Source organism: Bradyrhizobium jicamae, from assembly GCF_001440395.1.
GTDB classification, from domain to species: Bacteria; Pseudomonadota; Alphaproteobacteria; order Rhizobiales; family Xanthobacteraceae; genus Bradyrhizobium; species Bradyrhizobium jicamae.
Genome location: NZ_LLXZ01000080.1, coordinates 94918 through 152588, shown reverse-complemented (window position 1 = coordinate 152588; position 57671 = coordinate 94918). Strand labels below are relative to the sequence as shown.

The following is a 57671-nucleotide window of genomic DNA, read 5'->3' as shown; positions in this document are numbered from 1 at the left end:
CAACGACAGGCGGCCATTCCGTAAAATGGTATCAGCACCTCTATGTGCAGGTTTTGGCTGCAATCACATGCGGCATACTACTGGGCCATTTTCATCCTCAGCTTGGCGAGCAGATGAAGCCGCTCGGCGATGCCTTTATCAAATGCATCAAGATGATCATCGCCCCGATCATCTTCTTCACGGTCGTGCACGGTATTGCCAGCATGCGCGACATGAAGAAGGTCGGACGTGTTGGTTTGAAGGCATTGATCTATTTCGAAGTGCTGACGACGGCGGCGCTGATCATCGGACTTATCGTCATCAATTTGTGGAAGCCCGGCGCGGGCATGAACGTCGACCTGTCGACCGTTGATACAAAATCGATCGCGGCCTTCACGGCAAAAGCGAAGGAGCAGGGCACGGTCCAGTTTCTGATGGACATTATCCCGCCGACCGTCGTCGGCGCTTTTGCCAACGGCGAAATCCTGCAAGTGCTGTTCTTTGCGATCCTGTTTGCATTCGGGCTGCAAGCTCTCGGTCATCACGGTGAGGGCGTGCTGCGGCTGATTGATGTCGTGAGCCACGTGTTCTTCAAGATCGTGGGCTACATCATGAAAGTTGCGCCGATCGGAGCGTTCGGCGCGATGGCGTTCACGATCGGCAAGTACGGCGTGGCGACGCTGGTTTCGTTGGCAAACTTCATGCTGGCGTTTTACGTCACATGCTTGTTGTTCGTCTTCGTCGTGCTCGGCGCCGTTGCTGCTCTTTGCGGCTTCTCGATCTTCAAGTTCATCCGTTACATCAAGGAAGAACTCCTGATCGTTCTTGGCACTTCGTCGTCGGAATCAGTGCTGCCTCGCATGATCGCCAAGACTGAAAATCTCGGCTGCGAAAAGTCGGTCGTCGGTCTGGTCATTCCTACCGGCTATTCGTTCAACCTCGACGGCACCTGCATCTACCTGACAATGGCCGCGATTTTCCTGGCGCAGGCGACCAATACGCCTCTGACGATCTGGCAAGAGCTCGGCATCATTGGTGTTTTGCTCCTTACATCCAAGGGCGCAGCTGGTGTCACGGGATCCGGCTTCATCGTTCTGGCCGCGACACTTGCCTCCGTCGGGACGATTCCGGTCGCGAGCATCGCCTTGATCCTGGGCATTGACCGCTTCATGTCGGAGGCGCGCGCGCTCACCAACCTGATCGGAAACGGCGTTGCCACAGTCGTCGTCGCCAAATGGGAAGGGGCGCTCGATGAGAAAATGCTTCATCGACGGCTGAACCAGGAGAGTGATGTCGAAGCGGATGAGCCTGAGTCCGTGAAGATTGCGGATGACGAGATCGAGGCAGGTGCCCCCCGGCCAGTCGTCGCTTGACCGTGAAAACGGCAGAGGTGATGCGGAACGCTAAACGAGGAGTTGATCATGACTGAAGTAGTGATTGTATCTGCTGCGCGGACGCCGGTTGGTTCGTTCAATGGCGCGTTCGGTTCGCTGACCGCCCATGAACTTGGGGCGGTGGCGATCAAGGGAGCGCTGGATCGTGCCAGGGTCTCGCCCGAAGAGGTCGACGAGGTCATCCTGGGTCAGGTCCTTGCCGGTGGCGAGGGACAAAATCCGGCTCGGCAGGCCGCCATGGCGGCAGGCATTCCGCAGGAGAAAACGGCGTGGGGCATGAACCAGCTCTGCGGTTCGGGCCTGCGCTCGGTCGCTCTCGGCCTGCAGCAGATCGCCAATGGTGATGCCAAGGTCATCGTCGCCGGCGGTATGGAATCCATGTCGATGGCGCCGCATCTGTCGCACATGCGGAATGGCACCAAGATGGGGGACACCAAGTTCGTCGACTCCATGCTGAAGGACGGCCTCCTCGACGCGTTCCACGGTTATCACATGGGTGTCACGGCGGAGAATATCGCCGCCAAATGGCAGATATCTCGCGAGGAGCAGGACGCGTTCGCCACGAGCTCGCAGAACAAGGCTGAAGATGCGCAGAAGGCCGGTAGGTTCAAGGACGAGATCGTTTCCGTCACGGTCAAGACCAGAAAGGGCGACGTCGTCGTCGACCAGGACGAATATATCCGCGCTGGTACCACACTCGACGCGCTCGCGAAGCTGAAGCCCGCCTTCAACAAGGAAGGCTCGGTGACCGCGGGCAATGCTTCCGGCCTGAACGATGGTGCGGCTGCGCTGGTGTTGATGAGTGCTGACGAAGCCAAGAAGCGCGGGCTCACGCCGCTGGCAAAGATCGTCTCCTGGGCGACCGCGGGCGTCGATCCGGCGGTGATGGGGTCGGGGCCAATCCCGGCTTCGCGCAAGGCGCTTGAAAAGGCCGGCTGGAAAGTCAGGGATCTCGATCTGGTCGAGGCCAACGAGGCCTTCGCAGCGCAGGCGATCGCCGTCAACAAGGACATGGGCTGGGATCCTTCGATCGTGAATGTGAACGGCGGCGCCATCGCCATCGGGCATCCGATCGGTGCATCCGGCGCGCGCGTTCTGACGACGCTGCTGTTCGAGATGCAGAAGCGTGATGCGAAGAAGGGCCTTGCTACGCTGTGCATCGGCGGCGGCATGGGCGTCGCGCTGACAGTCGAGCGCTAGGCCAGCAGTCGGTTTTACCGGCTTCAAACAAGGCAAACGCGGATGGCACTAGCCGTCCGCGAAGGACCGAGGCTCGCAAGAGCCGGCGAATACAACATGAACCGATCAGGAGGAGACGATGTCCAGGGTTGCGGTGGTTACCGGCGGCACGCGCGGCATAGGCGAGGCAATCTCGGTTGGGCTCAAGGCGGCCGGCTACAAGGTGGCTGCGAGCTATGCCGGCAATGACGAGGCGGCGGCGAAGTTCAAGAACGAGACCGGCATCAACGTCTACAAGTGGGACGTGTCGAGCTACGACGCCTGCGTCGCCGGACTGAAGCAGGTCGAAGCCGAGCTGGGGCCGGTGGAAGTGCTGGTCAACAATGCCGGTATCACCAAGGACGGCATGTTCCACAAGATGACGCCAGAGCAGTGGTATGGCGTCATCAACACCAATCTGAATTCGCTGTTCAACATGACGCGGCCGGTGTGGGAAGGCATGCGCGAGCGCAAGTTCGGTCGTGTGATCTGCATTTCCTCGATCAACGGCCAAAAAGGCCAGATGGGCCAGGTCAATTATTCCGCCGCCAAGGCGGGAGACATCGGTTTCGTGAAGGCGCTGGCCCAGGAGGGAGCTCGCGCCGGCATCACCGTCAACACGATCTGTCCCGGCTATATCGCCACCGAAATGGTCAAGGCGATCAACCCGGACGTCGTGGCCAAGAACATCCTGCCACAGATCCCGGTCGGTCGGTTGGGCGAGCCGCACGAGATCGCGCGAACCGTCGTGTTCCTGGCATCTGATGATGCCGGCTTCATCACGGGCTCGACGATTTCAGCCAATGGCGGCCAGCACATGAGCTGAGCCGCACCATGTCGAAGGAGAGAGAAATGTCCGACAGCAAACCTAAGGCAAACGACCTTGATTGGAGTTTTGCCGAGTTCGACTTCGCCAAGCTCGTCCAATCCTGCCGGATCAGTGGCGTCGACATGATGCCGTCGATGGACATGGAGAAGAAGTACATCGACGCTCTCGTCGAGGTCAACCGCTCGGCATATGACGGCTGGCAAAATCTGATGGCGCGACAAGCCGAGGTGTTCCAGGAGACCATGAAGGCGATCGCCGTCGAGGCGAGTGACGAATCTGTCGCGGGACGACGCGCTGAAATCGCCAGGCAGGGGTTCGAAAGAGCGATCGCCAACATGCGCCAGCTCGTCGAGATGTCGACCGAACAGCAGAAGCAAACGATCGAAATATTGCGCCGGCGTTTCGAGGACGGAATGGCGAGCATGCGCACGCGCGACGGAAGCGCCTGAGGCCTGCCGGCCACACAAGAGCAGGAGAGGGGCGGTTGCATCCGCCTCCCGAACAAAGAAGCAAAATCGGGGAATACGATGAACCAGGATCTGAGGGAAGCCGCACTCGAATATCATCGCCTGCCGAGGCCAGGAAAGATTTCCGTGGTGCCGACCACGGCCATGGCGACACAGCGCGATCTGTCGCTGGCCTATTCGCCGGGCGTGGCGGAGCCTTGCCTGGTTATCGCCAAGGACCCGCTGCAGGCCGATGAGCTGACCGCGCGCAGCAATCTCGTGGCTGTCGTCACCAACGGCACCGCGGTGCTTGGTCTCGGTAATATCGGCGCGCTGGCCGGCAAGCCGGTGATGGAAGGCAAGGCGTGCCTGTTCAAGAAGTTCGCCGGAATCGACGTGTTCGACATCGAACTCGCCGAAGAGGATCCTGACGCCCTGATCGAGACCATCGCCAGGATGGAGCCGACCTTCGGCGGCATTAACCTCGAGGATATCAAGGCGCCGGAATGCTTCTACATCGAACAGAAGCTTCGCACCCGAATGAAGATTCCGGTGTTTCACGATGACCAGCACGGCACCGCGATCATCGCCGCCGCGGCCATCCTCAACGGCCTGAAGCTGGTCAAGAAGGACATTGCGGACGTCAAGCTCGTCTGCTCCGGCGCCGGCGCAGCGGCGCTGGCCTGTCTCGATCTCATCGTCAGTCTTGGTTTGCCACACGATCGAATCATCGTGACCGACGCAAAAGGCGTCGTCTATGCGGGCCGCACCGAGGGCATGGACGACAACAAGGCGCGCTATGCGGTGAAAACGGACGCCCGCAAGCTCGACGACATCATCCAGGACGCGGATATCTTTCTCGGTCTGTCGGCCGGCAATGTGCTGACCCAGGACATGGTCAGGAAGATGGCGCGGGACCCCCTGATCTTCGCCATGGCCAACCCGATCCCTGAGATCATGCCGGAAGACGCGCTGGCGGTTCGCCCGGATGCGATCATCGGCACGGGGCGATCGGACTACCCCAACCAGATCAACAATGTGCTGTGTTTTCCGTTCATCTTCAGGGGCGCGCTCGACTGCGGAGCGACGACGATCAACGAGGAAATGAAGCTTGCGACCGTGCGTGCGCTCGCGGATCTGGCGATGACGGAAGTGCCCGAGGTGGTGGCCACCGCGTACAAGGGAGAAAAGCTCCGCTTCGGCCGCGACTATCTCATTCCAAAGCCGCTCGACCCGCGGCTCATCGAGGTCGTCGCACCGGCGGTGGCGAAGGCCGCGGCCGACAGCGGTGTCGCCAAGCGTCCGATTGCGGACATGGAGGCCTATCGCCAGCAGCTCAGCCGTTTCGTCTATCAGTCCGGCAACGCGATGCAGCCGGTCTTCTCCGTGGCGAAGGGGAGCGGCAAGTCCTTGCTGCTGGCCGAGGGCGAAGACGAGCGCGTGCTGCGCGCTGCCCAGGTGGTCGTTGACGAGAGGATCGCGCGACCCTTGCTGGTTGGCCGTCCCTCGACGATCGAGGAGCGGATCAAGTCGTTCGATCTCCGGCTGAGGCCGGGCATGGACTGCGACATCATCGATCCGCATGATGCGGAGATCTACTCCAAATGCGCGGAAGTGTATCATTCGCGCAGAAAGCGCGACGGCGTATCGGCTGGTCTCGCTCTCTCGGAGACCCGAAGCAATGCGACCGTCCTTGCCTCGCTCCTTCTCGCAAGGGGGGGTGGCGATGCGATGCTGTGTGGGGTCATCGGCAGGACATCCGACCATCTGGCCGCCATACGCAATGTGATCGGCACCCGCGACGATGCGCGGACTCTCGCCGTGATGCAGATGCTGATTCTGCCGCAGCATCAGCTGTTCATTTGCGACACCCATTGCCACCTTAATCCGACCGCCGAGCAGGTCGCCGACATCGCCTTGTTGGCGGCGGCGGAGGTCAGGCGGTTCGGTATCACGCCGCGGGTGGCGTTGTTGTCGCATTCCAGCTTCGGCAGCTCCGCGGCCCCGGAAGCCAACAAGATGCGGGAGGCGAGGGCGATCATTCGCGAGCGATCGCCCGATCTGGCGGTCGAGGGCGAGATGCGCGGAGACGCCGCGCTATCGGCCTCCGTGCTTCACCACGAATTTCCCGATTCCGGTTTCGAGGGGCCGGCGAACGTGCTGGTGATGCCGAATCTCGACGCCGCCAACATCTCCTACAATCTGCTGCGGATGGCGGCCGGGCAGGGCTTGACGGTGGGCGGCATCCTCCTCGGAGCGGCAAAGCCGGCCCACATTCTCACGCCATCGTCCACTGTGCGGCGGATCGTGAACATGGCGGCCGTCGCGGTCGCAGACGCCGTCTCCGATCGAGCCTGATCGGGGAGGTGCATTTGGGCGGGTAGTGAACTCGATCGGTCGAGGCCATCATGGGTAAGCCGCAGTTGGGACAGCCCCGGATTGTAATCGTCGGCGGCGGAGCCGGCGGACTGGAGCTTGCGACGCGCCTCGGCGACAAATATGGGCGCAAGGGCAAGCTCGACGTCACGTTGATCGAGCGCAACCGAACGCATGTGTGGAAGCCGAAGCTGCACGAAATTGCAGCCGGCAGCATGGATATCTCGGCTCATGAGGTCGATTATCTCGCCCAGTCCTACTGGCACGGCTTTCGCTACCGGGTCGGGGACATGATCGGCATCGATCGGGATCGCCGCCAGGTGCAGGTGGCCCCGTATTTCGATACCGAAGGTCGCGAGGTCACGCCGAAGCGGAGCTTCGACTATGACGTCCTCGTCATCGCCATCGGAAGCCAGAACAATGATTTTGGCACGCCTGGCGTCGTCAACCATGCAATCAAGCTTGAATCGCAAGCGGATGCGCGGCGATTCCACGAGCGAATGGTCAATGCCTGCATCCGCGCGCACGCCCAATCGTCGCCTCTGGGCGCTCACCAGTTGAAGGTCGCGATCATCGGCGCCGGCGCCACCGGCGTCGAGCTGGCGGCCGAGCTGCACAGGACGACGCGTGAGGTGGTTGCGTATGGCCTCGACCAGGTCGATCCCCAGAAGGACATCAGGATCACGCTGATCGAAGCCGCCGACCGGGTGCTTCCCGCACTGCCCGAGCGGGTGTCGAAGGAGACGGAGAAGCTGCTCGCCAGGCTCGGGGTCAATGTGCTCGCCGGCGCCAAGGTCTCGGAGGTCGGCGCCGACCATGTGAGCCTGACGGACGGCCGCGCCATTCCCGCCGAACTGATCGTATGGGCGGCCGGCATCAAGGCGCCCGATTTCCTGAAGGATATCGCGGGCCTCGAAACCAACCGGATCAATCAGCTCGTCGTCCGGCCGACGCTGCAGACAACGCGTGATGACGGTATCTTTGCCATCGGCGACTGCTCGGCCTGTTCATGGGGCGAGCGCGGCAACATACCGCCACGCGCGCAGGCGGCTCACCAGCAGGCCTCGCACCTCTATTCCCAGATTCCGCGCTATCTGCGGGGCGATCCGATCAAGCACTACAAATACAGGGACTTCGGCTCCCTGGTGTCGCTCGGCGAATTCAGCACAGTCGGCTCGATGATGGGCGCGCTGGTGGGCGGCAACCTGGTGTTCGCAGGCATCTTCGCAAGGATGATGTACCTGTCGCTCTACAAGATGCACGAACACGCGCTGCATGGTTCGGTGAAGGTTTCGCTCGACACGCTGGCCCGCCTGATCACCCGGCGCACCGAACCGCACGTGAAGCTGCATTGACGCGCATTTGAGTCACGGTGTCGCGTGAAGCTGGAGGAATGTTGATGGACGCCGTGTTCCTTGCGCGCATGCAGTTCGCCGCCAACATCACGTTCCACATCCTGTTTCCGTCGATCTCGATCGCGCTCGGCTGGGTGCTGCTGTTCTTCAGGCTAAAGCATCTGCGCGCCACCGATCCGCAGCAGAAGCTCGATTGGCTCCGCGCCTACCGCCTGTGGACCAAGGTGTTTGCCCTGACATTCGCGCTTGGGGTCGTCAGCGGCGTCACCATGAGTTTTCAGTTCGGCACCAACTGGCCGGGCTACATGGAGCGCGTCGGGAATATCGCCGGCCCGTTGCTCAGCTATGAGGTGCTGACCGCATTCTTTTTGGAAGCGGGCTTTCTCGGCGTGATGCTGTTCGGCCACCGCCGGGTTGGCGAGATGGTTCACCTGGGGGCGACCTTCCTCGTCGCGTTCGGCACGCTAATGAGCGCATTCTGGATCCTTGCCCTCAATTCGTGGATGCAGACGCCGGCGGGATACGAAATCGTCAACGGCCAGTTCCATGCGCGGAGCTGGCTGGAGATCATCTTCAATCCATCGTTCCCGTATCGTCTGGTTCACATGATGCTCGCATCTGCGCTCACCTGTGCGTTCCTGCTCATCGGGATCAGCGCCTGGCAACTCCTGAAAGGCGTTGCGACGGACAGCGCATCGCGCGTGCTGCGCACGGGGCTGGTTTTCGCTGCGCTGGCCGCGCCGGCGCAGATGATGGCGGGCGACCTTCACGGGCTCAATACGCTCAAGCATCAGCCGCAGAAGATCGCGGCGATGGAAGGTATTTGGGAAACAACGCGCGGCGCGCCGCTGCTGCTGTTCGCGATCCCGGACGATGCGGCGAGAACGAACCATTTCGAGGTGGCGGTGCCGAAGCTCGCCAGCCTGATCCTTCGGCATGACGCCGACGGCGAACTCAAGGGGCTGAACGAGTTTCCATCGGCTCATCCGCCGGTCTTTGCGGTGTTCTGGTGTTTCCGGATCATGGTGGGAATGGGCATCCTGATGCTGCTGGTCAGCTGGGTTGGCCTGTGGAGGCATTGGCGCGATGGCTGGGATTTTAGCCGGATGCCGCGGCCGATGCTCTGGCTGTTTGCCGGGATGACCTTTGCCGGCTGGGTTGCGACCATCGCCGGTTGGTACGTCACGGAGATCGGACGGCAGCCCTTCATCGTTTCCGGTCTCATTCGAACCGCCGATGTCGCTTCGCGGGTCCCGTCATCGAGCATCGCCGTGACGTTCGCCATCTATGTCGCGGTCTATCTGGCCCTGCTAGCGGCCTATGTCGGCGTGCTCAAATATATGGCCGAGACAGCCGACAAGAAGCCGTACGCGAACGTGAAGGTGAGCCCGGCAGGAGAGCCGCAGCAATATCAGCGCCGGGGAGAATTCGCATGACCTCGATGTCGTTCGATGAACTGCTCCCGCTGATCTTCATCGGCCTGATGGGGGTGTCGCTGCTCGTCTACGTCGTGAGCGACGGATATGATCTCGGCGTCGGTATGCTGATGCACCGGGCGACGCCGGAAGAGCGGGATACCATGGTCGCGTCCATAGGTCCGTTCTGGGATGCCAATGAAACGTGGCTGGTCCTCGGCGTCGGCCTTCTGCTGGTGGCGTTCCCCAAGGCGCATGGACTGGTGTTGTCTGAACTGTATCTGCCGACCGCACTCATGCTGGTCGGCCTGATCCTGCGCGGCGCGGCCTTTGATTTCAGGGTCAAGGCAAAAGCCGGCCGCAAGGCGATGTGGGACCGCTTGTTCATTGCAGGCTCAATGCTTGCGTCGGTGTGCCAGGGGTGGATGCTCGGCCGGTATATCAGCGGCTTCGGCGAGGGCTGGAATTATCCGGTCTTTGCCGGCGCCATCGCGGTGGCGCTGCCGATGGCCTACGCGTTGCTTGGCGCCACATGGCTCGTGATGAAAACGGATGGCCCGCTCCAGGACAAGGCAGTCGAATGGAGCAAGATCGCCTGGCCGCCGATGGTCCTGGGTCTGATCCTGATTTCGATGGCGACACCGTGGATCAGCGAGACGGTTCGCGAGAGGTGGTTTACCCTGCCGGCGATGATTGCGGTGGCGTCGATCCCGGTTACGGCCGGGATCGCGCTCGTGACGGTGCGCGTCCTGCTCGGCTCGCTCGCCGTGCGGGGCGGCCTGTGCTGGCTGCCGTTCGCGCTGCTTGTGCTGGTGTTCTTCCTGAGCTTCCTTGGCCTCAGCTACAGCATCTACCCCTTCGTGGTGATCGACAAGCTCACGGTCTGGGAAGCCGCCAGCAGCCCGGATTCGCTCAAAGTCATCCTGATCGGAGTTTGCGTCACGCTGCCTGTCATTGTCGCCTATACCGCATTTTCCTATCGCGTATTCCGGGGCAAAACCATAAAGTTAGACTATGCGTGAGTTGTCGTCTGTCATGGCCGACGCTCCGCGGTTTGTGCTGGTTCCTGGGATGGCGCAGCTTCCATTCCTGGTGAACACAAAGCGGAGGCCCGAAGTCAGTTCGATGGCGTCCAACTCCCTGCGTTGGCTTGTTCGCGGAACAGCCGCCCTTGCCCTGGTCGCTGCCGCTTCGTGGCTCGGATATGCCGTGGCTTTCCACCGCGGACTGGACCATTTGCACGTTGCCGCTCAGCAGCGGCTTGCGGTGGAAGCAGCCAGGCTCGATGGCCATCTCTCCAGATTTGAATATTTGCCGTCGTTGCTCGAGACGTCCCCGAGCGTTTTCCGGCTGCTCGGCGATCCCGGCGATGGCGCACTGCAAAAATCGGTTAGCCTGTACCTGAAGTCGATCAATCTGCTTGCCGGTGCCGACAACCTCTATGTCCTCAGCGTCTCCGGCGAAGCGTTGGCGGCGGCCGATTTCGAGGATCCGGGCACGCCGGTCGGTCGAAATCTGTCGTACCGCCCCTATGTGAGCGAGGCGCTCGCGAGTGGTCGAGGCGCGTTCTTTGGCGTCGGCATCACCAGTGCGCGCGCCGGCTATTATCTCTCCTATGCCCTGAAGGACGGCGGGGCGATCAAGGGCATCGCCGCCGTCAAGGTCAATCTGGATTCGTTCGAGCGCGCCTGGCGCGATACCGAAGGCGACGTTCTTCTCCTCGACGAACGTCAGGTCGCGATCCTCGCCTCCCGCGACGAGTGGCGCTACCGCCCGATGGCGCCGCTGTCGCGTGAAATGCGCGATGACATTGCGCGATTCAAGCCTTACGGAAACCATGACCTGAGACCGCTCGGATGGACCGTCGTAGCTCAATCCAAGGGCGGCGCTGCACGTGTCAGCACCGAAAGCGGAACTGCCTACAGGATCAGCGAGCTTCCTATCAATCGGGGCCTTTGGAAGCTTGTCCTTCTCGACGACGAGGCGCCGGTACGGCAAACCGCGCTCATCATCGGCGCGATGTCGGGTCTCGCATCCCTTGTTGCCTTGCTCGCGCTTGGTCTTGTGCTGCAACGTCGCAGAGCGATCAAGCAACGGCTGGCCAACCAGGCGGCGTTGCAGGCGGCGAACGACATGCTCGAGACCAGGGTGCAGGAGCGGACCGCGGAACTGCGGGCGACCCAGGATGAACTGGTCCATGCCGGCAAGCTGGCTGCGCTCGGTCAGATGTCGGCCGGCATCGTCCACGAACTGAATCAGCCGCTGGCGGCCCTGCAGACCGCATCCGACAATGCGGTCCTGCTGGTTGATCGCGGCTCGATCGGCGATGCACGCGGAAATCTCATCCGAATTGGCGAACTGGTGCGCCGGCTGGGGCGGTTGACCAGCCAGTTGCGGGTCTTTGCCTACAAGTCAAATAGTCCGCTCGATGCGGTTTCCGTCGAACAGGCCGTCGCCGAATCCCTCAAGATACTCGCCGCGCGCGTCAAGGATGGTGCCGTCGACGTCTCGACCGAGATTGACGCCAACCTTTGCGTGGTGGCCGACCAGACGCGGCTGGAACAGCTGTTGGGCAACATCGTGGGGAACGCCCTGGACGCCGTGGAGGGCGCCGGGAAGAAGTCGATCTTGATCCGGGCCGCCAGGGATGAAGGGCAAGACGGTCGCTGTCGCATCGCCATCAGCAACAGCGGGCCGCCGATTGCGTCCGATGTCCTGCAGCGCATGTTCGAGCCGTTTGTGACGACCAAGCCGGCTGGCAAGGGGCTCGGCCTTGGTCTCATGCTCTCCAATCACATCGCGCGCTCCTTCGGCGGCGAATTGCGCGCGCGAAACCTTGCGCCTGATGGCGCCGAGTTCGTCGTGTTCCTTCCGTTGGCTGACAAGCCAGAGGTCCTGCATGAGCGATGAACAATCGATAGCCGTGATCTATGTCGAGGACGACGACGACGTCCGAATTGGCGGCGTTCAGGCGCTCGAGCTTGCAGGGCTGTCCGTTTCGGATTTCGTCTCGGTCGAAACCGCCGCCCCGTCCGTCAGTGCCGATATGCCGTCTGTCGTGGTTTGCGACGTACGGCTCCGCGGCAAGAGCGGGCTCGAGTGGCTGTCGGACCTGCGTCGCCTGGATCAGGATCTGCCGGTAATCCTGATCACCGGCCACGGCGATATCGCGATGGCCGTGCAGGCGATGCGAAACGGCGCCTACGATTTCATCGAGAAGCCGTGCTCCTCGGAGCAGCTCGTTTCCGTGGTGCGCAGGGCGATCGAAAAGCGACGCCTGACCCTGGAAGTACGCTCGTTGCGGTCTGCCCTGTCGGACCGCCAGGGGATCGAGGCGAGCCTGCTCGGCCGATCGCCGCAGATACAGGAGGTGCGCAGGCTGGTATCCACGTTGGCCTCGGCGAATGTCGACGTCACGATCTATGGCGAAACCGGAACCGGCAAGGACGTGGTCGCGCGCTGCCTGCATAATCATAGCGGACGTCGCGGCGGGCACTACGTCCCGGTGAATTGCGGCGGCCTCCCGGAATCGCTGGTCGAAAGCGAATTGTTCGGCCACGAGGTTGGAGCCTTCACCGGTGCCACGCGCCAGCGTGTTGGCAAGATCGAATATGCCAATGCCGGAACGCTGTTCCTCGACGAGATCGAAAGCATGCCGCTCAGCGTGCAGGTGAAGCTGCTGAGGTCACTGCAGGAGCGATCGATCGAACGCGTTGGCTCGAACAAGCCGATCGCTGTGGATTGTCGTGTCGTGGCGGCCAGCAAGGCAAACTTGCTGGAGCTGAGCGAAAAGCGGCTGTTTCGGGCAGACCTGTATTATCGCCTGGGCGTCGCATTCATCGAGCTGCCGCCGCTTCGGGAGCGGCGAGAGGATATCCCACTGCTGTTCGAGCACTTCACGCTGGATGCTGCCAGGCGCTTCGAGCGCGACGCGCCGATATTGGACGAGCATACCAAGTCTCTCTTGATGGCCCATTCGTGGCCAGGAAACGTCAGGGAGCTCCGTAACGTCGCCGATCGCTTTGTGCTCGGTGTGCTCGATGGCAGGGCGATCAACAAGTCCAGCGTCGGCATGTCGGATGTATCGCTGCCGCGGCAACTGGAAAACATCGAACGATCGATCATCGAGGATGCGCTGCGGCGCAAGCAGGGCGACGTTCAGGCCACCGCTGCGCTTCTGAGCATTCCGAAGCAGACGCTGTACGACAAGATCAAGCGTCTTGCCGTCAATGTCGACGGGATCAGGGAAGGCTCGGCCGTCCGCCCCGGCTCTTGAGGATGACAAGCGAGCCGTCAAGACGCGCTCGAACATGCGTGCACGGCGGGCAGGAGTGTGAAGGGCGCCAGGTAGAAGCAGCCCGGAACGGGAAACGAAACATCCATTGTTGAGGGAGGCGTGAGCGATGAATCGGCCATTCAATATGCCGGACGAGTTCGTTGAAGCGTTCGTGAAGGCTGGCGCGAGTCTTTGGAGTGCGTTGGGGTGGACACCGAATGCCGATCGTAACGGTGCCGGGTTCGGCGCAGCGCCGGGTTCGCCCGGTCGCTTCGCCGAACTACAGGCCGATCATTTGATGCGTCTCTACCAGCTCACGGAACACGCCCTTAAATCGGCTGCGGGGCAGCCGACGGAAGTGGCCATTGAGCCTGCGCGCGGTGATCGCAGGTTCAGCGCAACGGAATGGCGCGACAATTCACTCTATAGCCTGCTGAAGCAATGTTACCTGCTGAATTCGCGCTATTGTACCGACTTTGTCGAAGCGCTCGATCTGGACGAAAAGGAAAAACATCGGCTGCGTTTCTTCACGCGCCAGCTTGTAGAGGCGATGAGCCCGACCAATTTTGTCGCTACCAATCCCGATGCGATCAAGATTGCAACCGACAGCGAAGGTCAAAGTCTCAAGGCTGGCCTGGACAACCTGATGGCAGACCTGGGCAGGGGCAGCCTGACGATCACGGACGAGGGCGCATTCGAGGTCGGAAAGGACGTCGCGACATCGAAGGGCGCGGTCGTATTCGAAAACGATCTGTTTCAGCTTATTCAGTATGAACCGGCGACGGAACAGGTGGCCGTGCGGCCACTGCTGATCGTGCCACCCTGCATCAACAAGTTCTACATTCTGGATCTCCAGCCGGCCAATTCCTTCGTGCGGTTTGCGGTGGAGCAGGGGCAGACGGTCTTCGTGGTGTCCTGGCGCAATCCGGACGACTCTTGCGGCCACTTCGGATGGGATCACTACGTTGAGCAGGGGGCGATGCGCGCCATTGAAATAGCGCGATCGATATCAGGCGCCGACAAGGTCAACGCCCTTGGCTGGTGCGTTGGCGGTACCATCCTGTCGTCCGCGCTCGCAATCCTGCGGACGCGAGGTGACGAGTCGGTTGCGAGTGTGACACTGCTGACGACCATGCTCGATTTCCGGGAGCCGGGTGATCTCGGCGTGTTCGTGGACGAAGAGAGTGTGCTCCAGCGCGAGCTGACGATCGGCAACGGAGGCATCTATCGCGGCGCCGAGCTTGGGTTCGTATTCCAAACCCTGCGTTCGAAAGAGCTGATATGGCCGAACGTGGTCAATCACTACCTGAAGGGAAAGCCGCCGGAACGTTTCGATCTTCTGTTCTGGAACGCCGACGTAACCAATCTGCCGGGACCGATGTATTGCTGGTACATCAGGAACATGTACCTGGAGAACAATCTCCGGAATCCGAACAGATTGATGATGTGCGGCATGTCGGTCGATTTGGGGCGGGTTGACCTGCCTGCCTACGTTCTGGCGACCGTCGAGGATCACATCGTGCCGTGGCGATCCGCCTATCGCACGACGGGCCTGTTCAGCGGCGACACTCGTTTTGTTCTCGGCGCGAGCGGGCATATTGCCGGCGTGATCAACCCGGCATCGAAGAACAAGCGAAGCTATTGGGTGTCGAGCGAGCGATGCGACGAGCCGGCGGCATGGCTGGCCGGCGCCGAAGAAAGGCCGGGCAGCTGGTGGAACGACTGGATCGCGTGGCTCAAGCCGTGGGCGGAAGACCAACTGCCGGCGCGCAGGCAACTCGGCAGCAACCTCTATCCTCCGGGCGAACCGGCGCCGGGTCGATACGTCAAGGCGAAGGCGACCTGATGGTTTGATCCCGCAAGGCTAAAGCCATGGTCAGGTCGAGCGTCAAGCAGTGTTTGACGGCGCGGGCGGCATCGCGCCACGCTGGTGCTCGCGCAGACCGACTATGAGGTCGGTGCTAGCTGGTAGATCGCGTTCGCTTCGTTTTCAGCGAGATCGTTTCTGATACGAAATTGATGCGCCGGCGTGCCAGGAGAACGGCAAGAATGTCGCATCAGGATTTTTGATGCTTTGCGTTCACTGCGATCGCTGCGGCCGCGGTGCGGTTCTCGACGCCGAGCTTGGAGTAGATCTGCTCGAGGTGCTTGTCGACGGTGCGAGGGGAGAGGCCCAGGATCTGCGCGATGTCGCGATTGGTCTTGCCCTTGGAAAGCCACGACAGCACCTCGCCCTCGCGCGTGGTCAGGCCCAGTTCGCTGGAAAATTCCGCCGGCGCGTCGGCGCCTGAATCCTTGGCCAGCCGGAGCAGGAATTCGTTCGCTCCAAGCTTGCCCATGTATTGCAGGCGAAGCTGTTCGTGGCCCTGCAGCGGCGCCATCACCGCGGCCTTGGCGCCGGCCTTGCCCTTGCGCGCCTGATCGAGCCATTGCGGGATCGGTTCCGGCAGCACGACATCGTCGCCCTCGGCCGCAAACGCGTCCGCCAGCAGTTTCTGCGCCTGCGGCGTTGCCCACATGATCTTGCCCGCGGCATTCACCGCGAGCAGATAGCGGCCGGAGACGTCGAGCGCGGCACGGGCGCTCTGGGTCAGCCGGGCGTTGGCGAGGTGAACGCGGATGCGCGCCAGCATCTCCTGGATTGCGATTGGCTTGGTCACATAGTCGACGCCACCGGCTTCAAGGCCGCGCACGATGTGCTCGGTTTCGGCCAGCCCCGTCATGAAGATAATCGGCACGTGGTCGAGGCCTGCGTCGCGCTTCAGCCGCCGGCAGGTCTCGAACCCGTCCATGCCTGGCATCACGGCGTCGAGCAGCACAATGTCGGGCGTGATCTGGTCGACGATCCTCATCGCGGAGGCGCCGTCGAGCGCAACCATCACCGTCATCCCTGCGCCGTCGAGCGCATCGGTCAACAGCCGCAGCGTCTCCGGGGAATCGTCGACGACGAGGGCGACGTCGCGTTTTTTCGGTTCAGTGATCATGGCTGTGCAGGGCTTTCAGGGTCGCCATGTACTGATCGAGATCGAAACGGTCGATCAGCGCGCGCATTTGCGAAACGAAATCGGCATGTTCGGGGTGATCGTTGCCGATCTCATCGAGCTTGACCTGGATCGCTCTGATATAACCGAGCTGCCCGAGGCCAATCAGCTCTTCGACGTGCTTCACCGGCGGCCGCGAGCCCGTCTCCGGCTTCCAGTGCGGGGCCGGGATCTGACCGGCCTCATACTGCCATTCGAGCTTGAGCAACTGCCGGATGATCTCCAGCAGTTTTGGAATGTCAATCGGCTTCATCAGATAGCCGTCGTGGAACGGCTGCGCCAGCGGCGCGCCGTGCGCCTCCAGCGCGCTAGCCGACACCATCAGGATGCGGGCCTGATGATGGCCGCTCTCGCGCAACGCCTGCGCTACCGTCCATCCATCCATGCCGGCCATGGAGATATCCAGCAGGAACAGATCTGGGCGGCAATGCTGCGCCAGCGCGAGGCACCCGGGGCCGTCGGGCGCGCTGAGCAGGATGAAACCGAGCGGCGTCAACACCTCGCGCAATAGATCGCGATGCGTTGGATCGTCGTCGGTGATCAGAATGGTCTTGCGTTGGCCGTGATAGCCGAAGATCGGCGCCTCCACCGCGGCGATGCGGGTCGGATTGGTCACCTCCGACAGCAGGATCTTGACCCGAAACGTGCTGCCGGTGCCGACATCGCTGGTCACCTTGATATCGCCGCCCATCACGCCGGCCAGCAGCCGGCTGATGGTCAGCCCGAGCCCGGTGCCGGTCTGCGGCTGCGAGACGCCGAGCGCACCGCGTTCGAACGGCGCAAAGATCCGTTCGAGATCATCAGCCCGGATGCCGGGTCCGGTGTCGATGATCTCGAACTCGGCAACCGGGCTGCGGTAATGCACAGCGAATTGTACGCTGCCGCTCTGCGTGAATTTCAGCGCATTCGACAGCAGGTTGATCAGGACCTGTCGCAACCGCTTCTCGTCGGCATAGACCACGACCGGCAGCACCGCAGGCCGCTTGAACACGAAGTCGATGCCCTTGGCGGCCGCCTGAACGCGAAACATGCCGACGAGCTGGTCGAGGAACTCGCTCAACCGCACCTCATCGCGCGACAGATACAGCCGCCCTGCCTCGATCTTGGAAATATCGAGAATGCCGTCGATCAGTCCCGATAGATGATCGGCGCTTCGTCGCACCACGCGCACCTGGTCGCGGGGCTTGGTGGCCAGGCTCGAATCCTGCTCCAGCAATTGCGCGTAGCCGGAAATGGCGTTCAGCGGCGAGCGCAGCTCGTGGCTCAGCCCGACCACGTAGCGGCTCTTGGCGAGGTTGGCGGACTCAGCGACTTCCTTGGCGCGCTGCAACTCGGCGTCGGTGCGCTTATGCGCGTCGATTTCCTGAATCAGCAGCGTGGTCTGCCGCCGCGTCTCGGCCTCCGCAGCGCGGCGGCTCTGCTCCGCCAGCACGAACAGCCACGCCACCACGCCGATAATGATGGAGAGCGCAAAGAACACCTTCCACAGCACGTCGGACAGCACGAAGTTCTCGACCGGCATCGTCGCCGATGTCTGCAGATAGATCAGCCCGAGCGTCAGCCCGACGAGGCCGGCGGAAACCGCGAACACGCCGAGATAATGTCCGAACTGAGAGTTGATCCGCGCGTAGATTGTCTCCGGCAGCAGTTTCCCGAGCATGTCCGAGACCTGGGCGCCGGCGCGTGCATGCGGCTTGCAGAGATCGTGGCAGCGCGCATCGAGCGAACAGCACAGCGAGCAGATCGGCCCGGCGTAAGCCGGGCAGGAGGCCATATCCTCTGGCTCGAACGAATGCTCGCAGATGCAGCACTGGATCGATTCGAGGTTCTGCCAGCTCCGCTTCGGTTTTCGCGCGATGTAATATTTGCCGTCGGTCGCCCACGCGATCAGCGGCGCGGTGATGAAGGCAACGGCCAGCGCCACGAAGGCGGAGAGCGCCTTCGCCGTCGGCCCGAACAGGCCATAGAACGCCGAGATCGAGACGATGGTCGCGATCGTCATCGCGCCGACGCCGACCGGGTTGATGTCGCAGAGATGCGCGCGCTTGAACTCGATGTGCTGCGGCCGCAGTCCGAGCGGCTTGTTGACGACGAGATCGGCGACCAGCGCGCCGACCCAGGCAATCGCGACGTTGGAATAGAGCGCCAGCGTCTGCTCCAGCGCCTTGTAGACGCCGATCTCCATCAGCAGCAGCGCCACCACGACATTGAAGACCAGCCACACCACGCGGCCGGGATGGCTATGGGTCAGCCGCGAGAAGAAGTTCGACCAGGCGATCGAGCCGGCATAGGCGTTGGTGACGTTGATCTTGATCTGCGAGAGGATGACGAAGGCGCCGGTCAATGCCAGCGCCATGTCGGGCTGTGACAGCACGTATCGAAACGCCTCGAGGTACATGTGCGCCGGTTCAGCCGCCTGCTCGCTGGAGAGCCCGTGGCTCAGCGCGAAGAAGGCGAGGAACGAACCGAGCAACAGCTTGAGCGCGCCGAAGATGATCCAGCCGGGGCCTGCGATCAATAGCGCAATCCACCACGACGTTCGCGACGTGCGGCGATCACGCGGCAGAAAGCGCAGGAAGTCGACCTGCTCGCCGATCTGCGCCACCAGCGAGAACACGACTGAAGCGGCGGTGCCGAACAGCAGCAAATCGAGATGCCCGCCGGGGTCGCCGTGGTCGCCGGCGAACTTGCGCCATTCCGTGAACGAAAGCGGATTGGCATAGGCGATCGCGACAAAGGGGAGAATGTGCAGGATGATCCAGATCGGCTGCGTCCACAATTGGAAGCGGCTGATCAGCGTGATGCCGTAGGTCACCAGCGGAATGATCACGACGGCGCTGATGAGATAGCCGATCGGGCGGGGGATGCCGAAGCACATCTCGAGCGCGGAGGCGAGGATGACCGCCTCGATCGCGAAGAAAATGAAGGTGAAGGAGGCGTAGATCAGCGACGTAATCGTCGAGCCGATATAGCCGAAGCCGGCGCCGCGGGTCAGCAGATCAATATCGATGCCGCATTTGGCGGCATGATAGGCAATCGGCAGCCCGCAGAAGAAGATGACGACGCTGACGACCAGGATGGCAACGGTAGCGTTGGTGGCGCCATAGTTCAGCGTAATCGTACCGCCGATCGCTTCCAGCGCCAGAAACGAGATCGCGCCAAGGGCCGTATTGGCGACGCGGGCGGCTGACCATCGCCGCGCGCTCTTAGCGGTGAAGCGCAGCGCGTAGTCTTCCAGCGTCTGGTTGGCAACCCATTGATTATATTGGCGCCTGACGCGGTCTATCCGCTGCCGCCCTGCCACCTATTTGCTCCTGCCCAGTTCAGCCGACCCCCGTCCAGCCAGCAAACTCCGTACCAAAACCTACGTCGCTATTTTGCGGTGCAGTATACGCAATCCCACGTATCTGTGCAGTGCACAATTCTGGGCAATCCTCGCCTGACCAATAAGCGTTCTCGAAACAAAAATGGGGTGCTCATGTCAGACGAACCAAACAAGGGCTTGCAGTCGCCGCTTCGCCGCAAATTGCTGATGGGCGCGGCGGCCTTGCCGCTCATTTCGATCCTTCCGCGACCATCTTTCGGGGCAGGTCCTGCTACCTCCGTGGTCAACACCACGGGCCTCGCGGTCACCGATACGGAAGTCACCGTCGGCATTCTGCACTCCGCCACCGGCACGATGGCGATCTCGGAGACCGGCTCGATCCAGGCCGAAAAGCTCGCGATCGAACAGATCAACGCCATGGGCGGCGTGCTCGGGCGCAAGATCAAGTTCATCCAGGAAGACGGCGCCAGCGACTGGCCGACCTTTGCCGAAAAGGCCAAGAAGCTTCTCGTCAACGACAAGGTCGCCGCGATCATGGGCTGCTGGACCTCGGCCTCGCGCAAGGCGGTGCTGCCGGTCGTCGAGCAGTATAACGGCATGCTCTATTATCCGACCTTCTATGAAGGCCTCGAGCAGTCCAAGAACGTCATCTATACCGGCCAGGAAGCCACCCAGCAGATTCTCGCCGGCCTCAACTGGATCGCCAAGGAGAAGGGCGCCAAATCGTTCTTCTTCATCGGCTCGGACTACATCTGGCCGCGCACCTCGAACAAGATCGCGCGCAAGCACGTCGAGAACGTGCTGAAGGGCAAGGTCGTCGGCGAGGAATATTACGCGCTCGGCAGCACCCAGTTCAATTCGGTCATCAACAAGATCAAGCTGACCAAGCCCGACGTCATCTTCACCGACGTGGTCGGCGGTTCGAACGTCGCGTTCTACAAGCAGCTCAAGGCGGCGGGCGTCGATCTCTCGAAGCAGGCGCTGCTCACGATCTCGGTCACCGAGGACGAAATCGACGGCATCGGCGGCGAGAACATCGCGGGCGCCTATGCCTGCATGAAGTACTTCCAGTCACTCGACAATGCCAACAACAAGGCCTTCGTGCCGGCCTTCAAGAAACTGTGGGGCGAGAAGACCGTGATCGGCGACGTCACGCAGGCCGGCTATCTCGGCCCGTGGCTGTGGAAGCTGACCGTCGAGAAGGCCGGCAGCTTCGACGTCGACAAGATCGCAGCCGCCTCGCCCGGCGTCGAATTCAAGGAAGCGCCCGAAGGCTATGTGCGCATCCATGAAAATCATCACCTCTGGTCGAAGACCCGGGTCGGTCGCGCCAAGCTCGATGGCCAGTTCGAGCTGATCTTCGAGACGTCGGACCTCGTCGAGCCCGATCCGTTCCCGAAGGGCTACCAGTAAGCGCAAGCGGACTCACCGCAAGCTTTCCGAGCAAGAGCTCCCTGGCGTGGACCGTCAATCCGCGCTTGACGACCCCGCGTCGCGACTTTGCTCGCGGCGCGGGGACTTTATCCCCTCGACGGAGAAACATCGATGTTCGGTGACTACTCGATTGGCGACCTGGGCTCCATCTTCGTCATGCAGGGCTTTGCGGGCCTGGTCCTGTTTTCCGTCTACGTGCTGATGGCGCTGGGGCTGGCGATCATCTTCGGCCAGATGGGCGTCATCAACATGGCGCATGGCGAGTTCATGATCCTCGGCGCCTACGTCACATGGCTGACGTCGAATACGTTCCAGTCCTACCTTCCGAGCTTGTTCAGCGGCTATTTCTTCCTCGCGATGATACTGGCCTTCCTGGCCTCCGGCGCGCTGGGGATGCTGGTGGAATGGGTGCTGATACGGCACCTCTATAAAAGACCGCTCGATACGCTGCTCGCCACCTGGGGCCTCAGCCTGATGCTGCAGCAGACCTATCGCTCGGTGTTCGGCCCGCGCGAGGTCGGCGTCGAACTGCCGCAATGGATGCTGGGTTCGCTCAAGGTGACCGACAGCATCGAGGTCCCGATCAACGGCGTCTTCGTGATGGGCCTGACGGTGCTGATCACCGTCGTGGTCGCTTACGTCCTGTACAAGTCGCGCTGGGGCCGTCAGGTCCGCGCCGTGGTGCAGAACCGCATCATGGCCGGCGCCGTCGGCATCAATACCGAGAAGGTTGACCGCTACACCTTCGGGCTCGGCTGCGGTATCGCCGGTATCGCCGGAAGCGCCTTCACCATGATCGGCTCGACCGGGCCCACCTCAGGCCAGCTCTACATCGTCGATACTTTCCTGGTTGTCGTGTTCGGCGGCGCCGCCAGCCTGCTCGGCACCATCGCCTCCGCCTTCTCGATCTCGCAGACCCAGTCGACGCTGGAATTCTTCACGTCGGGCTCGATGGCAAAGGTGCTCACGCTGCTCGCTGTGGTCGGAATTCTGATGCTGCGGCCGCAAGGCCTGTTCGCCCTCAAAGTCCGAAAATAACAGAGAGCAGGCACGATCATGATCAACTCACGCTTTTTCAATCGATCCGAGCTCATCGGCTTCATTGCGCTCGCCGCCATCCTGTTCGTGATCCTGCCGCTGTCGCTGGACGTGTTCCGCCTCAACCTGGTCGCGAAATATCTGACCTACGCCTTTGTCGCGATCGGGCTCGTGCTGTGCTGGGGCTATGGCGGCATTCTGAGCCTGGGGCAGGGGGTGTTCTTCGGCCTTGGCGGCTACTGCATGGCGATGTTCCTCAAGCTGGAAGCCTCCAGCGTCGAGAACACCAAGATCCAATCCACACCCGGCATTCCGGATTTCATGGACTGGAATCAGATCACTGCGCTGCCGCTGTTCTGGCAGCCGTTCCACAGTCTCACCTTTACCATCGCCGCCATCATCCTGGTGCCCAGCCTGTTCGCCCTGATCATCGGCACTGCGATGTTCAAGCGTCGTGTCGGCGGCACCTACTTCGCGATCATCACCCAGGCCGTCGCCGCGATCCTGACCATCCTGATCGTGGGACAGCAGGGCTATACCGGCGGCATCAACGGCATGACCGACCTGCGCACGCTGAAGGGCTGGGACATCCGTCCCGACCACGCCAAGGTCATCCTCTATTTCGTCGAGGTCGTGCTGCTGTTCGCCTGCATCGGCATCGCGCAGTTCATCCGCCTGACCAAGCTCGGCCGTATCCTGGTGGCGATGCGCGAGCAGGAAGACCGCGTCCGCTTTTCCGGCTACAGCGTCGCCAACTTCAAGATCTTTGCCTTCTGCATGGCCGCGGTCTTCGCCGCGATCGGCGGCGCCATGTTCGCGCTCAATGTCGGCTTCATGTCACCGTCCTTTGTAGGCATCGTGCCGTCGATCGAGATGGTGATCTACACGGCGGTCGGCGGGCGGATGTCGATCTTCGGCGCGGTGTGGGGCTCTCTGCTGGTCAATTTTGCCAAGACCGGCCTCTCCGAATCCTTCCCGCAACTCTGGTTGTTCGGCCTCGGCGCGCTGTTCATCGCGGTCGTGCTGGCCTTCCCGAACGGCCTGTCGGGAATCTGGGCCGATTACGTTCAGCCGCGCATCGACCGGCTGCTGGCATCGCGCAAATCAAAACCTAAAGACGGCTGGAATTCCGTCGCTGACGGCGCACCGGCGGAGTGAGGAGATAGATCATACTCATCGGTCACCTCGGTGCCGATGCCCAACTGGCGAAATGAGGAAATAGATCATGCTCATCGGTCACCAGCCCAAACCCTTCCTGCTCGCGGTCGAGGGCCTCACCGTGTCGTTCGACGGCTTCAAGGCCGTGAACAATCTCTCGTTCTATGTCGAGGAGAACGAGATCCGCGTCATCATCGGACCCAACGGCGCCGGCAAGACCACGGTGCTCGACCTGATCTGCGGAAAGACCAAGGCGACCTCAGGCTCGATCCAGTTTCGCGGCAAGGAGCTGACGAAGCTGAAAGAGAACCAGATCGTGCAGACCGGGGTGGGGCGCAAGTTCCAGACGCCGTCGGTGTTCGAAGACCTCACCGTGTTCGAGAACCTCGAGATTTCATACCCGCGCGGCCGCACGGTGTTCGGTTCGCTCGCCTTCCAGCGAGACGCGGCGGTCAAGGAACGCGTCGAGGAGGTCGCCGAGATGATCTTCCTGAAAGATCGCCTCGACACCTATGCCGACCAGCTCAGCCACGGCCAGAAGCAATGGCTCGAGATCGGCATGCTGCTGATCCAGGACCCGGAGCTCCTGATGCTCGACGAGCCGGTAGCCGGCATGAGCGTCAGCGAGCGCGCCAAGACCGCCGAGCTTCTGAACCGCATCATCAAGGACCGCTCGGTGCTGGTGATCGAGCACGACATGAAATTCGTCGAGGACATCGCCCACAAGGTCACGGTGCTTCACCAGGGCCAGATCTTGTCGGAGGGGACGATGGAGAAGGTCAAGAACGATCCGAAGGTCATTGAAGTTTACCTCGGGCATTAAGGAGCACAGGCATGCTGGCTATTTCGAATCTTCACGTCGCTTACGGCCAGAGCGAAGTGCTGCACGGCCTCAACGTCTCGGTGGCGCCCAACGAGATCGTGGCGATCATGGGTCGTAACGGCATGGGCAAGACCACGCTGATGAAATCGCTGATGGGCATCCTGCCGGCGAAGAGCGGTTCGGTGAAAATGGACGGCGCCGAGCTCAACGCGATGCAGAGTTTTGAGCGGGTCGCAAAGGGCCTCGCCTATGTGCCGCAGGGCCGCATGATCTTTTCCACCATGACGGTGAAGGAGAACATCGAGACCGGCCTGGTCGTATCCGGCGGCTCGGAAGTGCCCGATGACATCTACGAGCTGTTTCCGGTGCTGCTGGAGATGAAGAACCGCCGCGGCGGCAATCTGTCGGGCGGCCAGCAGCAGCAGCTCGCGATTGCGCGCGCGCTCGCCACCAAACCAAAAGTGCTGCTGCTGGATGAGCCGACCGAAGGCATTCAGCCGTCGATCATCAAGGAAATGGCGCGGACCCTGAAGCGCATCCGCGACGAGCGCGGCCTGTCGATTGTCGTCTCCGAACAGGTCTTGAGTTTTGCGCTCGATATCGCCGACCGTGTGCTCGTGATCGAGAACGGCGAGATCGTCCGCGACGACCCGCGCGATAGCGTCGATGCCGCGCAGGTCTCGAAATATCTGTCCGTCTAATTCGTAAACCGTGCTGTCTAACAAGGGGAGCTATCGATGCCAGAGACACTGATCAAGGTCGATCTAACCAAGTCGGCCTACGAGAACGACATGATCCACAATCGCTGGCACCCCGACATCCCGATCGTGGCGTGGGTCAATCCCGGCGACGATTTCATCATCGAGACCTACGACTGGACCGGCGGCTTCATCAAGAACAACGATTCCGCCGATGACGTACGCGATATCGATCTCTCGATCGTGCACTTCCTGTCCGGCCCGATCGGCGTCAAGGGCGCAGAGCCTGGCGACTTGCTCGTGGTCGATCTGCTCGACGTCGGTCCGCTGAAGGAGAGCCTGTGGGGTTTTAACGGCTTCTTCTCCAAGCAGAACGGCGGCGGCTTCCTCACCGATCATTTCCCGCTGGCGCAGAAGTCGATCTGGGACATCAAGGGCCTCTACACCTCGTCGCGACACGTGCCCGGCGTGAACTTTGCCGGCCTGATCCATCCCGGCCTGATCGGCTGTCTGCCCGACCCGAAACTGCTTGCGACCTGGAACGAGCGCGAGACCGCGCTGATCGCGACCAACCCGACCCGCGTGCCCGGCCTTGCCAATCCGCCGTTCGCCGCGACCGCGCATGCCGGCCGCGCCAAGGGCGATGCCAAGGCCAAGGTCGGTGCGGAGGGCGCGCGCACCGTGCCGCCGCGCGAGCATGGCGGCAATTGCGACATCAAGGACCTGTCGCGCGGCTCAAAAATCTTCTTCCCGGTCTATGTGCCGGGCGGCGGCCTTTCGATGGGCGATTTGCACTTCAGCCAGGGCGACGGCGAAATCACCTTCTGCGGTGCGATCGAAATGGCCGGCTGGCTGCATCTGAAGGTCGACGTCATCAAGGACGGCGTCGCCAAATACGGCATCAAGAATCCCGTGTTCAATCCGTCGCCGATCACGCCGAACTACAAGGATTATCTGATCTTCGAGGGCATCTCGGTCGATGAAGCCGGCAAGCAGCATTACCTCGACGTCCACATCGCCTACCGCCAGGCCTGCTTGAACGCGATCGAGTACCTGAAGAAGTTCGGTTACTCCGGCGCGCAGGCCTATTCGATCCTCGGCACCGCGCCGTGCCAGGGCCACATCTCTGGCGTCGTCGACGTGCCGAATGCCTGCGCTACGCTGTGGCTGCCGACGGAGATCTTCGACTTCGACATCATGCCGTCGTCGGCGGGTCCGATCAAACACATCACAGGCGATATCCAGATGCCGATCTCGCCGGACAAGTGATCCCTGCGCGAGAAGGATGCGGGACGGTATGCGTGCTGGCCGCCCCGCATCCGCGGCGGCTTATCCATTCGCTTCTCGCTAATCGCCTTCGAGGACATCCAAATGCCCGTCTACGAATATCTCTGCAACGATTGTGGCCCGTTCACGGACATCCGGCCGATGTCCGAATATGAGGAGCCGCAGGACTGCCCGCGCTGCGACACTGAATCGCCGCGCGTGATCCTGACTGCGCCGGCGTTCTTCTGCATGCCAGCGGACAAGCGCAAAGCGATCGCCACCAACGAGCGCAGCGCGCACGCGCCGAAAACGGTTGCCGAATACAAGGCTTCCCACGGCCCCGGCTGCGGCTGCTGTTCCACCGGCAAGAAGAAGCCGGCGCGGCTGATGACCAAGACAAAGAGCGGCGCAAAGGGCTTTCCCACCGCGCGGCCTTGGATGATCAGCCACTAACGGCGCGATCCGTCAAACCCTAACCAGAACAAGAGGCGATCCAATGCTCCACGGTGATATTTCTTCCAGCAACGACACGGTCGGCGTCGCAGTCGTGAACTACAAGATGCCGCGCCTGCACACCAAGGCCGAGGTGCTCGATAACGCCCGCAAGATCGCCGACATGATCGTCGGCATGAAGCTCGGGCTGCCGGGCATGGATCTCGTGATCTTCCCGGAATATTCCACCCACGGTATCATGTACGACTCCAAGGAGATGTACGAGACCGCCTCGCAGGTCCCCGGTGAAGAGACGGCGATCTTCGCGGAAGCCTGCCGCAAGGCCAAGGTGTGGGGCGTGTTCTCGCTCACCGGCGAGCGCCATGAAGAACATCCCAACAAGGCGCCGTACAACACCCTGATCCTGATGAACGACAACGGCGAGATCGTTCAGAAGTATCGCAAGATCATGCCGTGGGTGCCGATCGAAGGCTGGTATCCCGGCAAGTGCACCTATGTTTCCGAGGGACCGAAGGGCCTGAAGGTCAGCCTGATCATCTGCGACGACGGCAATTATCCGGAGATCTGGCGCGACTGCGCCATGAAGGGCGCGGAGCTGATCGTGCGCTGCCAGGGCTACATGTATCCGGCCAAGGAACAGCAGGTGCTGATTTCCAAGGCGATGGCCTGGGCCAACAACGTCTATGTCGCGGTCGCCAATGCGGCCGGCTTCGACGGCGTCTATTCCTATTTCGGCCACTCGGCCATCATTGGCTTCGACGGCCGCACATTGGGCGAAACGGGCGAAGAGGAGTACGGCATCCAGTACGCGGCGCTGTCGAAACATCTGATCCGCGATGCCCGCCGCAACAACCAGTCGCAGAACCACCTCTACAAGCTCCTGCATCGCGGCTACACCGGCATGATCAATTCCGGCGAAGGCACGCGCGGCGTCGCTGAGTGCCCGTACGATTTCTACGCCAAGTGGATCGCAGACCCCGAAGGCACCCGCGAAATGGTCGAGGCGCTCACGCGACCGACCGTCGGCACCGACGAATGCCCGATCGATGGCATCCCGAACGAACTGACGGGTAGCAATTACTAGAGCCCCAGCGCTATCCAGCAGCGTCGCTTGGCCTCTGGGGCAGGCCAAGGCGACCAGTTCTGAACCTGACGTCAAGCGGGGACGCTGCGACAAACGTGTCCGGAATTACGCCCTGAGCATCCTGGCCGCAGGATCACCCGCGCCAAGCGGCGCGGGGAGCTTCCCCATTCTTGCCGACTCCTTGGCGCAAGATTTGCTTAACTTGCATCGATGGAGGCCTTTTTGGCAGGCAAGCTGGCAAATACCTGGAAGATGGGAGCCAATCTCGGCTGGGCTGACCAAGCTCGTTTTGGCGCCATGCTGATGCCCGACGAGAAAGCGCGGGGAGGCGGCCCGGCGCCACTATTCCAAGGCCTTTCCGCGGCGGAAATCCAGCAGGTCGTCAGCGCCAGCAAGCACAAGGTCTACTACCGCGGTGCGCAGGTCTTCAGTCAGGGTAGCCCGCAGGACGGCATCTATCTGGTCGAGAGCGGGCGCATCCGCGTCTTCTACATCGGCCCTTCTGGACGCGAGATCACGTTGGCCTATTGGCACCCCGGCAATTTCGTCGGGGGTCCCGACGTGTTCAATCGGGGGATTCACGTCTGGTCAGGCGCGGCTGCGATCAACAGTTCCGTCCTGCATCTGCCCGGAGACGTGCTGCGCCAGATGGTCCTGAAAATCCCTGCGTTGGCGCTGGGCATCATCGAAGGTCTCAGCTTCAAGGGACGCTGTTATTCCTCGCTGGCGCAGATGCTCGGCACGCGCTCGCCAACGGAGCGGCTCGCTCATCTGCTGCTGCACTTGACGGATCTTTACGGCGTCAAAGAGCACGGCGGCACATTGATCGCAGCCTCATTCACCCATGCCGACCTTGCGAACATGGTAGGCGTGACGCGCCAATGGGTGACCACCACGCTCAAGCGTCTTACCGAGATGGGGGCGCTCGATACGCACGGGACCAACATCCTGATCAAGGATACCGCGCCGCTGGCAAAAATGCGCGACGGCAAGTCCGCCAAGGCTGGTCTTCAGGACGACGCAGACTGACAACCGGTAACGTGTCGGTTCGACGTGAAACGGCGAGCTCACTTGCTCGGACGGGCGTCATGTCGCTCAATATTTCATCAGAAAGCGCGCCGACTCCGGCTAATTCTTGAGCAGTCGGAGTTTTTCGGCAAGGATTTGCGTGCCGCCGCCGTTCCTTGTTTTAAGAATTCCTTTCCAAGCCCAGAACTCACGTCAAGCACGGCAATTCGGTCGTCTTGAGGGTTTCGCGAGTGGGCATCACAGCCGCCGTTTCTTCCTTCGTAAACTCGGTGCGTCGCATGCGGCGGACAGGGACAACCTGTCGCGCAGGCCGGGTACAAACTGGCTTGGCCCTTGCACCCCCGATAGCGCCGATCGCAGCCCAACGGCGGGCTCCCATCCAGCAAATCCGCGGAAATTTAAGGGGTTAACGTGATGAGCGTCACCACACTCGTGTCTTGCGGTTCAAAGGTCGCCCCCTGGTGCGTGGCGGTGGCACTTGTGCTCTCTTCCGGAGATTTGCGCGCGCAGGTGTTGGAGATCGGCATCGGCACGCAGAACACGACGACAAACACGGTGACTGGCGGGGTCGTTATCAAGGAGCTTGGTCTTCTCGAGAAGAACCTGCCGAAGACCGGGAAGTACAAAGATTTCCAGTACAAACTCAACTGGCAGAACGCGACGTCAGGTCCGCCGATTACCAACGGCATGATGGCCAACAACATCCACATCGGGATGATGGGTGACTATCCGTTGATGGTGAACGGCGCAACCGGCCAGGCCACCAACAATCCGACGCAGCTGGTTGCCATCATCGCCTATAACGCCGTCGGCGGCGGCAATGGCATCGTCGTTCACAAGGACTCGCCGTTCTACGAACTCTCCGATCTCAAGGGCAAGAACGTCTCGGTGCCGTTCGGCTCCGCCGCGCACGGCATGATGCTGACTTCGCTGCAGAAGAAAGGATTGCCACCGGACTTCTGGAGCCTCGTCTCGCAGTCGCCGGAAGTCGGCACTACCAATCTGCAGGAGAAGCGCATCGACGCCCACGGTGACTTCGTGCCCTTCGCTGAGCTGCTGCCGTTCAAGGGCTTTGCCCGCAAGATCTATGACGGTGCCGAGACTAAGGTGCCAACCTTCCACGGCGTGACCGTGCGCAAGGATTTTGCCGAGAAGTATCCGGAGATCGTCACGGCCTATCTAAAGTCGCTGATCGAGGCGAATGAGTGGATGCGCAAGAATCCGAAACTCGCCGCCGAGAAGATCGAGGAGTGGACCAAGATCAACAAGGAAGTGGTCTACATCTTCCTCGGCCCCGGCGGCGTGCACACGCTTGATCCCACCATCAAGAAGCTGCTGATCGAATCGGCGAGCGGCAGCTACGCGATCCTGCAGAAGCTCAACATGATCAAGCCGCTCGATATGGGTGCCTGGATCAACGACAGCTACATCCGTGCTACCTACAAGGAGCTCGGGCTCGACTACGACAAGCAGCTGGCGGCCTTCGACACCTACAACGTCACCGGCACCGACCCCGTCTGCAACGCGCCGGTCAACGATCCCAAGAAGGTCGGCGAAGTCTGGATCCAGGGCGGCGAAATCGTGCCGTTCTCGTCGCCGGTCTGCGCGCTGCTCGGCGTCAAGAAATTCACGACGGAAGGCAAGAAGTTCAACGCGGTCTATCTCGTTGACCACGAGCTTGGCATCAAGGTGTTCGCCGACGCCGCCTTCTACGCGGTCAAGCCCGACGCGAAGAATCCCGAGGTGGTGCCGTTCCTGCTGAAGAAGGACGCCGAGGCCTATGCCGCGAAGAACGGCGGCAAGCTCGCCACCTACACCGAAGCGCTCAACGCTATCAACGTCGGGCAATAGGGGCGCGCGATGAGCAACATGGCGCGAGCGAAGGTTGTGGCAATCCCAATCCCGACAGGACAAATCGATCCGGAGCGGATCCTCGAGAGCACGATGACATCCACGCCTGAGAAGCCGCAAGCGCCGGTGACGGAAGGGCAGGCGGCGCCTGCGCCGGTTGCGGCCGAGCCGGAGGTGGTCCCTACCCTGTCGTTCCGCACCGTGGCGCGTTCGCTGTTCAAGCACATCACGCGCGACCGCATCATCTCGTTCCTGCTCGGCTGCATCTCGATCAGCGCGCTGTTCCTGGTCTGGTACCTCGGCACCAAGTACCGCTTCGAGTTCTACATCCGCTTCAAGAACGTGCCGACGCCGGCCGAGGTGTTCAACCAGCTGACCCAGGTCGGCCTGTCGAACAAGTACCTCGTCAACATCGCCATCAGCGTCAAGCGCATCCTGACCGGATTCTTCATCGCGATCGCGATCGCCGTGCCGCTGGGACTCTTGATCGGTAAATACGAGCGGGTGCGTGACCTGTTCATGCCCTGCGTGGAAATCCTGCGCCCGATCCCCGCGATCGCCTGGGTGCCGATGTCAATCATGCTATGGCCGAACAACGAGGCGGCGATCGTCTTCATCACCTTCATCGGCGCGTTCTTCCCGATCCTGCTCAACACCATCCACGGCGTGCATTCGCTCGACGGCGTGCTGGTCCGCGCCGGCCGCTGTCTCGGTGCCAACGAGGCGCAGCTGTTCTGGAACGTGATCCTGCCCGGCTCGCTGCCGCACATCTTCACCGGGCTTGCGGTCGGCATGGGCGTCGCCTGGGTGTCGCTGATCGCGGCCGAGATGATCTCCGGCCAGTTCGGCGTCGGCTACTTCACCTGGGAAGCCTATTCGCTGGTCGACTACCCCGCGATCATGCTCGGCATGATCACGATCGGCGTGCTGGGTCTCGCCTGCAGCGGCGTCATCCGCATGGTCGGCGTGCTCCTGATGCCGTGGCTCGCCTACGCACCCGGAGGCAGGAGATGAGCGTCGCAGAAGCACATGCGGAAGCCGCCAGGGGTTTCATCGACGTCCGCAACATAGGCGTGACCTTCGGCCGCGATGAAAACGAAGTTGTCGCCGTCAAGGAGGTCTCGATCAACGTGCAGCCCGGCGAGTTCGTTTCGTTGATCGGCCCATCCGGCTGCGGCAAGTCGACGTTGCTCAGCATCGTCGCCGGCTTCGTCAAGCCGACGAAAGGGGCGGCGCTGCTCGACGGCAAGAAGATCACGAAGCCGGGTTCGGACCGCGGCGTCGTGTTCCAGCAATACTCGCTGTTTCCCTGGCTCTCGGTGCGAAAGAACGTCGAGTTCGGCCTGAAGATGGCCGGCGTCGACCAGAACAAGCGCCTCACGACGGCGCGCTCGCTGCTCGATCTGGCGGGGCTGCTCTCGTTCGAGAACCATTATCCCGACCAGCTCTCGGGCGGCATGAAGCAGCGCATCGGCATCGTGCGAGCGCTGGCCACCAGCCCGCAGGTGCTTCTGATGGACGAGCCGTTCGGCGCGCTCGATACGCAAACACGCGTGGTGATGCAGGAGATCCTGACCAACATCTGGCAGCAGTTCCGCATCTCCGTGCTGTTCATCACCCATGACATCGAGGAGTCGATCTTCCTGTCCGACCGAATCTACGTGATGACGGCGCGGCCGGGAAGGATCAAGGCGGAGATCAAGGTGCCGCTGCCGCGGCCGCGCACACCCGAAATGACGGATACGCCGGAGTTCATGAACCTGGTTCAGGAGCTCAAGGGGCTGATCCGCGAAGAATCGCTCGCCGCCATGGCCCCGGAGATCAAGGACCGCGGTCTGTCCGGTTTTGGAATGAAGGTGGGACCGAAAGGAGTGGGCGAACTCTACTGACACATCGAGCTCGCTGCCGGGAGGGAGCGAAACAACAACTTGAGGAAAATGACGCGCGACCCGCGTCGTTAAGGGATTGGTGCATCCTGGCGCCAATCGATCGGAGCGATCTATGGCAAGGAAACCAAGCATTCTTCATGCCAACAACCCCGGCATGGCTGAGCTCGGCGCGCCGCTTGCAGCAGTATGGCGCAGGCTCTGGGCGATCTTTGGCAGCAGATACCGACCCGAACGGCACTACATGCGCGGACCAGGTCCGAAATGGCAGGAGAGCCATTCCGCAAGTCCCGCGCAACCGAAGATCAAAGACCCGGCGTGAATAGCGCCACCAACGGAGTTACTATGGCCAAGAAACCAAACATTCTGTTCTTTCACGTCGACAACCTCGGCATGGGCGAGCTCGGCTGCTATGGCGGCGGTCGCCTGCGCGGCGCCGACACCAAGAGGATGGACACGTTTGCGAAGGAAGGCATGAAGCTCACGCACTATGTCGTGGAGCCGCAGTGCACGCCGACCCGTTCGGCACTGATGACGGGACGCTTTCCGATCCGCTCGGGCAACCACACCATTGCGCTCGGCGGCAATGGCGGCGGCATCGTAACCTGGGAGCGCACCATTGCGTCGATCCTGGCGGAAGCCGGCTATACCTCGTCGATCTACGGCAAGTGGCACATCGGGGCTGAAGACGGCCGCTTCCCGACCGATCATGGCTTTGACGAATGGTACGGGCCGCTGCGCACCTACGACGAATGCATGTGGCTGGAAGATCCGCACTACGACCCCGAGCGTGATGGCTACTCGCATATGCATGAGGGGGTGAAAGGCAAGGGCGCCTGGCCGATCAAGGACCAGCAGCTCACCATGGAGACCAAGAAGACCTGCGACCTCGAATACCAGAAGCGGGCCATCAAGTTCATGGAGAAGGCGGTCAAGGACGACAAGCCGTTCTACTGCTACTTCAACCACTCGCTGATGCATTTCCCGATGAGTCCGCGCGACGAGTTCGTGGGCAAGAGCGACAACGGCGACTGGGGCGACTGTCTGCTGATGCTCGACCACGACTTCGGCGTGCTGCTCGACACGCTCGACCGGCTCGGCGTGCGTGACAACACGATCGTCGTGATGTGCGGCGACAACGGCGCCGAGGATCATCTGGCCGGCCGCGGCACCGGCGGCTTCTTCGACGGCTCCTACTTCTCCTCGGCCGAAGGCGGCATCCGCACGCCGCTGTTGATCCGCTGGCCCGACCATGTCCCGGCCGGCGTCGAGAGCAACGAGATGGTGCATGTCACTGACATGTTCACCACGCTCCTCAGGTTCGCCGGCTGCGAGCCGCCGAAGGACCGCCTGATCGACGGCACCGATCAGACCGGCTTCTTCCTCGGCAAGCAGGAAGCGTCCAACCGCGAGTCCTGCATCGTCTGGCTCAAGGACGAGCTGCACGCGGTGAAGTGGAAGGACTTCAAGATCAACTTCAAGCGCCAACAGCACTTCCACGACCCGGAGCTGCCGCTCGGCTTCGCCCGCATTACCCACCTGAAGGAAGACCCCAAAGAGCGTGAGGCCGTCAACCAGCGCTATGTGCGCTGGTGGGTGATGCAGCACGCCCACCGCGTGGTGCGCGCGTTCGAGGACAGCGCGAAGAAGGAGGAGCTGATTCCGCCCGGCGCGCCGCTGAACTTCGTGCCGAAGCAAAATTTCCGCTGACCGGTTGAGAGCAGGGCCGTGGAACCGATTGCAACACGCTGCTGTTCGCATCAAGGCGTCTCGCTGAACGGCGAGGCGTCCACGGTCCCCCGCGCCGCAAGCGTTATCCGCCGGGAAGGCATGGTCTGGATTCCCGGCGGGACTTTTCTGATGGGCTCGAACGCGTTCTACCGCGAAGAGGGGCCGGTCCACCCCGAGACGTCAGATGGTTTCTGGATCGACCGCCATCCCGTGACCAATGCGCAGTTCGACCGGTTCGTCACAGCGACGGGCTACGTCACCTTCTCCGAGCGTACGCCGATGCGAGAAATGTATCCGGATGCGGCGGAGGAATTCCTCGTCCCGGGTTCGCTCGTCTTCGTCAAGCCGCCGCGGCCGGTCAGCCTGCGCGATCATCGTGCATGGTGGGCCTATGTGCCCGGTGCGAACTGGCGGCATCCGAACGGGCCGAACAGCTCGATCGCCCAGAAAGGCAATCATCCGGTTGTGCACATCAACTATGAGGACGCGCAGGCCTATGCGGCCTGGGCCGACAAGGCATTGCCTAGCGAAGTGGAGTGGGAGTTCGCTGCACGCGGCGGGCTCGAGGGGGCCGCGTACCCCTGGGGCGATGCCGCCAATCCCGAAGGCCGCTATCTGTCCAACACCTGGCAGGGACGTTTTCCTTTCGAGAACCTCGCCGAGGACGGCTTTGAGGGAACGTCGCCGGTCGATGCGTTTCCGCCGAACGGCTACGGCCTGCACGACATGTGCGGCAACGTCTGGGAGTGGACCACGACAGCTTACGCCCCCGCCGGCAGCGCGGACAAATCCTGCTGCCAGCGCAAGGACGTGGATCCGCGCAAGGGGCTACGCGTGGTGAAGGGCGGTTCGCATCTTTGCGCCCCGAACTACTGCCTGCGGGCGCGGCCGGCCGCGCGGCAGGGCGAGAGTATCGATTCATCGACATGTCACATCGGCTTCCGCTGCGTCGTGCGCGGCCCGAACTGAAACCCGAGGGAAATCATGCGCGCATCCTATCTCTTCACCAGCGAGTCCGTCTCGGAGGGCCATCCCGACAAGGTCTGCGACCGCATCTCCGACGAAATCGTCGACCTGTTCTTCCGCGAGGGTGAAAGGGCCGGGGTCGATCCCTGGAGCATCCGCGCTGCATGCGAGACGCTGGCGACCACCAACAAGGTCGTGATCGCGGGCGAGACGCGCGGGCCGTCCTCGGTGACCAACGAACAGATCGAGCAGGCCGCGCGCGCCGCCATCAAGGACATCGGCTACGAGCAGGAGGGCTTTCACTGGGAGACCGCCGACGTGCAGGTGCTGCTGCATCCGCAGTCGGCCGACATCGCCCAGGGCGTCGATGCTGACAAGCCCGGCACCAACCGCGAGGAGGGTGCCGGCGACCAGGGCATTATGTTCGGCTACGCTACCAACGAAACGCCAGAACTGATGCCGGCGCCGATATTCTATGCCCACAAGATCCTGCGGCTGATCTCGGAAGCGCGGCACGCCGGCGAAGAGAAGGTGCTGGGACCGGACTCCAAGAGCCAAGTCACGGTGCAATACGAAAACGGCAAGCCGGTCGGCGTGCGCGAGATCGTGATCTCGCACCAGCACCTGATCGAGGACATGAGCTCCAACCAGGTGCGCGAACGCGTCGAGCCCTATGTGCGGGTGGCGCTGCCGGAAGGCTGGATATCGGACAAGACGATCTGGCACATCAATCCGACCGGCAAGTTCTTCATCGGCGGACCCAATGGTGATGCCGGGCTGACAGGGCGCAAGATCATCGTCGATACCTATGGCGGCGCGGCGCCACACGGCGGTGGCGCGTTCTCCGGCAAGGACGCCACCAAGGTGGACCGTTCTGCGGCCTATGCGGCGCGCTACCTCGCGAAAAACATCGTGGCTGCCGGTCTCGCCGACAAGGCGACGCTGCAGCTCTCCTATGCGATCGGGGTCGCGCGGCCGCTGTCGATCTACATCAACACCCACGGCACCGGAAAGGTCGCCGACGACAAGCTGGAAAAGGCGGTCGCCGAGTCGATGGATCTGACGCCGCGCGGCATCCGGCGGCATCTCGAGCTCAACAAGCCGATCTATGCGCGCACCGCGGCCTACGGCCATTTCGGCCGCACGCCGGAGAGCGACGGCGGCTTCTCCTGGGAAAAGACCGATCTAGCCGGCGCGCTGAAGCGCGCCGTTCAGTAGGGCATTGCCATGACCGCAATCGACGACCGCGCGGCACAGATGGCGCTCGATGACTCTCCTTCAATCGGCTCGGTGCTGACCTCGCCGCGGGAGTTCACGCGCGAGACCCTGGCTGGCGTGGTGACGGCTCTCGCGCTGATCCCCGAGGTCATCTCCTTCTCCTTCGTCTCCGGCGTCGATCCCAAGGTCGCGCTGTTCTCCTCGGTCGTGCTGGGGCTGGTAATGTCCGTATTTGGCGGGCGGCCGGCAATGGTGACGGCTGCTGCAGGATCGATCGCACTCGTGATCGGGCCGATGGTGAAGACCCACGGTACCGGCTACATCCTGCCGACCATCCTGCTTGCCGGCGTCATCCAGATCGTCTTCGGCCTGACCGGCATGGCGCGGCTGACACGCTTCATCCCGCGCTCTGTGATGATCGGCTTCGTCAACTCGCTGGGCGTTCTGATCTTCTTCGCTCAGGTGCCGCATATCCTGAACGTACCGTGGATCGTCTATCCCTTGTTCGCGCTGACGATTGCGATCGTGCTGCTTGCGCCGCGGCTGATCACGGTCATTCCTGCGCCCCTGATTGCCATCGTCATCGTCACGGCGATCGTGATCTCGGGCCAACTCACGGTGCCCAATGTCGGCGGCAATGGCGGCGCCATGGCGCCAGGCTTGCCCGGCATCATGCAGTTTACCGTGCCGCTCAATCTCGAAACCCTCGGCATCATCTGGCCGACCGCGCTCAGCGTCGCCTTTGTCGGTCTGCTGGAGACGCTGCTCACGGCAAAACTGGTCGATGATGTCACCGACACCCGCTCGCACAAGGGCAAGGAATCCTGGGCGCTCGGCGTCGCCAATATTGTGGCAGGCTTCTATGGCGGCATCGCCGGCTGCGCGATGATTGCGCAGACGGTCGTCAATGTGAAGATCGGCGGCGGCCGCTCGCGGATATCTACCATTGCTGCTGCGATCGTGCTGCTGGTGCTGGTTACGGTGCTTAGTGGCCTGATGGCGCAGATTCCGCTCGTGGCGCTGGCGGCCGTCATGATGATTGCCGCGGTGAAGACGTTCGATTGGCACAGCGTAATGCCCTCGACGCTCAAGCGCATGCCGAAGTCGGAAACCTCAGTGCTGGCAGTGACGGTGGTCATCACGGTCGCAACCGGCAACCTTGCCTTCGGTATCGCCGGTGGCGTGCTGCTGGCCATGGTGCTCTTCGCCAGGCGCGTCGCTCATGTCATCCGCGTCGAGCGCATGCCGAGTGAGGACGGCAGTACAGTCCGCTACGCCGTGCACGGCCCGTTGTTCTTCGGGAGCAGCAACGACCTCGTTGAGCGCTTCTCGTATCGTGCGGATCCAAAGGAGATCACTGTCGATCTCACATCGTCCCAGATATGGGATGCTTCAAGTGTCGCCGCGCTCGACGCGATCGAAACGAAGTACCGCGCGCTGGGTCACTCCATCAAGTTCACCGGGCTCGATCCGCGAAGCCTTGCCTTTCACGGAAGGCTGACGGGTCAATTGAACGGACAATAGTTGCGACGGGTGGGCCCGGCGTGATCAGGCTGAACTGAATCCCGATATAGCGTCAGGGTAGGACAGCGTTAGGCAGCGAGTGACGTGATCGGCAAATGGAGAGTTTGCGCTGATCACTTCGCTGGCTAATCGCTCGCCCTGACGAGCAGCGGGTCGGCTGACATGACGAGCTTCAGGGTCCGTAGCGAGAAGGTCGATCGCGTGTGCCGGATACCCTGAATCCGGTAGAGCTTCTCGCGAAGAAAGCGCTCGTAATGCGTGGTGTCGGCGACCGCCACCTTGACCAGATAGTCGTAATCGCCGGTGACGAGATGGGCCTCGATCACTTCCGGGATTCTGGCGAGCGCGTCGCCGAACCGAGCGAGCACCTTGTCGTCATGCTTGTCGAGCGTCACCTCGATGAAGACGAGATCCTTCAGGCCGACGGCGATGTGATCGATGACGGCTGAGTAGTGTTTGATCACGCCGATCTCCTCCAGGTGCCGGACCCGCGACCAGCACGGTGACGACGACAACCCGACGCGACTGGCCAGCTCGTTGACGGTCAGCCGTCCGTCGCTGCGAAGAATCGAAAGGATCTTTCGATCGGTCAAATCGAGGTCCGCCCTGGTCCGCTGTTTTGGTGTCGAAGATGATTTCATCGAAAATCTCCTCAAAGGCAGAAGATTCTTCTGCAGAATCGCAGTGTTACACAACATAATGGGAAAATCACCTGCTGATGCAGCAGTAGAGTTTTGTCGAGGAGATCAGCCAATGTCATCTGCCGCCTCTCGCGCCTCGTCTGTCGCCTTCCGGGCCATCGCAACGGATTCGCTTGCGGCGGCGTCCCAGCTTCTCGCCGATGTGCAGCGCTTTGGGCTGCAGATGGTCGAATTCCGAATGGTGGTCGATGGGGAAGGCAGAGCCGCCATCGACTTCGGCATCGATGCGAACCCGGACCGCGATCCCATTGTTCTGTGCTCACGCTTCGCACGGCATCCGTCGCTGTGTTCCGTCGAGGTCGTTGGAGACTCGCTGGTCGCAACTGGCGGAGCGGCCTCATGAGCGGCGGGCCGCTCACCTTGCACGTCCCCGAGCCGCAGCCTTGCTTCGGCAAGGCCGCTGACTCGAGTCGGCTCCATCTGTCGGAAGCTGGACAGGTTCGCCGCCCGGCAGTCGATGTCGAGGCGGCCGAGATCCGCGATCTCGCCTACGCGCTGATCCGGGTGCTCGATGACGGGGCGCGCGCCGCCGGACCGTGGTCCGGCGCCTGCACGATCGAACAGCTCCGCGCCGGCCTGCGCGCGATGCTCAAGACGCGGGCTTACGATACCCGCATGACCATGCTGCAGCGGCAGCGCAAGACGTCCTTCTACATGCAGTGCACCGGAGAGGAAGCGATCTCATGCGGCTTTCAGCCGGCGCTGCAATCGGGCGACATGAATTTCCCCACCTACCGCCAGCAGGGCCTTCTTATCGCACAGGACTGGCCGGTGATCGACATGATGTGCCAGGTCCTGTCGAACGAAAAGGATCGCATGAAGGGCCGCCAGCTTCCGGTCTTCTATTCGGCGCGTGGCGCCGGCTTCTTTTCGATCTCCGGCAATCTCGCCACCCAATATGTGCAGGCGGTGGGCTGGGCCATGGCATCAGCGATGCGCGGCGAGCGCAGCGTTGCTGCCGCGTGGATCGGCGAGGGCGCCACTGCCGAAAACGATTTCCATGCAGCGCTGGTGTTTGCCTCGGTGTACCGCCCGCCCGTCGTTCTCAACGTGGTCAATAATCAATGGGCGATCTCGACGGCGCAGTCCGTCGCCGGGGGCGAGAGCGCAACCTTTGCGGCACGCGCGCATGGCTACGGAATTCCCGCGCTGCGCGTCGATGGCAACGACTACTTGGCGGTTCACGCAGCGGCCAGTTGGGCCGTGGAGCGCGCCCGCAAGAATCTCGGGCCGACCCTGATTGAGTGGGTGACCCATCGAGCCGCGCCGCATTCGACGTCCGACGATCCGTCGAAGTATCGCGCCCCGGAGGATCAGACGGCCTGGCCGCTTGGCGATCCCGTTGATCGGTTGAAGGATCATTTGATCGGGCTTGGCGGCTGGAGTGAAGCGCGTCACGTCCAGCTCAAGGCCGAACTGGACGAGGAGATCAGCGTCGCGTCGAAGGCGGCGCAGGGATACGGGACCCTGGTGGAGGGATCGAAATGCAGCCCGGCCTCGATGTTCGATGACGTCTACAAGCTGATGCCGCCGCATTTGCGCGAGCAGCGCCAGGAACTCGGCTTCTGAGCATGCCGTCTCTCACGATGATCGAAGCTATCCGCGATGCCATGGATGTCATGATGGCCCGGGACGAACGCGTCGTCACCTTCGGCCAGGACGTCGGCCGTTTCGGCGGCGTTTTCCGCTGCACGGACGGTTTGCAGCGCAAATACGGGTCATCGCGCTGCTTCGACACCCCGATCTCGGAGAGCGGCATCGTCGGTGTCGCCGTCGGCATGGGAGCGTATGGACTAAGGCCCGTCGCTGAAATCCAGTTCGCCGACTACATGTACCCGGCCTACGACCAACTGGTGTCGGAGGCGGCGCGGCTGCGATTCCGCTCCGCCGGCGAGTTCAGCGCCCCCATCGTCGTGCGCATGCCCTGTGGCGGCGGCATCTTCGGCGCGCAGACCCACAGCCAAAGTCCGGAAGCACTGTTCACGCATGTTGCGGGCTTGAAGACGGTCATTCCGTCGAACCCGCATGATGCGAAAGGCCTTCTAATCGCCGCGATCGAGGACGACGATCCCGTGATGTTTCTCGAGCCGAAGCGGATCTACAACGGTCCCTTCGATGGTCACCACGACCGGCCCATCGTGCCGTGGTCGAAGCACGAGCTGAGCGAAACGCCGGAAGGCTACTACACCGTGCCGATCGGCAAGGCGGTGGTTCGCCGCCAAGGCAGCGATGTGTCGATCCTTGCCTATGGCACCATGGTCCATGTCGTCGAGGCGGCGTGTCAGTCGGTTGGTGTCGACGCCGAGATCATCGATCTCAGATCGCTGGTGCCGCTCGATGTCGACACCATTGTTCGGTCGGTTACCAAGACAGGCCGCTGCCTCATCGTACACGAGGCAACCCGCACATCGGGCTTCGGCGCCGAGCTTTCCGCGCTGATCCAGGAACGCTGCTTCTATCATCTCGAGGCGCCGGTCGTTCGCGTGACCGGGTGGGATACGCCTTATCCCCACGCACAGGAGTGGGACTATTTTCCGAGCCCTGATCGCGTCGGTCGCGCGCTGACCCGGCTGATGGGGAGCTGAGAATGCCTGTCGAGCTGGTCAAGCTTCCCGACGTGGGAGAGGGCGTTGCCGAGGCCGAGATCGTCGAATGGCATGTCGCGGTCGGCGAGACGGTCAGGGAGGATCAGATTCTGGCCGCTGTCATGACGGACAAGGCGACGGTCGAAATTCCTTCGCCAAGGGCGGGCGTGGTCGTCGAGCTCGGCGGAGAGCTGGGCGCGCGTCTCGCGGTTGGAAGTCCTTTGGCAGGCATTCGTTTTGGCGCAAATGGTGACGTCGCAAGCGAGAAAGATGTCGATCGGCCTGACGGTCGCGCTTTAGCAAGCGATGTGCCGGTTGACCCGCAAGCAGGTTCTCCGGTCCAAACGGAACAGCCTTATGATCGCCGGCCGAACGATGGCCATCCTGCCAATGCCCATCGTAACGGCGTGGCCGGTGTCGAGGTGAAGCTGGCTCCCGTGCGGCCGATTGCATCGCCCGCGATCAGGGCGCGGGCGCGTGAGGCAGGAATCGATCTTCGTCTGGTTTCGGGCAGCGGGGCCGCCGGCCGAATCACGCACGACGATCTCGCCGGCTACCTTCAAAACCGATCGAACGCGAGCGCCGGTCCACGGATCGCGCAACGCAACGATGCGGTCGAGCAGATCAAGGTTGTTGGCCTGCGCCGGAGGATCGCCGAGCGAATGGCGGAGACGACCCGGCGCGTGGCGCACTTTTCCTATGTCGAGGAGGTCGACGTCACGTCGCTCGATGAGCTGCGCAAGCAGCTGAATACGAAATTTGTCGAGGGCCGGCCGAAGCTGACCCTCTTGCCGTTCGTGGTTGCAGCGCTGGTGCACGCGGTGCGCGATTTTCCGCAAGTCAACGCAACCTATGACGATGACCAGGAGGTCGTCAGCCGGCACGGCGCCGTTCATGCAGGCATCGCGACGCAAACCCCGTCGGGCCTGATGGTGCCGGTGCTGTTTCACGCCGAAGCGCTCGATCTCTGGGCCTGCGCGGCAGAGATCAAGCGGCTCGCGGACGCAGCGAGGCAGGGTACTGCTCGTCGGGAAGAGTTGAACGGCTCCACCATCACCGTCACCAGCCTCGGCGATCTCGGCGGCATCGCAACGACGCCCGTCATCAACCGGCCGGAGCTGGCGATCGTCGGCGTCAACCGGATGATGATCCGCCCGATGTGGCGGGATGATCAATTCGTTCCCCGCATGATGATGAACCTGTCGTCCTCATTCGATCATCGCATCATCGATGGCTATGAGGCCGCGCAATTCATCCGGCGCATGAAAGAGCTGCTGGAGGCGCCGGCACTCCTGCTCGTTAGGAACTGACATGCAGGAGAGCGCCGCGGAGGTCGTTATCATCGGCGGAGGGCCCAGCGGCTATGTCGCGGCCATTCGCGCCGGGCAGTTGGGATTGCGGACCGTCCTGATCGAAGGTGGGGCGCTCGGCGGCACGTGTCTGAATGTCGGTTGCATCCCTTCCAAGGCACTCATTTACGCCGCGGATGCCTTCCACAGCGCCAGTCACAGCGAGATGACGCCGTTCGGGCTGAGCGTCAAACAGGTGGGATTTGATTTCGCGCGCACTGTTGCGTGGAAGGATTCGATCGTGGATCGCCTGACCGGCGGCGTCGCGTCGCTGCTGAAGAAAAGCGGTGTGTCGGTGATTTCAGGCACGGCCGAGATTCTTGATGGCAAGACCGTCACAGTTACCACGGCCGGCGGTACAACGTGCTACCGTGCCAAACATCTCGTTCTCGCAACCGGCTCGGTGCCGCAGGCGATCAAGACACTGCCGTTTGGAGGCAATGTTATCTCGTCGGCCGAATTGCTGTCGCTGCGAGAAATTCCCGCGCGGCTCGTGGTTGTCGGTGCCGGCTATATCGGCCTTGAACTGGGGATCGCCTTTGCAAAACTCGGATCGGATGTAACGGTCGTCGAGGCCGACGAGCAGATCCTGCCCAGGTGGGACGCGGCGTTGACGCGGCCGGTGGTGCGGAGACTCGAAGAACTCAAGGTCAGCGTCATCACCTCGGCGCAGGCACAGGGGCTGACCGCCGGCGCCGAGAGCCTGCTGATCGAGCAGCGCGGGTATGGCCTGCGCGAACTGCCGGCCGACAAGTTCCTGGTCGCGGTCGGGCGTGAGCCTCGCACCAAAGGGTTCGGGCTGGAGCGGCTCGACCTCGCGATGGACGGGAAATTCGTCAAAATCGATGACCGTTGCGAGACGTCCATGTCCAACGTCTGGGCGATCGGCGATCTCACGGGGGAGCCGATGCTGGCGCATCGCGCCATGGCGCAGGGCGCGATGGTGGCGGAGATCATGGCGGGAAAGCGCCGCTCCTTTGACGCCGTCGCTATTCCGGCGGTCTGCTTCACCGATCCGGAGGTCGCATCCGTGGGATACACGCCGGAACAAGCCGAGATGGACGGTCACGACGTCAAGGTCGCGACATTTCCCTTTGCCGCCAACGGCCGGGCCCTGACGCAGATGGATGATGCGGGTTTCGTACGGATCGTGGCGCGGGCCAGCGACCACCTCGTGCTGGGAGCGCAAGCGGTAGGGGCGGGGGTGTCGGAATTGACGTCCTCACTTGCACTTGCCATTGAGATGGGAGCGGTGCTTGAAGACATCGCCGCCACCATCGGCGCCCACCCGACGCGGAGCGAAGCAATTCACGAGGCTGCGTTCGGCGCTTTGGGGCGCGGCTTGCATGCCTGATGGAAGCGATAACGAACCAAGAGGAGATGTCATGCAGCAAGATCAAACTCTGGAGCGCAACCCGTCGAACTCGGCACGGGTTTACCGCAACTACATCGCCGGCCGCTGGGTCGATGCTGCCGATGGACGGCGTCTCGCGATTCCGGATCCGTCCGATGGCTCGCATCTTGCGGACATTGCCCGGGGCAGCAGCGAGGACGTCGATCGCGCGGTTCAGGCCGCCCGGGCGGCGTTGGCCGGCGAGTGGGGACGTTTGTCGGCGACCGAGCGCGGTCGCATCCTGCATCGGATCGGCGAGGGCGTCCTGAAGAATATCGATCTGCTGACAGAGCTTGAAGCACGCGACGTCGGCAAACCGCTCAAGCAGGCGCGGGCCGATGTCGAGGCGCTGGCGCGCTACTGCGAATTCTACGGCGCCGCGGCCGACAAGGTTCACGGCGATACCATTCCCTATCGGTCGGGATTCACTGCCCTCACGATCTATGAGCCGCATGGTGTCACCGCCCACATCATTCCCTGGAACTATCCGATGCAGATCATCGGACGCAGCCTCGGTGCGGCCCTTGCGATGGGCAACGCCGCTGTCGTAAAGCCGGCGGAGGAAGCCTGCCTTACGGTGATCGAGTTCACCCGCATCGCGGAAGAAGCGGGATTGCCGGCCGGCGCGCTCAACCTTGTCACCGGCACCGGCGAGGAAGCTGGTGCGGCCTTGTCCTCTCATCCCGGCATCAATCACATTTCCTTCACGGGTTCGGTAACGACGGGCGGTCTGGTGCAGGCGGCCGCCGCGCGCAATGCCGTGCCGGTTACGCTGGAACTCGGCGGTAAATCGCCCCAGGTGGTGTTTGCCGATGCCGATCTCGATCGGGCACTGCCGTTCCTGGTGATGGCAGGTATTCAGAACGCCGGCCAGACCTGCTCCGCGTCGTCGCGGATCCTGGTCGAGCGATCGGTCTATGAAGAGGTTGCTTCACGCATGGCCGATGCCTACCGCAAGCTGAAGGTGGGGCCGGCGCTGTCCGATCTCGATGTCGGCCCCGTGGTCTCGCGCCGGCAGAAGGACATTGTCGAAGGCTACATTGCGCTGGCCGAGCGTGGCGGCGCGCGTCTCGCCGCGCAGGGCACCATCGTGCCCGATGCGCCTGCGGGCGGTGCCTATGTCACGCCGACCTTGATCCGCGACGTTCCGCCCAGCCATCGCCTTGCGCAGGAGGAAATCTTCGGGCCCGTCCAGGTGATCATGCCGTTTGACGGCGAGCAGCAGGCTATCGAGCTGGCAAACGGCACGCCCTTTGGCCTGGTTTGCGGAATCTGGACGAGCGATGGCGGCCGGCAGTTGCGCCTGGCGCGCGCCATTCAGTCGGGACAGATCTTCATCAACAACTACGGTGCAGGCGGCGGCATCGAGCTGCCGTTCGGCGGTGTGAAGCGTTCGGGCCATGGCCGCGAAAAGGGCTTTGAGGCCCTCTACGGCTTTGCCACGACCAAGACCATTTCGATCTATCACGGCTGACAAACGCGAATGGCGGCGGCGATGTGCCGCCGCCATTCGCCAGGTGATCACGTCAAATGCAGCGGCCGCCGTCGACTTCCATGGCGACGCCCGTGATCATGCTGGCCTCGTCGGAACACAGGAACGCTGCGGCGTTGCCCATGTCCTCGGGCGTGGAGAAACGGCCGATTGGAATCGTCGAGAGGAATTTGGCGCGGATCTCCGGCGTGTCCTGCCCCATGAAGGTCTTGAGCAGCGGCGTTTCGCCGGCGACGGGATTGATGGCGTTGACCCGGATGCCGAACGGCGCAAGCTCCACCGCCATGGCGCGCGTCGCGGTGATGACCCAGCCCTTCGATGCGTTGTACCAGGTCAGGTTTGGCCGTGGGCTGACCCCGCCGGTGGAGGCAACGTTGAGCACGATACCGTATTTCCGCTGCTTGAAATGCGGCACCACGGCCTTTGCGCCATAGTAGATTGACTTGATGTTGACGTTGGCGATCCTGTCGAACATCTCGTCTGTCACGGTTTCCAGCGGCTGGGGCGTGTGACCGACGCCCGCGTTGTTGACGAGGATATCGAGCCCGCCGAATTCCCGATGGGCTGTCTGCACCACCGCTGCGAAGCCGGATTCGTTGGAGATATCGGCGACGGCGGCGATGGTTCTGCCGGGAAGTGCGCCGGCCACGCGCTCTGTGGCGGCCTCGTCACGGTCGGCAATGACCACGCGCGCGCCTTCCTCAACGAATTTGCGGACGATGCCCTCGCCAAAGCCGGAGCCGCCGCCGGTCACGATTGCGATCTTGTCCTTCAGTCTCATAGCGATCCTCCTTGCTAATATTGTTCGAATTGGCTCGCGCGCGCCTTGCCATGGCAATGCGATCTCCAGCAAAGGCGCGGGAAATGGATTGCTTTGCAAATGAACGGTCGGAAGGAGAGGGGCGCCGCGGTCAGGATGTGTCGTCGAGAACGGCGGCTTTTGCGGCCTGTGCGGCGTTGTGCCTGTCGCCCCATGCCCCGCGCGACCTTTCGAGGTGGCGTTGCATGGTCGCTTCGGCGCCGGCCCGGTCGCGCTTCGATACATAGTCGAGCAGCTTGAAATGTTCCTCTGCCGATTGCTTGAGAAAATCCCGCGGCGAGTCGTTGCCGGCAAAGCCGTGCAGGCGCACGCGGTCCCTCAGCGTCTCGACCAGCTTGGCAAGCGAGCGATTGCCGAGCGTGGCAATCAGCTGAACGTGGAATTTGAGATCCGCATCGAGAAACGCGATCAGATCGCCGGCGTCAGCCGTTTGTCGCGTGGCCTCGGCCAGCTCGTGGAGCTCGCTGAGCTGCTGCTTCGATAATCCGCCTTGGGCGATGTCGCCGACGCTCGGCACTTCGAGCAACAGGCGGATGGCGAAGGTCTCATTGAGTTCGCTCAGCGACAGCGACACCACGCGAAAGCCTCGGTTGCGCTCCGCTTGCAGCAGGCCTTCGCGCTCAAGATCGAGCAGGGCTTCCCGCACCGGCGTTGCCGACACGCCAAGTTCGGCCGCGAGCCGGGGGACCGAGTAGAGCTGATCCGGCCGCATCTGCCCGGTGATGACCAGGCCGCGGATCACCTGTCGCGCCTGTTCGCGCAGGCTTGGCGCCGAAACCAGACCTAAAGGACCATTTTGAAGCGCTTCCATGTGCCTTTCGTAGCAGGGAGCATCCAGATTCGCAAGAATAAATGTGTGACATGTGATATATTACTGCTTGACTGGGCGAAAGTGCTGTGTGATATTTTACTTAACAATAAAGGGAGGATTATAGGTGGCCGTAGATCGCATTCTCATGATCGTCTCCGATACCGTCCGGACCGATATGCTCGGTTACAACGGCGGTCACGTCCGCACGCCGAACCTCGACCGGCTTGCTGCCAAGTCGATGGTGTTCGACCGTTATTATGCGTCGAGCTTTCCGACCGTCCCCGCCCGCTACGACTATCTCACCGGCAAGCCCGCTTTTGCCGGCGTCGGCTGGGGCGCACTACCGCGCGCGGACCGCTCGATCGCAACCGCATTGACGGAAGTGGGTTACACCACGCTCGGCGTGGTCGATACGCCGTTCTACCAGGTCAACGGCTATTCGTACGATCGCGGCTTCAATTTCTTCTACGACATGAAGTCTCAACTCTTGGGAACACCGCATTACTCTTCGTACAGCGCGCCCAACAAAACGAAGCGCCAGGGCGAAGGCAAGCTGCCGCAATGGCCGATCACCGGCAAGGTGAAGCCCGATCCCCGCACCGGCGAGATGGATTGTCCGGCGCCGCTCACCATGGTGCAGGCAGCGAAATGCCTGGAGCAGGTCTACGAGGACAAGTTCTTCGCGCTGGTCGACACCTGGGATCCGCACGAACCGTGGGATCCGCCGGCTTATTATACCCGCCACTATCTGCCCGACTATGCCGGCGAGCGCGTGCATCCGCCTTATGGCGATTGCAAGAAGCACGGCATGACCGATCGCGACATCGCAGTCGCCCGCGCGCTCTATAGCGGCGAGCTTGAGCTCGTCGATCGCTGGATCGGCCATTTGCTCGACCAGCTCGCCTATCTCGGCATCGAAGATTCCACCGCCATCATCTTCGTCTCGGACCACGGCTTCCTGCTCGGAGAGCATGGGTTGATGGGCAAGATGGTCCGCAGGGCGCCCGGCGAAGCGACGTGGATGCGTTCGCCACTTTACGAAGAGATCGCCAAGGTGCCGCTGTTGATCCATGTGCCGGGCGCCAAGCCCGGACGAACCAGCAAGCTTGCCTGCGCGCTCGACCTCGCTCCCACGATCTGCGACATGGCCGGCCTGCCGCGCCAGCCGGAGATGCAGGGACACTCGCTGCTTCCCGGCGTGCTTGGCCAGCCGTTCGAAGGGCGCGACCATGTGCTGACGGCGCTGCCGCTCGCCAATCCCGGCGATACGGTTGAAGTCGTCGACGATCTGATGCGGACGGTGGTCGAATGGCAACCCGTGACCATCACGACGCAAAAATGGTCGCTGCTCTATGCGATTCCGGGCGAACCGGTCGAGCTCTATGATTTGAGCTCCGATCCGAAGCAAACCATCAACGTGGCGGAAAAGCACCCCGCCGTCATCCGTGCTCTGCTGGAGATGTACGCGGAGGACCTGCGCCGCGCCGGCGTCACCAACAAATACTCCGATCCTCGCCTCGCGGCCTTGCTCGAGCACGCATCGTAGAGCGTTTTCGAGTGAGGTGGATATCGCTTCGCGTGAGGAAATCAAAACAAGAATCCAGAGTTTCGGTTCTGATCCAATCAGGACCGATCATGCTCTAGGCCGTCACGCTTTCGGAAATATCGATCGGCTGGTGGAGGGAGACATGAAGGCCGACTTCACGCGAAGGCAATTTCTCGGCTCCACCGGGATGGGGCTCGTTGCCCTCGGATACGGCGCGCGCCCGGTGGTAGCAGCGGATGAGACGCCCGCGCCCAAACGCGGCGGCGTGCTCACCATCGGCCAGGATGAGAATCCGATCGGTCTGGACCCGCACAAGACCGCCGCATTCTCGACCGGCAACATCGCCGAGCACATCTATACCTGCCTGCTGAGGTGGGACGAGACGTCGAGCCATGTCGAGCCTGATCTCGCCACCGCATGGGAGAATCCGGATCCGCAGACCTTCGTCTTCCATCTGCGCGACGGCGTGAAATTCCACAATGGAAGTGTGCTCACCAGCGAGGACGTCAAGTTCACCTTCGAGCGCCTGGTGGATCCTGCCACCCGCTCGCCATGGGTATCGATCTTCTCGGTGATCAAGGCGATCGAAACGCCGGATCCCAAGACGGTGGTGTTCCGCCTCGCCAGTCCGTTCTCGCCATTCCCCAACTATCTTGCCACCATCAAATATTCCGCGATCGTCAACCGCGAAGACGTCAGGCAGCGCGGCGACCTCGTCAAGGGCGGCGCCGGCACCGGGCCGTTCATGCTGGAGGATTTCCGGCCGAATTCGCTGATCCGGATGAAGCGCAATCCTGACTATTACGAGCCGGGCCTGCCTTATCTCGATGGCCTCGACTTCCGCATCATACCCGATGAAGCCAGTCGCATGGCCGCTCTGCGGGCGGGCAGCGTGCAGCTGACCTGGCTCGGCCGCCCCGACTCGGCGACGCAGATGCGCGATGTGCCTGACATCGTGGCACCCGACCCAAAGTCCTATTCGCGGCTGATGCTACTCGAGTTCGATCAGCGCAAGCCGCCCTTCAATGATGTCCGCGTTCGCCGTGCTTTCAGCCTGGCGCTCAACCGCGAGCTGATTACCAAGGTCGTCTGGCGTGGCTTCGCCGGCCTCACTGCGTCGCTGCCGCCAATGCAAACGCCCTTCGCCGTTCCGAGCGGCGAGGTGCTCGGCTTGCCCTATATGAAAGAAGACGTCGCCGCGGCCAAAGCACTGATGGCGGAGGCCGGCTATGCCTCCGGCTTCGAGACGGTCTTTGCGGTCTCGCCGGCCAACTACGGCGACGTTCAGATTGCCCAGATCATGCAGCAGATGGTCGGACGCATCGGCATAAGGATTAAGATCCTGCAGAAGGAATGGAGCCAGCTCGTCGCCGATTTTCAATCGACGGAATCGCCAATGTCGATGGCGGGCTTGGTCTGGGGTCCGGATCCCGACACCAACATCTCGATCCGGTTGGACTCGAACTCCACGGTCAATCCGGGCAAGACGGCTGATCCCGTGCTGGACGAACTGCTGGCCAAGGCGCGGCAGAGCTATGACGAAGCCGAACGAACCAAGCTCTATCGGGCGGTGCAGCAGCGCGTGGCCGATATGGCCTACATCATTACGCCCTGTGCCGCGGCGCTGCGCTGGGAGATGTGGTCGAAGAAGCTGCAGGGTTACCGCGCCGTGCCGTCGGCGCAGAGGGTCTATCTTCGGCAGTCCTGGCTGCAATAGGGCGCGGTCAGCGAGTTCTAAGGGAGTAGGCGATGCTCAGATATGCCGCGGGACGCATCGTTCTCACCGTGCCGGTGCTGTTCGGCGTTTCGCTGATGAGCTTCGCCATCATTCATCTGATTCCCGGCGATATCGTCAGCGTGCTCGCGGGGCCCACGGTAGCGCTCGATTCGGAAGCCGCCCAGAACATCCGCCGCGCCCTGCATCTCGATCAGCCGCTGCCGGTGCAGTATGGAATCTGGCTGATGGGCGCGCTGCGCGGCGATTTCGGCAATTCGCTCGTGATGGGATTGCCGGTCGCCCCGCAGATCGTCTCGCACTTGCCGGTAACGCTGGTGTTGACCGCAATGTCGCTGCTTTTTGCGATCGCGGTCGGATTGCCCGCAGGCGTCGCCGCTGCGAAAACCCGCGGGCGGTGGCCCGATCTTTTCATCCGCGCCGTGGCGCTGCTCGGCCTCTCAACGCCACCATTCTTCGTCGGTGTTGCAGCCGTGCTGCTGCTTTCGCTCTATTGGCCATCGTTCAAGATCTTGAGCGCCGTCGACCTGCGTCACGATCCGCTCGGTGGAATCAGGACTTTGCTGCTGCCGGCCTTCGTGCTTTCGCTGGCTTCCGCCACCACGATCATGCGCTACACGCGCGCCGCCATGCTGGAGGTGCTGACGGAGCCCTTCATGGCGACCGCACGTGCCAAGGGCGCAGGCCGCCTACGCGTGCTGATCCGGCATGGTCTTCGCAATGCACTGCTGCCGGTTGTGACCGCGGTCGGCGTCACCGCCGCGCACCTCGTCGCGGGCGCAGTCGTGGTTGAGCAGGTGTTCGGCCTGCCCGGCATCGGCCAGCTCATGCTCAACGCGATCTATCACCGCGACTATACGCAAGTGCAAGCCACTGTGCTGGTGGTCACCACGCTGGTGGTGCTGATCAACATCATGGTTGACCTCAGCTACTACGCGCTCGATCCGAGGATCCAGCAACATGGCTGACGCACATCCGACCCTGATCGACTCGGCGGATCGGCCGGCAGTGCCGGCCGACGAGCCGGCAGCCAACGAGGGGGGCATTCGCTTCCTGGCGCGACCCCGGCTGCGCTGGAATCTGCCGCTTGCAGTCGGCGCTGCGATGGTGCTGCTGTCGATCGTCCTTGCGCTCGCCGCGCCCTGGCTTTCCGGGCACGATCCGCTCGAGATTGCCGATGCCTCGCTGTCGCCGCCATCAGCGCATTACTGGCTGGGCACGGACCAACTGGGGCGCGATGTGCTGACGCGCATCCTCTATGCGGCGCGCAGCTCTCTTGTGGTCGCTTGCCTGAGTGCCGCGCTTGCGTTCGCATCCGGCACGGTGATCGGCCTTAGTGCCGGATACGCCAGCGGGCTGGTCGATGCTTGCCTGATGCGCCTTCTCGACATCCTGCAGGCCTTTCCCGCACTGCTGCTCGCGATTGCGCTGGTGGCGGCGCTCGGGCCGAACCTGCCGAATCTCGTCCTCACCATGGGCCTGCTGTTCATGCCGCGCTTTGCCCGCGTCGCCCGCGCTTCGACGCTGTCGGTGCGAGAGCGGGATTACATCGCCGCGGCGATCGGGCTTGGCGTCTCGCGTGCGCGGACGATGTACCGGCATGTGCTGCCAAATATCGCGGCGCCGCTGATCGTCGAGGCGTCGCTGACGGTGACGATCGCAGTGCTGACCGAGGCCTCGCTGTCCTTTCTCGGGCTCGGCGTGCAGCCGCCCGATCCGACCTGGGGCGGCATGATCGCCGAATCCACCTCGGTGATGGCGCTCGCGCCATGGCTCGCCCTTAGTCCGGGGTTTGCCATCGTGTTCGTCGTCGTCGGCTTCACGCTCATGGGCGATGGTTTGCGCGATGCTTTGGATCCAAGAGGTTGATCGATGCTCGACAAATTGAACACTGATGCGATGAGCGACCTGCCGTCCGATCTTCACTGGATGCCCGCTTGGCAGATCCGCGAAGCCATCGTGACACGGCGCGTGTCGGCAATCGAAGTCGCCTGTCATTTCATCGAAAGGATCGAGAAGTTCGATCGACGCCTCCACTCCTTCTTCACGGTGTCGGGGGAAGTGGCTCTGGACCAGGCCAGGGCGATCGACAGGCGGATCGATCGCGGCGAGCCTGTCGGCGCGCTGGCGGGTGTGCCGGTATCGATCAAGGATCAGTTCTGGACCAAGGGCATCCGCACCACTAGCGGCTCGCGGATCTATGCCGACCACGTGCCGGAGGAGGATTCGCTGCACGTCGCGCGCGTGAAGGCGGCCGATGGCGTGATCATCGGCAAAACTGCTACGCCTGAATTTGGGACGTTCTGGCGCACCACCGGCCGCGTCGCGCCCGAATGCGTCAATCCCTGGGATCCCCGATGCACGTCTGGGGGCTCAAGCGGAGGGGCGGCGGCGAGTGTCGCAGCCGGCTTCGGCCCGCTGGCGCTTGGGAGCGATTCAGGTGGATCGATTCGGCTGCCCTCGGCGATGTGCGGGGTGCTCGGCTTGTTGCCGAGCAACGGCAGGGTTCCGCAGCACGGCTCGCTCGGATCCACGATGTTCCTTTGCAGTGCGGGCCCGATCAGCCGCGACGTGCGCGATGCGGCCACATTGCTGCAGCTACTGGCGCAACCGTCCGTCGACGATTCCCTGTGCCGGCTGGATGAACCGCCCGACTACCTTTCCGGGCTCGATGATGGCATCGCGGGACTGCGGCTCGGATGGTGGGAGGATCAGAGCATTTCGGGTCAGGTCGATGCCGCCGTGATCAGCGCGATCAAGAAAGCTGCGTTTGGCCTCGGCTCGCTCGGTGCCAATTTTGTCGATAATGCGGTGACGTTCAACACGCAGGGGGTGGACGAAGCCTGGCGGGTGCTCGACTTCGTCGATCGTTACGCCGCGCTCGGCAAGTCGCTCTATACCGACCCGCTGGCACGGCGCAAGCTGACCCCATATGCGCGCGAGCGATTTGCCTGGGCCAAGGGCGTGAGCGCCGCCGATTATTCGCGCGCGATGCGCCGGCGCGCTGATTTCATCCGCTCGTTCGAGGCCGCCTTCCGCAGCTGCGATCTCGTGCTCTCGCCGACGCTCGGATTCACCGCGCCGGTGATTGAATCCGTCGGTCCCGCCCAGCGCATCCCGGCGCTGGTCGCCCATACGCTGGCTGTCAATCTCGCCGGCTGCACGGCCGCCTCAATTCCCTGCGGCTTCGTCGATGGAATGCCGATCGGCCTGCAGGTGATCGCGCCGCCCAATCAGGAGGCGCTGGTGCTGCGCGCGGCGCGTGCCTTCGAGCTCGCCTGGCCGTGGGTCGGACGAAAGCCGAATGTCTGATGGAGGATCGCGATGATCGAATGGCCACGCGTTCTCGCACCGTTCGTCGGGCTGCATTCCATCGCGCCAACCTGGCCGGCCGGCCTTGCTGGCGGAATCGTTCGCGCGCCTGCGCGGAGTAGGCCTAACACGGCAGGCTCGCCGGCTCGCCTTTGGATCATTTCGACCGAATACGTGATCGAAACCGGGCCGGACGAAGGGCCACGGTCTAGCGGGGATGACCATGTCGCTGCTGCGCGTTGAAAATCTCCGGACCTATTTTGACACGCGATCCGGCGTGATGAAGGCCGTCGACGGTGTCGACCTCGACGTTCGCGAGGGCAAGACGCTTGGCGTCGTCGGCGAATCCGGCAGCGGCAAGAGTGTCACCGCACTCTCGATCATGCGCTTGATCGAGAGGCCGGGCCGCATTCTGCCGGGCAGCCACATCTATTTCGAGGGCAAGGATCTCGCCGCGGTTTCCGAACGGGAGCTCGAGGCGGTTCGCGGCAATCGCATCTCCATGGTATTTCAGGAGCCGATGACTTCGCTCAACCCGGTCCATACGGTGGGCAACCAGATCATCGAAGGCATCAGGCTGCATCGCCGCACGAGCGCGCGCCAGGCGCGCGAGCGCGCCATCGAACTCCTGGAACTTGTCGGGATTCCATCACCCGAGCGTCGCGTCGACGCCTTTCCGCACCAGATGTCAGGCGGCATGCGGCAGCGCGTGATGATTGCGATGGCGCTTGCCTGCGAACCCAAGCTCTTGATCGCCGATGAACCGACGACCGCGCTGGATGTCACCATCCAGGCGCAGATCCTTGAGCTACTGCGGCAGTTGCGCGACAGGTTGGCGATGGCGGTGATCCTGATCACCCATGACCTCGGTGTCGTTGCCGAGATGTGCGACGATGTCGCCGTGATGTATGCTGGCGAGGTGGTGGAGCGCGGCTCTGTCGACGCCATCTTCCGCAGTCCGCAGCACCCCTATACAGAGGCGTTGTTGCGGTCGATTCCGCTATTGGGAATGACGCAAGACGAGCCGCTCAACGTGATCCCCGGCGTCGTTCCGAGCGCGCTGCATTGGCCGGGAGGCTGCCGGTTCGCCGCGCGCTGCAGTTACGCGTTCCAGCATTGTCATCGCCAGCCGCCGGCATTGGTTGCGACCCGTTCAGGATTTGCAGCGTGCTGGTTGCGCGGCAATGCCACCGAACGATCGCAGCGGGGAGCAGCTACAGATGCATGAGCCGTTATTGCGCGCCCGCGACGTCAAGAAATACTTTCCAGTCGGCGGCGGGTTGTTCCGGCGCAGCGTCGCCTATGCGCGCGCCGTCGACGGTATCGATCTCGACATCGCCCCGGGAGAGACGCTTGGCCTCGTCGGCGAATCCGGTAGCGGAAAATCCACGCTCGGGCGGATTCTGGTCGGGCTGATGAAGCCAAGCGCCGGAAAACTGTCATTCGACGGCGCGCAGATTGGCGATCTGGCGGGCGCGGAACTGCGGCGCTCGCGGCGCCAACTGCAATTCATCTTTCAGGATCCGAGCGGATCGCTGGATCCGCGCATGAGGGTCGGCGACATCATCGCCGAAGGACTCGATGCACAGGGCATCGAGCGCGGCGCGCGCGAGCGGATGATTGTCGAAATGCTGGACAAGGTGGGATTGCGGCGGGAAGCCGCCCATCGCTATCCGCATGAGCTGTCGGGCGGCCAGCGGCAACGCGTCGGCATCGCCCGCGCCCTCGTGCTTCGGCCGAAACTGGTGGTCGCCGACGAGCCGGTTTCCGCGCTCGACGTTTCGATTCAGTCACAGGTGTTGAATCTTTTGGTCGAGCTCAAGCGCGAGCTACGGCTGACCTATGTCTTCGTCTCGCACAATCTGGCAGCGGTGAGCTACGTCAGCGACCGCATCGCCGTAATGTATCTCGGCAGGCTCGTCGAGCTCATCTCGACCGAGCAGCTCTGTCGTTCGCCGCTTCATCCCTACACGAAGGCATTGTTGTCGGCGGTTCCGGAGCCGATTCCCGGCCGTCAGCGGCAGCCGATATTGTTGCGCGGTGACATTCCCAATCCGATCGAGCCGCCCTCCGGCTGCCGCTTCCGAACGCGCTGTCCTTTGGCGCAGCCCATGTGCGCGGAAAGGGAGCCGCCGCTGGTGCCGAAGTCGGTGGCGGATCATCTCGTTGCCTGCCACTTGGTATGATCGGCGCCGCCGTTGTGCTCCATAGCAGTGCCGGAATGCATCAGCAGCGCTTGCCTCTCTGCACCAAACAAGGATCCTTTTATCCCGACAGAGGGAAACCTGTTGCAGGCCCAACGATACTCATGTCGGAATGGCGACAGAATTTTTTGGCAAGTCACGCACCTCCCAATCAGCGGGTCCCGGGTTCGAGCCGTTGGGGCGTCCACCATATAAATCGGGATATCAGTGAGAGAAACCGTTGAGACAGCCCATGCGTTTTCATTGCAAGTTCTCGCTGCAAGGCGAAGAATTGCAGAGCGCCCGAACCTGCCACAGCAAATCGAATCGCCGTCAGGCTCATGCGCATACGCCTATTTGGGACGTCGCCGATATGCACGTTCCGCTCGCAGGTTCTCGGCCGTCGAAAGGCTGTTCCGATCACGGAAACGCAGCCCGCTGCTTGCACTCCTATTGCGAAAAGGCCGCCGAATCTACGTTTGCGTTGGAAAGATCGTGGTCGTATCGAACCCGGAGAAGTAGCTTGCGATCTGCTGAAGCACGACCCGGCGCAACGAAGCGGGCATTTCTGGTGCGGTGGCCAACGGGCTGCGGAATGAAATACAGCCAAGCATTGATCCACTGGTGGGCCCGGCAGGACTCGAACCTGCAACCAGACCGTTATGAGCGAGAGGATATCGATCGGCTTCGTTGAGTTTGCTGCGTTTTCGTTCGGGTTCGATTGCGTTCATTTCACTTTGTCGAGGTCGTTTCTGGTGAGGCGGCGGCTCGCACCTGCCGTCTGATCTCCTTCGGTATTTTTGACCGCGAACGCGAACAGACGTGGGGGCCACGGGCAAATTTTCGACAGTTGCCAACGCCGGATTGTACGACTACCCTTTGCCCCAAGTACGCCCAAACGGTCTTTCGATTGGCCGCACGTTCATGCCAAAATTCCTTCGCATCGGAGTCCATCAGTCGAACGTCTCCGGATACACGTCAAAGGCGTGGTGTGTTCGACGGGTTGGCTCGGCGGTTTTCCTGAAGTGGGGCGCCGTGGAAGTCCTTGGCGCCGGAGATGGGCGAAAGGTTTACTGGGCACTTCCGCCGAGAGAGAAAACGATTCGTTGCGGCACGGCGCAGCGGGCCAACGACTATGTAAAGGCCGCGATCGCGCGGCGCCGCAATCATCGCTATGAACCGCTGGCCGGACCGATTGCGCTCCGGCGCCGATCCGCCCAGCGCAGCACCGAGCTCAAACAGGCACTCGCCACGATCCTGATCGTCGATATCGTCCGCTCCACCGAGAAAGCCGCGAAGCTGGGCGATGCGCGCTGGACAAAGGTGATGGGCCACTATTACGCAGCGGTCCGCAAGGAGTTGAAGACTTCGCGCGGAAAGGAGGTCGTGACGACGGGGGACGGAGTGCTAGCGACGTTCAAGGCGCCGGCTGCCGGCGTCCGCTGTGCGACCGCGATCCGCGAGGCGGTGCGCACGCTGGGGCTGGAGATCAGGGTGGGGCTGCATGCGGGGGAATACAAAGTGAGCGGGGCCGAGGTGGTCGGTCTCGCGTTTCACATCGGCGCACGTGTCGCCGCGAAAGCGCGCGCCGGCGAAGTGCTGGTCTCGAGCGTGGTCAAGGACCTGATGTCGCAGTCTCAAATCTGCTTCAGGGATCACGGCGTCCACCAACTCAAAGGCGTACCGGAGCGATGGCGTCTGTACCGGGTCGAAGATTGAGGTGGATTGCGACGCGGGACACCGCCTCGCAATCCGGTCCGCCTCCGCCCCCTCAGCGCGAAAAATCACTTGGTTTGGCAAGATTGCCCTGCACCGGGATCGTCAGGAAGTAGATTGGCGTCTCGCTGATTTGCCGACGTGTCAAAATTTTTCGCGGAATCGCTCAAAGCATCGACTAGTTGCTACTTTGCATGGGGTTGTTTTCGATATTT

47 protein-coding genes (1 of these 47 running past the window's edge) are annotated in these 57671 nt (G+C 62.3%); 41 read left to right on the top strand and 6 right to left on the bottom strand.

Annotated features, from left to right (window positions below; translation table 11 throughout):
• The 11 genes from CQ12_RS13170 to phaC all read left to right on the top strand — a co-directional run.
• Positions 1-1352 carry the 3' portion of a dicarboxylate/amino acid:cation symporter gene (locus tag CQ12_RS13170; protein ID WP_057835727.1) on the top strand. 16 nt of this gene lie to the left of the window's left edge, so 1352 of the gene's 1368 nt are visible here — the last part of the coding sequence; its start codon lies beyond the left edge, outside the window; it ends in the stop codon at positions 1350-1352.
• A gap of 48 nt (positions 1353-1400) precedes the next feature.
• Positions 1401-2573, top strand: a complete 1173-nt coding sequence (locus CQ12_RS13165; RefSeq protein ID WP_057835726.1) for an acetyl-CoA C-acetyltransferase — start codon at positions 1401-1403, stop codon at positions 2571-2573.
• Positions 2574-2691: 118 nt separating this feature from the next.
• On the top strand, positions 2692-3417 hold the full coding sequence (gene phbB, locus CQ12_RS13160; protein WP_057835725.1) for an acetoacetyl-CoA reductase: 726 nt from the start codon (positions 2692-2694) through the stop codon (positions 3415-3417).
• Between the two features lie 26 nt (positions 3418-3443).
• Entirely contained in the window at positions 3444-3869 is a 426-nt protein-coding gene (gene phaP, locus CQ12_RS13155) for a TIGR01841 family phasin (RefSeq protein WP_198164135.1), read from the top strand.
• Between the two features lie 78 nt (positions 3870-3947).
• Entirely contained in the window at positions 3948-6224 is a 2277-nt protein-coding gene (locus CQ12_RS13150) for an NADP-dependent malic enzyme (RefSeq protein WP_057835723.1), read from the top strand.
• 50 nt (positions 6225-6274) lie between these two features.
• Positions 6275-7597, top strand: a complete 1323-nt coding sequence (locus CQ12_RS13145) for an NAD(P)/FAD-dependent oxidoreductase (protein WP_057835722.1) — start codon at positions 6275-6277, stop codon at positions 7595-7597.
• 44 nt (positions 7598-7641) lie between these two features.
• A complete protein-coding gene (locus CQ12_RS13140) occupies positions 7642-9033 on the top strand; it encodes a cytochrome ubiquinol oxidase subunit I (RefSeq protein WP_198164134.1) in 1392 nt (463 codons plus the stop codon).
• Positions 9030-10034, top strand: coding sequence for a cytochrome d ubiquinol oxidase subunit II (gene cydB, locus CQ12_RS13135; protein WP_157088180.1), 1005 nt, complete (start codon positions 9030-9032; stop codon positions 10032-10034). Before CQ12_RS13140 ends, cydB begins: the two co-directional genes overlap by 4 nt.
• Positions 10035-10221: 187 nt before the next feature.
• Entirely contained in the window at positions 10222-11922 is a 1701-nt protein-coding gene (locus CQ12_RS13130) for a sensor histidine kinase (protein WP_347337423.1), read from the top strand.
• Complete coding sequence (locus tag CQ12_RS13125; RefSeq protein ID WP_057835720.1) at positions 11912-13288, top strand: sigma-54-dependent transcriptional regulator; 1377 nt, start codon at positions 11912-11914, stop codon at positions 13286-13288. The genes CQ12_RS13130 and CQ12_RS13125 overlap by 11 nt, the downstream gene beginning before the upstream one ends.
• Before the next feature lie 127 nt (positions 13289-13415).
• The gene (gene phaC / locus CQ12_RS13120) at positions 13416-15134 is read left to right on the top strand and encodes a class I poly(R)-hydroxyalkanoic acid synthase (RefSeq protein WP_057835719.1); all 1719 of its coding nucleotides are present in this window, start codon (positions 13416-13418) and stop codon (positions 15132-15134) included.
• A 211-nt stretch (positions 15135-15345) separates the two neighbouring features.
• Here the strand turns inward: phaC and CQ12_RS13115 are convergent, their stop codons facing one another.
• Positions 15346-16272, bottom strand: coding sequence for a response regulator (locus CQ12_RS13115; protein WP_057835718.1), 927 nt, complete (start codon positions 16270-16272; stop codon positions 15346-15348).
• Entirely contained in the window at positions 16262-19633 is a 3372-nt protein-coding gene (locus CQ12_RS13110) for a hybrid sensor histidine kinase/response regulator (RefSeq protein ID WP_057835717.1), read from the bottom strand. The genes CQ12_RS13115 and CQ12_RS13110 overlap by 11 nt, the downstream gene beginning before the upstream one ends.
• A gap of 174 nt (positions 19634-19807) precedes the next feature.
• On the opposite strand from CQ12_RS13110, the gene urtA reads away from it, so the two are divergent.
• The 16 genes from urtA to CQ12_RS13030 all read left to right on the top strand — a co-directional run bounded on the left by urtA (position 19808) and on the right by CQ12_RS13030 (position 37813).
• A complete protein-coding gene (urtA, locus tag CQ12_RS13105; RefSeq protein ID WP_057835716.1) occupies positions 19808-21067 on the top strand; it encodes an urea ABC transporter substrate-binding protein in 1260 nt (419 codons plus the stop codon).
• Between the two features lie 132 nt (positions 21068-21199).
• On the top strand, positions 21200-22126 hold the full coding sequence (urtB, locus tag CQ12_RS13100; RefSeq protein WP_057835715.1) for an urea ABC transporter permease subunit UrtB: 927 nt from the start codon (positions 21200-21202) through the stop codon (positions 22124-22126).
• 18 nt (positions 22127-22144) lie between these two features.
• Positions 22145-23284: an urea ABC transporter permease subunit UrtC gene (gene urtC, locus CQ12_RS13095; protein WP_057835714.1), complete on the top strand. Its 1140-nt coding sequence runs from the start codon at positions 22145-22147 to the stop codon at positions 23282-23284.
• 67 nt (positions 23285-23351) lie between these two features.
• Positions 23352-24107, top strand: a complete 756-nt coding sequence (urtD, locus tag CQ12_RS13090; RefSeq protein ID WP_057835713.1) for an urea ABC transporter ATP-binding protein UrtD — start codon at positions 23352-23354, stop codon at positions 24105-24107.
• A gap of 11 nt (positions 24108-24118) precedes the next feature.
• Complete coding sequence (urtE, locus tag CQ12_RS13085; protein WP_057835712.1) at positions 24119-24808, top strand: urea ABC transporter ATP-binding subunit UrtE; 690 nt, start codon at positions 24119-24121, stop codon at positions 24806-24808.
• A 36-nt stretch (positions 24809-24844) separates the two neighbouring features.
• Entirely contained in the window at positions 24845-26074 is a 1230-nt protein-coding gene (gene fmdA, locus CQ12_RS13080; protein WP_057835711.1) for a formamidase, read from the top strand.
• Between the two features lie 102 nt (positions 26075-26176).
• Positions 26177-26524, top strand: coding sequence for an FmdB family zinc ribbon protein (locus CQ12_RS13075; RefSeq protein ID WP_057835710.1), 348 nt, complete (start codon positions 26177-26179; stop codon positions 26522-26524).
• A 43-nt stretch (positions 26525-26567) separates the two neighbouring features.
• Positions 26568-27608, top strand: a complete 1041-nt coding sequence (locus CQ12_RS13070) for an aliphatic amidase (protein ID WP_057835709.1) — start codon at positions 26568-26570, stop codon at positions 27606-27608.
• A 222-nt stretch (positions 27609-27830) separates the two neighbouring features.
• A complete protein-coding gene (locus tag CQ12_RS13065) occupies positions 27831-28637 on the top strand; it encodes a Crp/Fnr family transcriptional regulator (protein ID WP_430642202.1) in 807 nt (268 codons plus the stop codon).
• A gap of 414 nt (positions 28638-29051) precedes the next feature.
• Positions 29052-30488 carry an ABC transporter substrate-binding protein gene (locus CQ12_RS13060; protein WP_057835708.1) on the top strand — a complete coding sequence of 479 codons (1437 nt, stop codon included), beginning with the start codon at positions 29052-29054 and terminating at the stop codon, positions 30486-30488.
• Between the two features lie 93 nt (positions 30489-30581).
• The gene (locus tag CQ12_RS13055; protein WP_057835738.1) at positions 30582-31502 is read left to right on the top strand and encodes an ABC transporter permease; all 921 of its coding nucleotides are present in this window, start codon (positions 30582-30584) and stop codon (positions 31500-31502) included.
• Complete coding sequence (locus CQ12_RS13050; protein WP_057835707.1) at positions 31499-32377, top strand: ABC transporter ATP-binding protein; 879 nt, start codon at positions 31499-31501, stop codon at positions 32375-32377. The genes CQ12_RS13055 and CQ12_RS13050 overlap by 4 nt, the downstream gene beginning before the upstream one ends.
• 342 nt (positions 32378-32719) lie before the next feature.
• Positions 32720-34084, top strand: coding sequence for an arylsulfatase (locus tag CQ12_RS13045; RefSeq protein WP_057835706.1), 1365 nt, complete (start codon positions 32720-32722; stop codon positions 34082-34084).
• Positions 34085-34147: 63 nt separating this feature from the next.
• Positions 34148-35074, top strand: coding sequence for a formylglycine-generating enzyme family protein (locus tag CQ12_RS13040; protein ID WP_488226004.1), 927 nt, complete (start codon positions 34148-34150; stop codon positions 35072-35074).
• Positions 35075-35089: 15 nt separating this feature from the next.
• Positions 35090-36289 carry a methionine adenosyltransferase gene (metK, locus tag CQ12_RS13035; protein WP_057835705.1) on the top strand — a complete coding sequence of 400 codons (1200 nt, stop codon included), beginning with the start codon at positions 35090-35092 and terminating at the stop codon, positions 36287-36289.
• A gap of 9 nt (positions 36290-36298) precedes the next feature.
• Positions 36299-37813 (top strand): SulP family inorganic anion transporter, encoded by a 1515-nt coding sequence (locus CQ12_RS13030; protein ID WP_057835704.1) that lies wholly within the window; start codon positions 36299-36301, stop codon positions 37811-37813.
• 125 nt (positions 37814-37938) lie between these two features.
• Here the strand turns inward: CQ12_RS13030 and CQ12_RS13025 are convergent, their stop codons facing one another.
• Complete coding sequence (locus CQ12_RS13025; RefSeq protein WP_245309883.1) at positions 37939-38361, bottom strand: Lrp/AsnC family transcriptional regulator; 423 nt, start codon at positions 38359-38361, stop codon at positions 37939-37941.
• Here CQ12_RS13025 and CQ12_RS46285 point away from each other — a divergent pair.
• The 6 genes from CQ12_RS46285 to CQ12_RS12995 are packed head-to-tail and all read left to right on the top strand — an operon-like array spanning position 38270 to position 45315.
• A complete protein-coding gene (locus CQ12_RS46285; RefSeq protein WP_245309886.1) occupies positions 38270-38857 on the top strand; it encodes a hypothetical protein in 588 nt (195 codons plus the stop codon). The two genes, CQ12_RS13025 and CQ12_RS46285, sit on opposite strands and share 92 nt — an antisense overlap.
• A complete protein-coding gene (locus CQ12_RS13015; RefSeq protein ID WP_057835701.1) occupies positions 38854-40083 on the top strand; it encodes a thiamine pyrophosphate-dependent enzyme in 1230 nt (409 codons plus the stop codon). Before CQ12_RS46285 ends, CQ12_RS13015 begins: the two co-directional genes overlap by 4 nt.
• Positions 40084-40085: 2 nt before the next feature.
• Positions 40086-41099 (top strand): alpha-ketoacid dehydrogenase subunit beta, encoded by a 1014-nt coding sequence (locus CQ12_RS13010; RefSeq protein WP_057835700.1) that lies wholly within the window; start codon positions 40086-40088, stop codon positions 41097-41099.
• 2 nt (positions 41100-41101) lie between these two features.
• On the top strand, positions 41102-42409 hold the full coding sequence (locus tag CQ12_RS13005) for a dihydrolipoamide acetyltransferase family protein (RefSeq protein WP_057835699.1): 1308 nt from the start codon (positions 41102-41104) through the stop codon (positions 42407-42409).
• 1 nt (position 42410) lies between these two features.
• Positions 42411-43802 (top strand): dihydrolipoyl dehydrogenase, encoded by a 1392-nt coding sequence (lpdA, locus tag CQ12_RS13000; protein WP_057835698.1) that lies wholly within the window; start codon positions 42411-42413, stop codon positions 43800-43802.
• A 31-nt stretch (positions 43803-43833) separates the two neighbouring features.
• Positions 43834-45315 (top strand): aldehyde dehydrogenase family protein, encoded by a 1482-nt coding sequence (locus CQ12_RS12995; protein ID WP_057835697.1) that lies wholly within the window; start codon positions 43834-43836, stop codon positions 45313-45315.
• Between the two features lie 52 nt (positions 45316-45367).
• Here CQ12_RS12995 and CQ12_RS12990 read toward each other — a convergent pair whose 3' ends face one another.
• Together CQ12_RS12990 and CQ12_RS12985 are read right to left on the bottom strand one after the other, a co-directional pair.
• Positions 45368-46114, bottom strand: coding sequence for a glucose 1-dehydrogenase (locus CQ12_RS12990; RefSeq protein ID WP_057835696.1), 747 nt, complete (start codon positions 46112-46114; stop codon positions 45368-45370).
• A gap of 130 nt (positions 46115-46244) precedes the next feature.
• Positions 46245-46964 carry a GntR family transcriptional regulator gene (locus CQ12_RS12985; protein WP_057835695.1) on the bottom strand — a complete coding sequence of 240 codons (720 nt, stop codon included), beginning with the start codon at positions 46962-46964 and terminating at the stop codon, positions 46245-46247.
• A gap of 124 nt (positions 46965-47088) precedes the next feature.
• Here CQ12_RS12985 and CQ12_RS12980 point away from each other — a divergent pair, with 124 nt between their 5' ends.
• The 7 genes from CQ12_RS12980 (at position 47089) to CQ12_RS12950 (ending at position 55743) form a co-directional block, all read left to right on the top strand.
• Positions 47089-48510, top strand: coding sequence for a sulfatase family protein (locus CQ12_RS12980; protein WP_157088179.1), 1422 nt, complete (start codon positions 47089-47091; stop codon positions 48508-48510).
• Positions 48511-48652: 142 nt separating this feature from the next.
• Positions 48653-50227: an ABC transporter substrate-binding protein gene (locus tag CQ12_RS12975; protein ID WP_057835693.1), complete on the top strand. Its 1575-nt coding sequence runs from the start codon at positions 48653-48655 to the stop codon at positions 50225-50227.
• A 32-nt stretch (positions 50228-50259) separates the two neighbouring features.
• Positions 50260-51213 (top strand): ABC transporter permease, encoded by a 954-nt coding sequence (locus CQ12_RS12970; RefSeq protein ID WP_057835692.1) that lies wholly within the window; start codon positions 50260-50262, stop codon positions 51211-51213.
• Positions 51206-52114 carry an ABC transporter permease gene (locus CQ12_RS12965; RefSeq protein WP_057835691.1) on the top strand — a complete coding sequence of 303 codons (909 nt, stop codon included), beginning with the start codon at positions 51206-51208 and terminating at the stop codon, positions 52112-52114. Before CQ12_RS12970 ends, CQ12_RS12965 begins: the two co-directional genes overlap by 8 nt.
• A 3-nt stretch (positions 52115-52117) precedes the next feature.
• Positions 52118-53557: an amidase gene (locus tag CQ12_RS12960; RefSeq protein ID WP_057835690.1), complete on the top strand. Its 1440-nt coding sequence runs from the start codon at positions 52118-52120 to the stop codon at positions 53555-53557.
• 223 nt (positions 53558-53780) lie between these two features.
• Positions 53781-54785 carry an ABC transporter ATP-binding protein gene (locus tag CQ12_RS12955; protein ID WP_245309880.1) on the top strand — a complete coding sequence of 335 codons (1005 nt, stop codon included), beginning with the start codon at positions 53781-53783 and terminating at the stop codon, positions 54783-54785.
• A complete protein-coding gene (locus CQ12_RS12950; protein ID WP_057835688.1) occupies positions 54778-55743 on the top strand; it encodes an ABC transporter ATP-binding protein in 966 nt (321 codons plus the stop codon). Before CQ12_RS12955 ends, CQ12_RS12950 begins: the two co-directional genes overlap by 8 nt.
• A gap of 470 nt (positions 55744-56213) precedes the next feature.
• Here CQ12_RS12950 and CQ12_RS43685 read toward each other — a convergent pair whose 3' ends face one another.
• The gene (locus CQ12_RS43685; RefSeq protein WP_157088178.1) at positions 56214-56471 is read right to left on the bottom strand and encodes a hypothetical protein; all 258 of its coding nucleotides are present in this window, start codon (positions 56469-56471) and stop codon (positions 56214-56216) included.
• A 193-nt stretch (positions 56472-56664) separates the two neighbouring features.
• On the opposite strand from CQ12_RS43685, the gene CQ12_RS12945 reads away from it, so the two are divergent.
• Positions 56665-57459 carry an adenylate/guanylate cyclase domain-containing protein gene (locus CQ12_RS12945; protein ID WP_057835687.1) on the top strand — a complete coding sequence of 265 codons (795 nt, stop codon included), beginning with the start codon at positions 56665-56667 and terminating at the stop codon, positions 57457-57459.
• The last annotated feature ends 212 nt before the right edge of the window (positions 57460-57671 follow it).

Coding starts and splice junctions, on each gene's coding strand:
- CQ12_RS43685 (WP_157088178.1), bottom strand. CDS start 56,471: ATGAACGCAATCGAACCCGAACGAAAACGCAGCAAACTCAACGAAGCC.
- CQ12_RS13145 (WP_057835722.1), top strand. CDS start 6,275: ATGGGTAAGCCGCAGTTGGGACAGCCCCGGATTGTAATCGTCGGCGGC.
- phbB (WP_057835725.1), top strand. CDS start 2,692: ATGTCCAGGGTTGCGGTGGTTACCGGCGGCACGCGCGGCATAGGCGAG.
- CQ12_RS12960 (WP_057835690.1), top strand. CDS start 52,118: ATGCTCGACAAATTGAACACTGATGCGATGAGCGACCTGCCGTCCGAT.
- CQ12_RS12970 (WP_057835692.1), top strand. CDS start 50,260: ATGCTCAGATATGCCGCGGGACGCATCGTTCTCACCGTGCCGGTGCTG.
- CQ12_RS12965 (WP_057835691.1), top strand. CDS start 51,206: ATGGCTGACGCACATCCGACCCTGATCGACTCGGCGGATCGGCCGGCA.
- phaC (WP_057835719.1), top strand. CDS start 13,416: ATGAATCGGCCATTCAATATGCCGGACGAGTTCGTTGAAGCGTTCGTG.
- CQ12_RS12985 (WP_057835695.1), bottom strand. CDS start 46,964: ATGGAAGCGCTTCAAAATGGTCCTTTAGGTCTGGTTTCGGCGCCAAGC.
- lpdA (WP_057835698.1), top strand. CDS start 42,411: ATGCAGGAGAGCGCCGCGGAGGTCGTTATCATCGGCGGAGGGCCCAGC.
- CQ12_RS13050 (WP_057835707.1), top strand. CDS start 31,499: ATGAGCGTCGCAGAAGCACATGCGGAAGCCGCCAGGGGTTTCATCGAC.
- cydB (WP_157088180.1), top strand. CDS start 9,030: ATGACCTCGATGTCGTTCGATGAACTGCTCCCGCTGATCTTCATCGGC.
- CQ12_RS12995 (WP_057835697.1), top strand. CDS start 43,834: ATGCAGCAAGATCAAACTCTGGAGCGCAACCCGTCGAACTCGGCACGG.
- urtE (WP_057835712.1), top strand. CDS start 24,119: ATGCTGGCTATTTCGAATCTTCACGTCGCTTACGGCCAGAGCGAAGTG.
- fmdA (WP_057835711.1), top strand. CDS start 24,845: ATGCCAGAGACACTGATCAAGGTCGATCTAACCAAGTCGGCCTACGAG.
- CQ12_RS12990 (WP_057835696.1), bottom strand. CDS start 46,114: ATGAGACTGAAGGACAAGATCGCAATCGTGACCGGCGGCGGCTCCGGC.
- urtA (WP_057835716.1), top strand. CDS start 19,808: ATGTCAGACGAACCAAACAAGGGCTTGCAGTCGCCGCTTCGCCGCAAA.
- CQ12_RS12975 (WP_057835693.1), top strand. CDS start 48,653: ATGAAGGCCGACTTCACGCGAAGGCAATTTCTCGGCTCCACCGGGATG.
- CQ12_RS13045 (WP_057835706.1), top strand. CDS start 32,720: ATGGCCAAGAAACCAAACATTCTGTTCTTTCACGTCGACAACCTCGGC.
- CQ12_RS13030 (WP_057835704.1), top strand. CDS start 36,299: ATGACCGCAATCGACGACCGCGCGGCACAGATGGCGCTCGATGACTCT.
- CQ12_RS13070 (WP_057835709.1), top strand. CDS start 26,568: ATGCTCCACGGTGATATTTCTTCCAGCAACGACACGGTCGGCGTCGCA.
- CQ12_RS13010 (WP_057835700.1), top strand. CDS start 40,086: ATGCCGTCTCTCACGATGATCGAAGCTATCCGCGATGCCATGGATGTC.
- metK (WP_057835705.1), top strand. CDS start 35,090: ATGCGCGCATCCTATCTCTTCACCAGCGAGTCCGTCTCGGAGGGCCAT.
- CQ12_RS13115 (WP_057835718.1), bottom strand. CDS start 16,272: ATGATCACTGAACCGAAAAAACGCGACGTCGCCCTCGTCGTCGACGAT.
- CQ12_RS13075 (WP_057835710.1), top strand. CDS start 26,177: ATGCCCGTCTACGAATATCTCTGCAACGATTGTGGCCCGTTCACGGAC.
- CQ12_RS13140 (WP_198164134.1), top strand. CDS start 7,642: ATGGACGCCGTGTTCCTTGCGCGCATGCAGTTCGCCGCCAACATCACG.
- phaP (WP_198164135.1), top strand. CDS start 3,444: ATGTCCGACAGCAAACCTAAGGCAAACGACCTTGATTGGAGTTTTGCC.
- CQ12_RS13015 (WP_057835701.1), top strand. CDS start 38,854: ATGAGCGGCGGGCCGCTCACCTTGCACGTCCCCGAGCCGCAGCCTTGC.
- CQ12_RS12955 (WP_245309880.1), top strand. CDS start 53,781: ATGTCGCTGCTGCGCGTTGAAAATCTCCGGACCTATTTTGACACGCGA.
- CQ12_RS13005 (WP_057835699.1), top strand. CDS start 41,102: ATGCCTGTCGAGCTGGTCAAGCTTCCCGACGTGGGAGAGGGCGTTGCC.
- CQ12_RS13055 (WP_057835738.1), top strand. CDS start 30,582: ATGACATCCACGCCTGAGAAGCCGCAAGCGCCGGTGACGGAAGGGCAG.
- CQ12_RS12945 (WP_057835687.1), top strand. CDS start 56,665: ATGCCAAAATTCCTTCGCATCGGAGTCCATCAGTCGAACGTCTCCGGA.
- CQ12_RS13125 (WP_057835720.1), top strand. CDS start 11,912: ATGAGCGATGAACAATCGATAGCCGTGATCTATGTCGAGGACGACGAC.
- CQ12_RS13165 (WP_057835726.1), top strand. CDS start 1,401: ATGACTGAAGTAGTGATTGTATCTGCTGCGCGGACGCCGGTTGGTTCG.
- urtC (WP_057835714.1), top strand. CDS start 22,145: ATGATCAACTCACGCTTTTTCAATCGATCCGAGCTCATCGGCTTCATT.
- CQ12_RS13060 (WP_057835708.1), top strand. CDS start 29,052: ATGAGCGTCACCACACTCGTGTCTTGCGGTTCAAAGGTCGCCCCCTGG.
- urtB (WP_057835715.1), top strand. CDS start 21,200: ATGTTCGGTGACTACTCGATTGGCGACCTGGGCTCCATCTTCGTCATG.
- urtD (WP_057835713.1), top strand. CDS start 23,352: ATGCTCATCGGTCACCAGCCCAAACCCTTCCTGCTCGCGGTCGAGGGC.
- CQ12_RS12950 (WP_057835688.1), top strand. CDS start 54,778: ATGCATGAGCCGTTATTGCGCGCCCGCGACGTCAAGAAATACTTTCCA.
- CQ12_RS13150 (WP_057835723.1), top strand. CDS start 3,948: ATGAACCAGGATCTGAGGGAAGCCGCACTCGAATATCATCGCCTGCCG.